Genomic DNA, 57,671 nt, shown 5'->3' on the forward strand with positions numbered 1-57,671 from the left:
GTCACCGGCAGGAGCCGGTGACCGCCGCCCTGGGCGCCGCGATCGTCGCGATCGTCAGCTGAAGGGGATCACCACCACGGAGGTGTCCGTGCCCGTCTGGAGCCGGGCGTCCGCGTTGCCGATGGCGCTCCAGACCTCCAGCCGGACCGTTCCGCCGCGCAGGTCGCCCAGCGTGCCGGTGGCGGACTTCAGGCCGCGGGCCTGGTCGTAGCGCTCCCAGCCCGTCACGGGGTCGGTGGCGAAGTAGGCGTACGTCTCCGTCCGGTCGAAGGTGCCGTCGCCGGTCAGGTCGTAGCTGACGCGGGCCTGCTGGCCGAGCCCCACCGAGGTGCCGGCGTCGACGGCCAGCCGGAAGGAGGTCGAACCGCCCGAGGTGTACGTGCCGTTGACGCCCTTGATCTCGTAGACCAGAGGCTTGTACGGCGTGCCGTCGTGGTTGGCGCCGCCCGCCGACGGGACCGTGTCACTGGCCGCCGAGCTGCCGGTGGCCGTGGTCAGGGCGCCGCCGGTCCGCAGCTGGAAGGTGTTCCCCGAAGTGGGAGGAGTGCCCGGGTCGGTGCTGCCCCCGGGCCCGGTTCCCGTCGCGGTGGAACGCGCCGGCACGCTCAGCGTCCGGCCGTCGGAGAAGGTGACCGTCCGCGCCGAGGAGCCGTGGTTGTGCGCCACGTAGGTACGGGTCCCGCTCTTGGAGAAGACCGCCGAGGCGGGGATGTCGCCGGTCACCGAGGTGTCGGGCGCTCCCATCGAGTCCAGGCCCAGGATCCAGTGGTAGGTGTGGGCCTTCGACTCGCCTGCCTCCGGGGTGTACCCGGCGTTCCCCGCGTCCCACTTGGACTTCGCCGTCGCCGGGTCGGCCAGTGCCTGGAACTCCCAGAGGATGTCCCGCCATTCGACCGCGGGACCGCCGTTCTCGCGCTCCATCTCGGCGATGTTGCGCCGGATGGCCTCCTTGTGGGCGCCCAGGTGCAGCGAGCCGCCCGCGGTGATCGGGAGGGCGTTGATCCCGTGGATCTCCTCGGGGTTGGCCGTCCACCAGGTCGAGTAGGCGGCGCCGCTGCCCCAGACCATGCCGACCGTGTCGTGCGTGTAGGAGCCGGGGAAGACCTGCTGGTCCTTGTCGAACCAGTACTGGGCGATCGCCTCGCTCTCCGTGGTGAGCAGGTACGTGCCCAGGTCGCGCAGCGAGGTGTCCCCGGTCGCCGAGCCGTACAGCACCAGGGCGGCGCTGAGGCCGGTGGACTCCGAGGAGGACTCCTGGTTGTTGCCGGCCGCGAAGCCCTGGTGGCCGGAGGCCCAGCTGTGCCCGGCGTACACGTCGAAGCCGCGCAGGAACGGGAACGAGCTGTCGGTGCGGCTCGGGTTGGCCGTGTCGCGGACCAGCGCCTTGACCATGCCGCCCCAGGCGGAGTCCGCGGCCCAGCTCGGGTCGTACTGGGCGACGATCGCCGCGGCGTGGACGTAGTAACCGTAGTGGAAGTGGTGGTCGTTGAGCTCGGTGTCGCTGCCGTAGGACGCGGGGTAGCCGATCAGCGTCTTCCAGTCGCGGTCGTAGGAGAACTCGGTGGCGCCGCCGGCGGTGAACCACTCCTGGAGCCGGCCCTTGATCAGGGAGAGCAGGCGGTCGCGGGTCGCGGTCTCACCGATCTGGTCGGCGACCGGGACCAGTTGCGCGAGCTTGCCGAGCGCCTTGCCGGTCCAGTACGTGTCGGTGGCCCCGGAGAACGGGTCGGAGGCGTTCGCGACCTCGTTCAGGTAGCCGCGCAGGCGGGCGTTGTCGATCGCGCTGCTGCGGGGGAGCTGGGGCAGCACCGGGGCGGAACGCATGCTCGTCGTGAAGGAGTTGCCTTCACGGACCTTCATCGTGCCGCGTGGCGAGACGTAGGTGTACGAGGTCAGCGCGTCCGTCGTGTGCAGCCACTGGTGCCGATAGAGGGCCTGCAGCGCGCCGCGCTCGGAACCTTCCTTGGCCTCGGTGGTCAGCGAGTAGGTGGCCTTGACCGTGCCGGAGCTGTAGCTCCAGTCGACCTTCGAGCCGGTGACGAAGCTGAAGGCGTACTTGCGGTACGTCGCCAGCGCGTCGGTCGAGGGCAGCACGGCGAGGGAGAAGTAGTCCTTGCCGGCGAGACCCGCGGTGATCTCCGTGCCGGAGACGTTCCAGTCGGCGCCGGTCGGCGCGAAGAGGGCGTAGTGGTGGCCCCCGACGGTGATGCCGAGGACGTTGCCCTGGTCGGAGAAGACGGTGGGCGTCGAGGCGGTGTTGATCCGCGCGTTGCCGCCCGACCCCTGGGCGTACACGAAGGGCATGCCGTGGCCGATGGTGGTGCGCAGGGTGCGCGAGCCGTCGGACCAGTAGGGGGTGACTGTCCAGTCGGACCAGGAATCCGCCTTGGTGTCGGGCGAGTTGAGTCCGGTCAGGCCGAGGGTCAGGTCACGCTTGTGGGCGAACTCGTACTGCCGGCCCTCGCCGACGATCGCCGCGCTGGTCGGATAACCGACCTCCAGTCCGCCGGAGACCGCCTGGTAGGTCAGCGGGTGACCGTACATGGGGGTGGAGTACGGGTTGTCGCCGTAGCGCTGGAAGGCCAGCGAGGACCACCAGTCGTTGGTGGGGACCGGCTTGCCCTGGGCCGCGGCGGTCACCTTGGGCTTGACGGCGGTGCCGGTGTTGGTGGTGGGGCCGGAGGTTCCGGCCGGCCGGGCGTCGGAGTAACTTCCGGCGCCCACGGGGACGGTGGCGGCCGCCGCGGGGGCGGCGGCCGGACCGAGTCCGACGGCGGCCAGCGACGCGGCCACGACCAGCACGGACGCCGGCCTTAAGGCCCGTGGGGGCCGGAGGGAGGGGGCAGGCATGGGGGACACCTCTTGTCGTCACGGGGGGATCGGAGGGACGTGAGGAACGGGGGGAGGAGCTGCTCCGAGAGGCCCTGCGAGCGACCGTAGAGAGCGCTCTCAGGACGCGGGAAACGTAGGGCTCCCTGGGGTGGGTGTCAACACCTGACGCAGAGTCCGACGTCGCTCGGGCGTTCCCCACCGTCCCGGGGGAGGTGTCCTGAGAGCGCTCTCAGTCCCGGTTCCTCGCTCCGTACTCCGGCAGCGCGATGTCCCCCGCCTTCGCGAACTGGGCGGCGAGCAGGCTTCGCATCGGCCACCGTGTCATCTGGCGCATCGACAGGTCCCGCAGCCGGATGCCCGTCCGGCTCGACGGGGCGAAGCCCGCGGTCCCGCCCGGCGGGAGCTGCTGGGCCTGGGCGACGTAGGGCCGCATCACCTCGTCGTACCGCTCGAACGCCGTACGGTGGTCGCCCCGGGCCGCGGCGATCTCCCCGGCCAGGACGTAGGCGCCGACCAGGGCCAGGCTGGTCCCCAGGCCGGTGAGCGGGGAGGCGCAGTACCCGGCGTCGCCCAGCAGCACCACCCGGCCCCGCGACCACCGGTCCAGGACCACCTGGTCCATGGAGTCGAGGAAGAAGTCCGGGGCGGTCCGCATCGCCCGCAGCAGGCGGGGGGCCTGCCAGCCGACGCCGGCGAAGCGCCGCGCCACGATCTCCCGCTGTGCGTCGACGTCGCGGCGGTCGTAGGTGATCGGCGCGGAACGGAAACTGAGACCGGCCTTGACCTCGCGGGGAAGGCGGCCGGGCCGCGCGGAGGCCACCAGCCCGCCCGGCGCGTTGTGCATCAGGTACCAGCCGTCGAGGCCCAGTTCCTCGTCGGTGACGGTGAACCAGGCGTTGTAGAGCCCGAGCGGGCGCACGCACTGCCGCTCGGGACCGAAGACCAGCCCGCGCGTCACGGAGTGCGGGCCGTCCGCGCCGACGACCAGGTCGAAGCGGCGTGGCGCGGCCTTCTCGAAGGTGACGTCCACGCCGTCCGCGTCCTGGGTGATCCCCGTGACGGTGTCGTCGAAGAGGTACTCGGTGCCGGGCAGGGTCGCGTCGTACAGCAGGCGGGCGAGATCGCCGCGGAGGATCTCGATCTCGGAGACGATCCCCTCCCCGCCGAAGCTGTCGGCAGGGATCCGCACGGTGACACGGCCGGAGCCGTCGACGTTCGCCATCCCGTGCTGCCGAACCGTCTGCGCCCTGGCCCGGTCCATCAGGCCCATCCGCTCGATCACGGTGCGGCCGGCGCCGCGCAGGTCCACGGTATGTCCGCCCGGCCGGAGCAGCGGCGCGCGCTCCACCACCGTGACCGCGAAGCCCTGCTTGCGTAGCCAGTACGCCAGGGCGGGTCCTGCGATGCCGGCGCCTGAGATGAGTATCCCGTTGTTCGTCATGGCAGTGAATGTACGGCGTACGCAGATGGCGCGGCAAGCGGGAATTCTCTGCACTGTGGCGGAGTCTGTGGTGGGTGTACTAGTGCGCTCTGCGGTGCGCGGCGGAGTTGGTCGACGACGTGCCCTGTCGCGGCTAGGATGGCACGCACGACGGGTGCACTAGTGCGGGGAGGGTCGATGGGTGAAGACGCGGGACCGCGGTCCGGACGGATCGTCGACGAGTTGCGGCAGCGGATCGAGAGCGGGGAGCTGGCCCCCGGGGAGCGCGTGCCCTCCACCCGGGAGATCACCCGGCAGTGGGGCGTCGCCATGGCCACCGCGACCAAGGTGCTGACCGAGCTGCGCCGTGCGGGACTGGTGCGTTCGGTTCCGGGCGTCGGGACGGTCGTGGAGGCCAGGGGCGGCTCGTCGCACCCGGCCCGCGCGCCCCGGCCGGCCGCCGCGCAGCGCCCCGGGACGCGGTCGGTGGAGTCGCCCGGCTCCGCCGTGGCCTCCGGGCCGGCCGGGTCCGCGGCTTCCGCCGGGCCGTCGGGCTCCGTGGGCGGGCTCGCCCTCGGGCGGATCGTCGCCGCGGCCGTCACGGTGGCCGACGAGGAAGGGCTGGCGGCGGTCTCGATGCGCCGCGTCGCCGCCGAGCTGAAGGTGGCGACCATGTCGCTGTACCGGCACGTGGCCGACAAGGACGACCTGCTGACCCGGATGCTGGACACCGCCATCGCCGAGCAGCCGCTCCCCGCCGAACGGCCGGCCCACTGGCGTACGGCTGTGGAGCTGGCGTCGCGGCAGCTGTGGGGCCTCTTCCGCCGTCACCCCTGGCTGGCGCCGGCCATGTCGGTGACCCGCCCGCAGATGGTCACGTCCGGGATGCAGTACAGCGAATGGGTGCTGGGCGCCTTGAACGACGAAGGACTCGACCTGCAGTCCGCCTTCACCGCGCACCTCACCCTGCTCAACCACGCCCGGGGCATCGCCGTCCACCTGGAGAGCGAGCGGGAGGCCGAGGCGCACAGCGGTCTCGACAGCGAGGAGTGGATGGACGGTCAGGAATCCGCGCTCCTGGCCGTGCTGGAGTGCGGCCGGCTGCCCCTGCTCGCCCGGGTCGCCCAGGCAGGTTACGACCTGAACCTGGACGACCTGTTCGAGTTCGGGCTCCAGCGCCTGCTCGACGGCCTGGCCCTGCTCCTCGGGCAGGATCCGTCCGGTCAGCCGGCCGGCGCCCCCTCGGGTCCGTCCGTCCCCCGGTAGGTGAACGAGGTCACCGCGAGTTCGCCCCGCGCGCAGGTGAGGCCGACCATGCGGCCGGTGAACCCGCCCGCCACCTCCGTCGACAGGTAGCGCCCGTCCAGCCTGCCCAGCTCGCGGAACCCCTCGGGCCCCACGACGCCGGCCACGATCTCGTCCGGGCCGGGGATGTGGGCCGGGGATGGGCCGGACGGCTCCACCGTGCGCAGCTCCAGCGTCACCCGCGGGACCGACGGCGGTTCGCCTGCCGCAGGCTCGCCCGACGGCGGTTCACCCACCGCCAGTTCACTCACCGACAGCGCGCCGAGGACCGCGCGCGCCTCGCCGATCGTGGCCACCGCGCGTACCGTGCCGTCGCCGGCCTCGACGGTGACGGCGTGCCGGTGGTCGACGCGCAGCTCCAGACCGCCGACGCCGTGCGAGGCGGCCAGGTCCAGCGAGGCGCGGGCCGTCATGGTGAAGTGCTCCTGGCGGCGGCCCACGAACGTCCGGCCGCTCCCGCCGCGGGCCGTCAGCCTCCGGACGCCGCCCTCGTCGGGGCCGAGCACGTCCGCCGGGAACCCGCCGGCCGCCACCCAGGACAGCGGGAGATCCCCCGCGGTCAGCTCCTCGTGCTCCTCCGGGCGTCCCCCGTAGGGCGGCTCGACCGGTTCGCCGGCCCGGGGCCAGCCGTCGTCGTCCCAGACGATCTCGCAGGCGAAGGTCTCGCGGCCCAGCACGTGCCAGTGCGGGGTGCCGCCGCGGGCCCGCACCCCGAGGAACACCATGGCCCAGCTGCCGTCGGAGCGCCGCACCAGATCCGCGTGCCCGGTGTTCTGCACGGGGGTGTCGAGGCCGCGGGCGGTCAGCACCGGGTTGTGCGGGCAGGGCTCGAAGGGGCCGGCCGGCGACGGGCCGCGGGCGACCGTGACGGCGTGCCCGCGGTCGGTGCCGCCCTCGGCGACGACCAGGTACCAGTGGTCGCCGATCTGGTACAGGTGCGGCGCCTCGGGGTACTTCCCGCCCGTGCCGCTCCACAGCTGCCGCGGCTCGCCCAGCACCTTCCCGGCGACCGGATCGACCGGGACCTGGCGGATCACGGTGCGTCCGACGTCGTCGACCCCGGACCAGGTGACCAGGCAGGTGCCGTCCTCGTCCCAGGCCAGGTCCGGGTCGACGCCGGACGGGGTGTCGATCCACACCGGGTCCGACCACGGACCGGACGGATCGTCGGCGGTGACCAGCAGCATGCCGTCGCGGTCGCTGAAGTTGGTGGTGATCATCCACAGCCGCCCGTCGTGGTACCGCAGCGTCGGGGCGAAGATGCCGCCGGAGGGTCCGGCCCGGTCCAGGGCGAGCTGCGACGGCCGGTCCAGGACATGGCCGATCTTCTGCCACGTCCGCAGGTCCTCGGAGCGGAACAGTGGCACGCCCGGCGCGTACTCGAAGCTGGAGCAGACCAGATAGTAGATGCTCCCCACCCGGCAGACGCTGGGGTCGGGGTGGAACCCGGAGATGACCGGGCGCTCCGGCAGTCGCATGAGCAAGCCTCTCGGGAAGGGGCGGGCGGTCGGCGGGTGGACGGATCAGGTCGTGACCCGGCAACGGCCTCGAGTATTGATCAGCCCCAGGGCCGGTGCGTAGGTCCTTTCACGCCGTGATCGGCAGGACGCCCGTCGTGCCCGCCCCGACCGGCGGACGTGCGGTGACGCCGCCGACGGGTCCGGGGCGGGCGCCGGGCTTCGGTCGTCCGCCGGGCTCGCTGTCCGCCGCGCTTCGGTCGTCCGCCGGGCTCGGGATTTCTGCCGGGTTCCGGTCACTCGCCGGGCTTGGGTCTTCCACTGGGTTCCGGCCGCCCGCCGGGTTCCGGCCGCCCGCAGGGCTCGGCTCCTCGCCGGGCTCCGGCCGCGCCCCGGTCGGGTACGCCTCGTGTTCGGCCCCCGGCCACCTGGCGTTCTCTCCGGACTGCCTCGCAATTCTCGGCGTTCTCTCACACAACGCTGCTTCCGTATGCGGTGCCGGTCGACGGCATCGCACGACGAAGGAGGCACGCGGTGGCAGAACCACTGCACGTGGCCAGCAGGCTGCACGCGTTCAACCGGTTCGAGCTGAAGTACCTCGTGCCGGTCGAGGAGGCGGCCGGGATCAGGGACGAGCTGGCCGAGCGGATGGACCGGGACGCCCACAGCCCGGTCGGAGGCTACGGCGTGTGGAGTCTCTACTACGACACCCCACAGCTGCGCTTCTACTGGGAGAAGATCGAAGGCCTGAAGTTCCGGCGCAAGCTGCGTATCCGGCACTACGGGGACCTCGACGGCGTGACCGACGAGTCCCCGGTGTGCGTGGAGATCAAGCAGCGGGTCAACCGGGTCACGCAGAAGCGCCGGATCACGTTGCCCTACGGCACGGCCCGGCGGCTGTGCGACGGACGGGAACTGGTCGAGCACTCCGCCCAGGAGAGCGCGTTCGTCCAGGAGGTCCTCGAACTGGTCGTGCGGCTGGACCTGCGGCCCACCGCGATCACCGGCTACCAGCGTGAGGCGCTGGTGGGGCGTGACGCGGACACCGGACTGCGGGTGACCTTCGACCGGCGGGTCCGGGGCCGCGACCGTGACTTCGACTTCGCCCTCCCGCACCCGGAGAACCGGTTCACAATCCCGCCGCACCTGTCGGTGATGGAGATCAAGGTGAACGAGCGCACCCCGCACTGGATCACCGACCTGGCCGCGCGCCGGAACCTCAATCTCGTCCGGGTGTCCAAGTACGTGCAGTCCATCGAGGCGTTCGGCCTCGCTCCCCGGTCCGTCTTCCACGTCCACGAGGCGGACTACCCAGCTCCCCCCACCCCCACGACCCCGACCACCCCCACCATCGAGCCGCTGCCCGGGCAGCGGCCGGCGTCCGAGGCGCCGGTAAAGGCAGGAGCACAGTGAACTTCGATCTGCAGGAACTCAGCGGCACGTTCAGCGTCGCCGACGTCGTCGCGGCCATGGCGCTGTCGTTCGTCCTGAGCACGTTGATCGGCTACGTGTACCGGTACACGCACCGCAACGTCTCCTACAGCCAGTCCTACGTCCAGACGCTGATCATCGTGGGCATGATCGTCGCCCTGATCATGCTGGTCGTCGGGTCCAACCTGGCCCGGGCGTTCTCCCTCGTCGGCGCCCTGTCCGTGGTCCGCTTCCGCAACGCGGTCAAGGAGACCCGGGACGTCGGCTTCATCTTCCTCGCGATGGCGATCGGCATGGCCTGCGGCGCCCGGTTCTACACGCTGGCCGCGGTCGGCGCCGTGGTGATCTGCGCGGTCGTCCTGGTCATGTTCAAGTTCAACTGGTTCGCGCTGAACGTCCAGCGTCAGGTGGTCAAGGTGCAGGTCCCGGCCGGCGAGGACTACGCGCCCGCCATCAGCGACGTGCTCATCAAGTACACCACCGAGTTCGAGCTGGTCAGCACCGAGACGATCAGGGGCGGCGCGCTCACCGAGGTGTTCTACACGGTGCGCATGAAGAAGGGCGCCGAGCCCGGCGAACTGGTGAGCGCGCTGCAGGAACGCACCTCCGGACAGCGGGTGACCGTGCTGACCGGTTACGACACGACCGATCTGTGATGGCCGGCGACGGCACGGCGCGCGGACGCCGCCTGCGCGACCGCCTCCCGGTCCGGCTGCGGCACCACTGGAAGCCCGTGGGCGCACTGTGCGCGGGGCTGGCGGTCATGGTCTACGGTTTCGGCGACGCCCGCGTCTCGCCGTACGTCACCTCCGCCTCCGCGGCGGAGGGCGACCCCATCACCGAGAACGTCCGGGGCACAGTCGGCCTGTACGACACCTCGGTCGCCCACTCCGTGCAACTGGAGTACGACCAGACCGAGTTCGACAAGATGATGAAAGAGTTCACAGAGGACGGGAACAAGGAGTACGTCAAGGCCGACCTCACGATCGACGGGGCCCACCTCGAGGACGTCGGCATCCGCCTGAAGGGCAACTCCACCCTGATGTCGCTCCGCGGCGGCGGCATGGGCATGCCCGGCGGCGACCGGACCGCGCCCGACGGAGCCGCGGCCGGACAGGATGCCCCCCAGCCGCCGCGGAACCGCGGGAACGCGGCAGGCGGGAACGCCCAGGGCGGGAACGCGGCAGGCGGGAACGGGTCTGCGAAGGACGGCACGGAGGGTGCCGCAGGCGCAGGCGCGGGTCCTGGAGGGGGCAGGGGCGGCGGCATGACGCAGTACGACCTGTCCGAGGAGAAGCCGGAGGAACTGCCCTGGCTGATCAAGATCGACGAGTACGTCGAGGGCCGCGCCTACCAGGGGGAGCGGGAGATCTCGCTGCGCCCCGGCAGCGGGGACGAGGTGCCGGTCAACGAGGCCCTCGCGCTGAACCTGATGGACTCCAGCGGCCTGAAGAACGAGCGTTACTCGTTCACCGAGCTCAAGGTGAACGAACGGCCCGTGACCACCCGGCTGATGGTCGAGAATCCCGACACCGAGTACGCCGAATCCGTCGGTGACGGCAACGGGGTGATGTACAAGGCGCGGGCGGGCGGCAGCTTCGACTACCAGGGCGACGACCCGACCGACTACGAGAGCTCCTTCAAGCAGCTCAACAAGGTCGGCAGCCAGGACCTCGAGCCGGTCATGAAGCTCATCAAGTGGCTGGACCAGGCCTCGGACGAGGAGTTCGAGAAGGACCTCAGCAAGTATGTGGACGTCGAGTCCCTCGCCACCTACGTGGCGGCGCAGAACCTGCTGCTGAACTTCGACGACATGTCCGGGCCGGGCAAGAACTACCTGCTGTGGTACGACCTGGACACCAAGAAGTTCACGGTGCTGGGGTGGGACTACAACCTCACCTTCTCCGGCGACGCCACGGCGGGCCCCGACGACGAGATGAGCATGGGCGGCGGCATGTTCGGGGGTGGTCCCCCGGGCGGTGCCACCGACGGCGCCGCGACGGAGGGGACGGCCGGAGGCCCGCCGGAGGGGATGCCCGAGGGCTTCCCCGAAGGTTTCCCGGAGGGGATGCCGGAAGGTTTCCCGGGTGGAGCGACGGGAGGGCCGGGCCAGGGCGGTGACGCAGGCCAGGAAGGTCAGGGCGGCGGTCAGGGCAGGGGCGGCATGGGCGGCGGCGCCTTTTCGGGCCACGCGCTGAAGGACCGCTTCCTGGAGTCCGACGCGTTCGACGCCGTGTACAAGAAGGCGTACCAGGAGCTGTACGAGAAGTTCTACGGCTCCGGCGCCGCGACGGCCACGCTCGACCGCGTCGCCGACCAGGCACGCGAGGCGGGAGCCGACGGCACCGGCCTGGAGTCCGCCGTCAAGACGCTGCGGACGACCGTTACCGAACGCACCGAGGCGCTGGCGAAGGACGAGGAGGTCGGCGGCTGACCCACCGCGTGAGGACGGAGCCCGGGGACAGGGCTCCGTCCTCACGCGCAGGCCGGAGGCCGTGGAGACATGCCCGCCGCGAGCGCCGTCCGCGACCGGCCGCGGGTAACGTCCGGTACGGGCCCACGCCCCGGCACGCCGTGGACCTCACTGAAGAACGGATCGCACAGCACCATGATCGAGCACTCCGAGGCGGAGCCGCGGCACCGGCTCCTCGTCGTCGAGGACGAGCCCAGCATCCGCACCCTGCTCGAGTCGACCCTGCGGCTCACCGGCTACCGGGTGAGCAGCGTCGACTCCGGCCGGGCGGCCCTGACCGAGGCCGAGCGCCTACAGCCGGATCTGATGCTGCTGGACGTGATGCTCCCCGACCTGGACGGCTACGAGGTGACCCGCCGGCTGCGCGAGACCGGAAACCAGGTGCCGGTGCTGTTCCTGACCGCCCGCACCGGCGTCGACGACCGCATCAAGGGCCTCAGCGCCGGCGCCGACGACTACGTGACCAAGCCCTTCAACATCGAGGAGGTGCTGCTGCGCATCCAGGCGATCCTGCGGCGCACCCTCGGCACCGAGGCCCTGCTGCCCGACACCGTCCTGCGCTACGCCGACCTCGAACTGGACGAGACGGCGCACGAGGTGCGGCGGGCCGGCGAGTACCTGCAGCTGTCGCCGACGGAGTTCAAGCTGCTCTCGTACCTGATGGACAACGCCGGCCGGGTGCTGAGCAAGGCACGGATCCTCGACCACGTGTGGGGCTACGACTTCTCGGGCGACACCCGGGTCGTGGAGACCTACGTCCGGTACCTGCGCAAGAAGGTCGACAGGTTCGAGCCGCCGCTCATCCATACCGTCCGGGGCGTCGGCTATTGCCTGCGCCTGCCCCGTCCGCACGAGGGGAACACGGACCGGTGAAACTGCCCCGCACGCCGGCCCCCCGTTCGCTGCGCGGCCGCCTCGTCCTCGGCGTCACCGTGCTGGCCACGGTGGCCGTACTGGCCGCCGAGCTGGTCGGCTTCTTGGTCCTGCGGTCGTGGCTCATGGACCGTGTCGACCAGCAGCTCGCCGAGTTCGAGCCGCGGCCGCCTTCCTTCCGCGACGCCCGCAGGCCCGGCGGACTGCCGCCCGTCGAGGGCCCCGGCTCCCTGCCGTCGGACTTCCGGGTCTACTTCTACGACGCCGCCGGCAACCGTCTGGAGTACTCGCTCGGCTCGAACGACCGGCCAGGGCCCCGTCTGCCCGACACCCTGGAGGACCTCCAGCTGACGGAGGGGCACCCGCAGACGGTGGACGCCGCGTCCGGCGACGGCAACTGGCGCGTGCTGCTCAGGCCCGGACCGCAGGGCGTGAACGCCGTCGTCGCCCTGCCGCTCGACACCGTCGACGGAGCCACCTCCAAGGTCCTCTGGATCGATGCCCTGCTGCTCGCCGTCACCGTCGCCGCCCTGTTGGCGCTGGCCCGCGGAGTGGTCCGGCTGGGGCTCCTGCCGCTCACCCGGATGGAGCGCGCCGCCGGAAGCATCACCGCGGGCCGGCTCGACCGGCGGCTGCCCGACACCGATCCGCGCACCGAGATCGGACGGCTGGGCCTCGTGCTCAACACGATGCTCGACCGGCTCCAGGCGGCGCTGAAGGAACGTCAGGCGTCGGAGGACCGCATGCGGCAGTTCGTCGCCGACGCCGGACACGAACTGCGTACCCCGCTGACCGCCATCCAGGGCTTCGCCCAGCTCGCCCTGCGCCCCGGCGCCCGCTCCGCGCAGGAGCGGCGGGAGGCCGACCGGCTCGTCGCGCAGAACGCGGAACGCATGGGTCTGCTCGTCGACGACCTCCAACTGCTCGCCACGCTGGACCGGCGGCCCGCCTACCAGCGCGAGAACGTGGACCTGCTCTCCCTGGCGGCGGACGCCGTGAGCACCGCCGTCATGCACCGGGGGAGCCACCCGGTGGACCTGGAACCCCTCGATGGGGGAGAGGGCGGTGACGGCTCCCGGGAACTGGACGTCGTGGAAGCCCTGGGTGACCCGCACCGGCTGCGGCAGATCGTCGAGAACCTGCTGGCGAACGCGCACGTCCACACCCCGGCCGGCACCCGCGTCCACGTCAGGGTCGGCGAGGGTCTGGCCGGCCCCGGCGTCGGTGGGACCGACGCGCCCGGACGCGTCAGCACCACCCGGCCGTTCCTTCCCGGCACCCGGATCGCCGTCGTCGAGGTCGCGGACGACGGCCCGGGTCTGACGGCGGGGGAGGCCGAGCACGTCTTCGAGCGCTTCTACCGGGCCGACCCGTCCCGCTCCCGCGCCCACGGCGGTTCCGGTCTCGGCCTGGCCATCGCGGCGGCCATCGCCGAGGGCCACGGAGGCCGACTGGAACTCGACCCGGGCCCGGGCACCGGGGCCACCTTCCGGCTGGTCCTGCCCAGCTCCCGGAAGGCGTCTCCCGCGGCCGGGTAGGCGAAGCACGCACTGTTGCCGAGAAATGCCGAGGAATGGCGAGGTGCCCCCGCCGAGCCGTTCCGCGCCGAGGAGGCCGTCAGACCGGGTCAGCGACTGCCGGTGACGTCTCCACGAGCGTCAGCACCTCGGTCAGCGTGGACAGAGCCGGGCCGGGCCAGTCGTCCTCGCGCGCGTGCGCGTCGTTGTCGGCCCAGTCCGCGGCCCGCAGCATGAACGCCCGCATGCCGCAGTCGGACGCGCCGGTGAGTTCGTCTCCTCCGCCGTCGCCGATGTAGAGGCAGTCCTGCGGAGCGGCCTCCAGGTGTCCGGCGATCAGGTGGAAGAGTCGCGGATCGGGCTTGCGGCGGCCCTCCTCGCAGGAGAGCACGCGTGCGTCGACCAGATCGGCCACCGGCAACTGTGGCCACGTCTCGGCCAGTTCCGCGGTGCAGTCGCTCAACACGCCCACGCGCAGCCCGCGAGCGCGCAGTGCGGTCAACGTCGCGGCCGCGTCGTCGCGCAGCACGAACAGCTCCCGCTGTGCTGCCGTCCGCGCGGCGCAAGCGGCTGCGAGGGCCTCGTCACTCGGGTCGGCTCCGCTGCGGAGCGCGAGCGTGCGGAAGGTCGCCGCCAGGTCGCCCAGACTTCCGGTCGCCCGTTCGAGAAACGACGTGTCCAGGGCCGCGCGCCACGTGCGGGCGGGAATGCCGAGGGGAGCCGCGCTCCGCGCCGCGTGGTCGTCCCAGACGTGCGTCGGTGTGCTGGGGGTGAGAGTCCCGAAGAAATCGAAGATGACAGCGGTGATGGGCATGCCCAGGGACCCTAGCGGCCAAGGACCGGTCAGCCACATCGATCCGTCGGACTCGACTTCCTCGGGCTCGACGCGGAAGGTCTGGGCATGCGCCGAGTGCAGCGGAGCTTTCTCGTGTCAGCCCAACGGCTCACTGCTGATGCAGGTCGAGCGGCTCGATGTCGGTGCTGTGCCGTTCACTTGCCCGCATGGACGCCTTCGCTCTGCGCGCCCGTCTGAACGACGTCCGGCGCGCGCCCGAACTGCACTGCCCGCTCCCCACTCACGGGGCAGGACATGTCTGTGTGTCCAGTGCCGCGGAGGATCTGTTCGAGCTGGAACGCGTCGCCGCGGAGGTGATGGGCGGGGCGGGTCTGCCCGTACGCGCGTGGATCGTCGGGGGTACGGCGGCAGGGGTGCCCGACGGCCCGCCGGTGGGCGGGGAGGGCGGGCTCCCCATCGGCGGAGAGGGCGGGCTGCTGGAGCTACGCGGGTGGGCGCTGGCCGACCACTGGTGCGGATACGGCGTGACGGCCACCGCGGATGGCCCGCGCCGGGTCGTGGTCCTCGCCCGGCGCGCGTCCCCCCGCCCGCCCGGTGGCGGGTGGGTGGCGTCGCTGAGGGAGGCCACGGGGTGGACGGAGCCCGACCGGTGCGGCGTCGACTGGGCCGCGACAGAGGCAGCACTGGGCACCGCGCTGCCCGGCGACTACAAGGCCATCGTCGACACCTTCGGTAAGGGCAGCTTCGACGAGTACCTGGACCTGTTGGTGCCGGGTGGGCAGGGCATGGACCTGGTCTCCTGGGGCCAGAGCATGGCACGGTACGCCGACCTGTACAGGCCCTACCCGGTCCACCCCGCGCCTGGCGGAGTGCTCATCTGGGGGGCGTCCGAGCAAGAAGTGACCTTCCACTGGCTGACCGGACCGGCTGATCCCGACGACTGGCCGGTTCTGGTGCAGTACATGGGCGGTGAGTGGCAGCGCTTCGACTGCGGAACCGGCGAATTCGTGCTGCGACTGCTCACCGACCGCACCTCGCCCTTCGCCTTCCCGCCCTCCGCCGGACCGTTCCCCCACTGGTTCACTTCCTGGGAGCGGCCCGCGCGCTGAGCCTGCTCACGACGTGCGTTTCAGGCCACGACCCTGCCGCGGAGGACGATGCGGCTGGGGTGGCTCAGGGCGGCGGCGTCGCGTGCGGGGTCGGTGTCGTAGACGACGACATCAGCGAGGGCTCCGTCGACCAGGCCGGGCAGACCGCCAGCCGCCGTCGACGACGAGGTCGGCATCCGGGGCGGTCCCGGCCCGCAGCCGGTCGCCGTCGATCCAGAAGGACCGCTCCTCCTGCTCGGGCAACACGACGCCGCGCACTTGCAGCACCACCGGTGGTCCCCCCACGAACTCGTCTGCCGGTCGGTCGAACTCGCCGATCCTAGAAGGAACGCCGACCGCGCGACGGACCGAACTACCGCCGATGGCACGACACCGAGGCCGTCGGACGTGAGCGGCACCACCGTACGACCGCAGCGCCGCCGGCCGGGTGTGCGACAGTGCCGTCCTGCCGATCTGCCCACGGGACCGGCGGCGTACCTCGTCGCCGAGGCGGTGGCCGACGGTCTGCTCGCGCTCGGCCGGAGCGTCGTCGTCGACGGGCGGCGCGGCCCCCGCACACCGCCGAGGGCCGCGGTGCGGAGGCAGGTCCCCGGTCGTGCGGGCCGGGCGGAGCCGCTCACGTGGCGGTGCTGCCCGCCCGGCCCCCACGAAGGAGGGCCAGGGCGTCACCCCACGCGTCCAGCACCTCGCCGTGTCCGGCCCGCCGGGCCGCCGCCTCCACGAGGGTGAACAGTTGCCGCTGCAGCGGTGCGTCGCCCGTCGCCGAGACGCGGTCCACGGCAGGCAGCAGCACGCCGGCGTCCCAGCCCGGCAGCGGGTACCGGGCGAGCTCCCACTCCAGGTACGCGTTGTAGGGACGGGGTCGGCCGTCGAGGGCGAAGAGCAGCTCCAGCAGGGACCGCATGCTGTCGGCCGCGTCCAGGCGGGCCGCCAGGGACCGGCCGTTCCGGTGGTTCTTGAGCGAGCGGTAGCAGGAGTTGACGTAGGAGTCGAGCCACTCCCGGGAGGCTCGCCATGCCTCGTCGGCATCGAGGCGGGCGCGGCCGGCGAGGATCCGGGCGATACCACCGTCGAGCCGGTCGAACACGACCCTGGCGCGGGCGAGGGCGTAGCGCTCCCAGGAGGGCATCGCCGCTTCACGGAACTCGGTGAGCGTCATGACGACGAGGTCCAGTCCGGCGCCGCGGTGACCCGCGAGCCACGTCGGCGCGGTCACGGCGTCGTCCGTGACGATCACGTACAGGTCGTGGTCGGAGTGCGGGGTGACCATGCCGTCGTGGGCCTGGGAACCCTTGAGGACCAGACCGACGACGGCCGGGTCGGCGACGGCTCGTTCCACGAACTCGGCGTAGGTGAGCGTTTGCTGAGGGGTCATGGCGGAACCTCCGGTCGGGGTGGTGACGGGCATGCCTGCCGGGGGTGCCCCGCTCGGGGCGCCCCGCACCGTCCGCGGCAGCACGACGGCTGCCGCCCGAAGGATCAACGCACAGCCCCGGACCCTACCGCCCGGCCCCGGCGGAGACAGCGTCGATAAATGGGGTGAGACGCGCGGGACGCGCGGACTACGGTGCTCCTTGTTCGAAAGGGGGGACGCAATGGCGAAGCTCAACCAGATCATCGCTGTCGAAAAGGGCGTCAAGAACAAGTCGTTCCAGGACGTCACCGCTGCGCACCACAAGGTGCAGAAGCCCGCGCTGCTGGCCGGCATCTCGCGGACGTACCAGCCGAAGGACGAGGAGGGCGAGCAGCTGCCGCCCGAGTCCACGCGGGTCCAGGTCAAGGCGGAGGACGTGCTGCGGGAGACGGCCGCGTCCCTCACCCGCCTCTTCGACGTGACGGCGACAAAGGACTGGGCCAACTGCACCGCGCGCGCCGACGTCACGGTGGACGGCCGGACCGTCGTCGCCGACGTCCCGGTCGGTCACCTGCTGTTCCTCGAGAAGCAGCTCACCGACCTGCACACCTTCGTCAAGAAGCTTCCCGTGCTCGACGCCGCGGAGTCCTGGTCCCTCGACCCGTCCACGGACTGGTGGAAGACCGACGCGGTGCGCACGATCCGTACCAAGAAGGTGCCGCGCAACCACGTCAAGGCGGAGGCCACCGAGAAGCACCCGGCGCAGGTCGAGGTGTACTACGAGGACGTGCCGATCGGCTACTGGACCACCGTGAAGTTCTCCGGAGCGCTGCCGGCGCGACGGGTGAACGAGCTGCTGGAGCGGGTGGAGAAGCTCCAGCAGGCGGTCAAGTTCGCCCGCGAGGAGGCCAACGCGAGCGAGGTCACCGACCGACGGGTCGGCGAAGCGGTCTTCGGCTACCTGTTCGCCTGAGACCCGCGGGCAACCCCATGATCGCCCCCGCGTGCGAGCGCGGGGGTGCGTGACAGGGACGGGCCGGCATGAGGACCGGTCCGCTCCCCGAGCGCAAGCTGAAACTGAACGGAATCAGCCTGAAGAAGCGGCGACAGTGAAGGTTCGAATCCTTCCCCCGGCACCACGTGCCGGGGTAGCCCAAACGGCAGAGGCACGCCGCCTGAAACTCAGACTCTCGCTCAAGCTTCAGCATCGCCACCGATCGCCGGATCGACCGAGGAGGGACCAACGCCCTTGGGGTGCGAGTTCGACTCTCGTCTGCGCCTCTCCACGGCGCGGTAGTTCAACGGAAGAACACGAGGGATAAGCCTGATCCCTCCTCTTGAAACGCCATCGGCGTGCCCAACGGGTGGCATCCCCAGGGACCCGGGAGCCGGATACCGCTCCCGGGTTCCGCCACGTCCGGAGCCGGCCACGTGCGGCGCCGCACGGCACTTCATGCCCTCACAGCCGCGGCAGCGGATCCCCGGGGCACGGCGAGCGGCGCTCCTCCAGCCAGAACATGTAGACCCGCAGACGCCGGGCCAACTCGCCGTCGATGTAGGCGGCGTAGTCGAGCGCCGCCTCGGCGACACCCTGGCCGGAAATCCGGTCGTCCTCCTCCCAGGCCGCACGCCCCAGTCGCAGATGCTCGAGAAGGCGGTCCCGGTCACGCCACCAGTCCCGGACCGCGGCGGGCGTCCAGTGGTCGTCACCGTCGCAGCCGTAGCCACCGAACGGATCCTCACCCGCGGCCTCGACGAGCTGCCGGAGCTCCTCCGCGTCCCGGGGCTGCCGGTACACGTACTCCGTGAAGTACTCGCTCTCGTACAGGACGTTCCGCGGGGCCATCAACCGGCCGGTACCGCAGTTGTCGGTTTCCGCGCCGTAGAAGGGGCCGGGAACGTTCAGCCACTTCCGCTCCTCCCACTTCCCGTAGAAGCCCGAACGGTCGTCGGCGAGCAGTGGCACCGGGTCGAAGTAGAGGCTCACGAGGGAAGTTCGGCCCCCTGCCCGCGTCGAGGTCCGCCGCCCGGGTCGGTGCGACGGAACGGTCGGACGACCTTGCGGACCTCGTCCGCGGCGCCCCAGGTGTCGTCGCCGTGGGCGATGTGGCTGAGGAGCTCGCGCAGGTGCAGCAGACGCATCCGATCCTCCCAGCCCTCCCGAAGCGCGCCGGTCTCGCGGTACGCCGCGAAGAACCGGTCCGCCTCCGGCGGCCGCAGCGAGCACCAGAGCATGCTGAGGTCGACCTCGGGCCAGGTGTAGGAGACGGCGGGGTCGATCAGCACCGGGGCGCCGTCCGGGGCGGTCACCACGTTTCCCTTCCACAGGTCCCCGTGGGTCAGGCACGGCGGCTGTTCCGGCACCAGCTCGGGCAGGGCCGCGCAGAACGCCTTGATCGCCCGCCGGTCCTCCCGGTCGAAGGCGGCCTCCACGTGCGGCTCCGGCAGCCAGCGCAGCACGCGGTGCTCGGCGAAGAAGCGGTGGCCGTCGTCGTCCCAGGCGTTGTCCTGGCGCATGCGGCCCAGCCACCCGTCCCGGTGCCAGCCGAACCGGTCGGCGACGTGGGACGTGTGCAGCTCGGCGATCATGCGGCCGAGCCGCTCCCAGAACTCCTCGGTGTCCTGGCGCGGACGCATCCTCTCCAGCACCAGCACCCGGGACGAGGCCGCCAGAACCTCCGGCGTGCGCGCCCCGGCGGCGCGGAGTTCGGCCAGGCCGGCCGCCTCCACCTCGAAGACGTCCGACTCGGGCCCGGCCAGCGTCTTCGCGAAGACCTCGCCCCCGTCCCGGAGCGTGGCGACACCGGCGACGGCGATCACCCCGCCGGGTATCTCCTCCACCGTCCCGGCCGCGAAACCCGCCTCCTGGAGGCGCTCGCGCAGCATGTTCCCGTGTGACATGCGGGCATCCCATCATGCTTTCGCGCGCGTGTGACCGGCACGGCCGGCAGAGAACCGGCAGGGAAGCCGGGGCCGACGGCGCGGGGGCATTCGAGGCGCGGGTCAGGGCCTCACCTCTTCGTCCGGTTTCGTCGTGGCCTCGTCGGGGCCGTGCTCCCCGGTGCGGGGTGACGGCATCGTGGGGGAGCCGGCCTCGAACTGGCGGGCCTGCACGTCGTAGGCCTCGCGGAAGAAGCCGAGGCCGGTGTCCGGGTGCATCAACTGCTCGAAGGTCCCGTGCTCGACGACGCGGCCCTCCTCCAGGACGTAGATCAGATCGGCGTGGCGGACGCTGTGCAGCCGGTGGGTGATCAGGACGGTGGTCTGGCCGTGGGCCGCGAGGCGGTGGATCTGGTCGAAGACCTTCTGCTCCGCGGCCGGGTCGAGCGCGCTGGTCGGCTCGTCCACGATCAGGACCTGCCCGTCCCGGAACCGGGCCCGGGCCAGACCGATCTTCTGCCACTGCCCGCCGGAGATCTCCCGCCCGCCCCGGAACCCCCGGACCAGCAGGGTGTCCCTGCCGCGGGGGAGGGACCCGATGATCTCGTCGGCCCCCGAGTACACCGCCGCGGCGTCGACGGCCCCCTCGTCGTGCAGGCGGGAGGACCGGCCGATGCCGATGTTGACCCGGGCGGTGAACGGCCAGCGGTGGAAGTCCTGCGCCACCATGGCGACCCGGGAGAAGATCTGCGCCCGGTCGGCCTCCGCGGTGTCCACGCCGTCCCAGGTGACGCGGCCGGTGTCGGGGAGGTACAGCCCCGCCAGGAGCTTGGTCAGCGTCGTCTTGCCCGAGCCGTTGCGGCCCACCAGCGCCACCGTCCGGCCCGCCGGGACGACCAGGCTGACGTCACGGAGCGAGGGCTCGTCACTGCCGTGGTAGGTGAACGTGACGTTCTCGAAGCGGATCTCCCCGCAGTGGTCCGGCAGGTCCTTGCCGCCCGCCGGGATGGCGCGCCGCTCCGCCTCCTCGCAGAGGGCCTCGAGGTCGGCGACGAACAGCGACTCCTCCTGCACGTCGGTCACGGTGAGCACCAGGTCGTTGATGCCGGCGGAGCCCGACCGGATGGCGAGCACGGCGGTGGCCCCGACGGCGAACTCCATGGAACCGCTCCACAGCAGCAGTCCGAGGACCCCGTACGTCGCCACCGTGGCCACGCCCCGGGCCGAGTCCGCGATCAGACCGGTGCGGGCGCCGAGCCACGCGAGCCGGGTCTGCTCCTTCTCGCTCGTCTCGGCCATCCCGCGGAAGTGCGTCAGCAGGAAGGGGCCGACCTCGTGCACCCGCACCTCGCCGGCGGCCTGCTGGTTGATCAGCAACTGGCTGATCAGATGGGCCGCCCGGACGTGCTGGATGAACCGGTGACGGCTCACGTACTGCTGACGGGCCATCGTCAGCGAACCCCAGGCGCTGGGCAGCGCCATGACGATCAGCAGGGGCAGCAGGGCGGGGTGGAGCACCGCCAGCACTCCCGCCGCGGCGACCAGCGAGATGCAGGAGGTGGCCACGGCGGTGCACAGCCGGACCATGCGGCGGGCCGACTCGGCACCCCACTGCGCCGAGTCCATCAGCTTGTGGAAGGCGTCGTCCTCGATCGCGCTCATCTCCACGCGCGCCACCAGGCCCAGGTAGCGCTCCGTCGCCACACGCGACACCTTCGGCTCCAGGATGCCCGTCGCGGCCATCGACGCGGACCGCAGCACGGCGCCCAGCAGCGTCAGCGACGCGACGAGCATGAGGGCGGGCAGCGCGGCCCGCAGACGTTCCGCGTTGGACCCGGGCGCGAAGAGCTCCCCGAGCAACGCGCTGACCGCCACCAGCGACACCGCCTGGCTGATGCCGCGGCCGAGCTCGCAGACGCCGACGACGAGGAGGGACCGTGGGTCGGCCTGGCGGGCCAGCCGGACGGCGATGCCGATGTGACGGGGCAGGGCGGCGGCCATGGTCCGCAGGCCGAGGCGCAGCCAGGCGCCGTTGTGCTGGTTCCAGCCCTGCTCGTAGGTGAGTTCACCGCCGAAGAGCAGCTTCTCCGAGGAGGACACGTCGCCCGCGCCGCTCGCCTCGCCCGCGCCCCTCACCTCGCTGTCTCCCTCCGCCGAGGTCATGCCGCGCACCGTGCGCAGACCGGCGTCACGGACGGGGTTCGTTCGAATGTGGGGGAGCTGCTCAGGCTTGCGGGAGTCAGGTGCACGGCTTCCTCCGGACGACGCAGGGGCAGTGGTGCTGGCACTGGTGCTCCAATAACGTCGCCCGAGCGCCGCTTGTCACGCCTCCGGTGCGGCCTTTTCAGGACAAATGTTCCATCATGGCCTACGGGTTCCGGTGGTGGCCGGGACGGCGGTGAGCCGTGGTGTTCGAACGGAGCCGCTCACTTCGGGTGCGGGTCCGTGCGCCGGACGCTGTCGAGGACCGCCTGCTCGTCGGGGGTGAGGGCCGGCCCGTCCAGCTTGGGCAGGCGGGGCCCGCGGAGCGCGGCCAGGACCATCCGGGGCGTGGCGAGCCGGGTGGCCGGTTTCTCCAGCGTCATCACGTCCGTGAACCGCTGCACCACGTGGTGGTCGCCGATGGCCGCGTTCATCAGGGCCGTCACGTACCGGCCGGCCGCGCGTGCGGCGAATCCCGGCGGCGCGGGCGCCTCGACGCCGGGGAAGAAGAGGTCCTGGCCGGTGGCCAGCGTCCAGGCCGCGGCGGCCTCCCGGGCGACCGCCTTCTGCGCCCGGCGAGCGAACCGCTCGTCCGTCACGCCCAGTTCGTCGGCGACGCGGCGCAGGGCGAGCGCGCTGCGGGCCGCCGAGGACATGCCGTGGGCGTACACCGGGTTGCAGGCGGTTGCGGCGTCCCCGACGGCCAGGAAGCCGGCCGGAGTCGCGGCCCGGTCGTAGTGACGGCGGATGTTGGGCGTCGACCGGGTGAGGGCCACCGCGCCCACGGGGGTGGCACGCCGGACCAGGTCCGCCGCCAGCGGGTGGCGCAGGGCCCGCGCGAACTCCTCGAAGGCCGCGACGTCGCCGGTGGGGTGGCGGCCGCGGGTGCCGGAGAGGCTGACCAGCCAGTCCCCGGTCTCCGTCGGCACGACGGTGGCGAGGCCGGCGGGCTCGCCGGTCGTGGGGTCCGCCTGGATGTTGACGACGGGCCAGCCGGCCCGGGCGCCCTCGGGTGCGCGGTAGAGGCGGCTGGCGTAGGCGACGCCCGCGTCCACGCGGGTCACGGGTACCGGCGGTGCGCCGAGCACGGCCAGGAGCCTGCCGCCCACGGCCGCGCGGCCGGTCGCGTCGACGACCAGCGCGGCCTCGAGTGTCTCCGGCCGACCCCCGGCGTCACGGACCTCCAGGCCGCGGACGCGGCGGCTGTCGCCCAGGAGGGCGACCGGCGTGCGGTCCGTGCGGAACTCCACGTGGCCGAAGGCCTGGGTGAGCCGGGTCCGCACGACCCAGTCCGTGAGGTCCCTGCGGGCCGCGATCGCGTAGTGGTGGGACCGTTCGTCGTGCCAGCGGCGGAACCAGCCCGCGGGGGAGTAGGAGATCATGCCCTGCGGGATGGGGATGTGCCGGGCGCCGTGCCGTTCCCACAGTTCGTGCGTGCCGGGCAGCAGGGCCTCCACCGCCCGGGCCCCGCCGGACCAGAACAGGTGGGCGTGGCGGGCCTGGGGGAGTCCGCGACGGGGTTCGGGGGCGTCCGGCAGGCGGTCACGCTCGACGACGGTGACGCCCCCGGCGTGCGGTGCGAGTGCGGCCGCCGCGAGCGTGCCGGCCAGGCCGCCTCCCAGGACGACGACGTGGGCTGCTGGTGCGGGCGGTCGGGGCATCGTGACTCTTTCTGGGCGGCCGTCCGGGCGGGCCCCGGAGCGGGGCGGCGTACGCGCTCCGGGGTCGCGCGGCCGTGACTCCGACGCCGCGCGGCGATCATGTTCGTCCCGGCGGGGCGATGCGGGCAAGAGCCGGTCGGCCCTCCGGGGTCGCGGGTGGATCGAGGTCCGAGGTGTCGGACAGTCATATAACAGCATCAAGCGCGGCTCACTGATGGGAAAACCGCAGGCCCACGCTGTCAGTGGCGTGTGTCAGGCTGGCGCCCATGACGGAGATGCTCGTGATGACGGAGCCCGGCGAGCGGGTCGTGCGCCCGACCGCCGACGAACTGGCCGCGCTGGTGCGGAGGATCGGCGCGGACGGGGACGGGTTCCTGGTCGCCCAGCGGGTGCCGGACCTTCCCGACGAGTACATACAGGTGGCGCACCGGACCGGCGGCGACTACCAGCTGGAGTACCGGGACGGCTCCCACGACCGCCACTTCCAGACCTTCGTCACCGATCCGGGCGTCGTCGCGGACGCCATGACCGGCTGGGCGTGCGGGGAGCAGGGCCGGCTCCAGGGGTTCGAGTGGGCCCTCCTCGACGTGGGAGAGCCGGAGTCCGTGCCGCCGCTCGAACTGTCCGCCGAGGACCGGCGGACGCTGGAGGAGCGGCTGCGTCTGTCGCTCGCCTGCGGCTACGTGGACAGGGCGGCGCTGGCGGAGACCGCGGAGGAGTACCTGGTCACAGCGGAGCGCCGTCCGCTCACCCGCGGGCAGGCCTGGCGGCTGGCCGACGAGATGTGGCTGGAGAGGGTCCGGGAGCAGGCCGGCTGGGAGGGCGAGACCGATCCCGAGCGGCTGACCCGGGCCTTCGCCGAGCTGCGCGAGCACGGCATCGTGGCGCGTGAGGACTTCGCCTGCTGCCGCACCTGCGGAGACACCGAGATAGGCGCCGAGACGCAGCCGGGGGACCGGGGTTTCGTCTACTTCCACTCGCAGTGCACCGAGGGCGCCGTCCTGGGACAGGGGCTTTGTCTGCTCTACGGGACCTTCGACGACCTGGGCCCCGAGGGCACGGCGGCCGTGGGCCGGGAGATCGTGGAGGCGGTGCGGGCGGCCGGCCTGACGGTGCGATGGGACGGGGACCCGGCCCAGGCGATCGTGGTGACTCCGCTCGACTGGCGGCGCCGGCTGGTCGGTTGAGCGCAGGGGAGTGCGGGGGAGCGCGGGGAGCGGGCAGGGGCGGGAGCGGGTTGCCGACAGCGGCCCCGGCGGGCGGGTGACGGTTCCGCGGGAGGCGGCCGTCGCGGCGGAGGCGCTTCCGGCCCGCCGGGTGACGGCGTGTGAAGTTCGGCGCTGCCGGTGCCCGGCGTCGCGCGCGGTCCTCCGCCCGGATGCCGGATGCCGGATGCCGTATGCGCTTCATGAAAGTTCTACGAGGTTGTGTGACGGCTGTTGACAGCCGATGACGCTGCTGGCTTCATAAAACATACGGGTGGGAGCGCTCCCACTCACTCGTGTGTACGTCCTCTCGCGTCAAGCGGCGAGAGGAAGCGGTATATACACGGGCGTAACGGCCTCGCTGCCTGCGGGCTCTCACAGCGGTAGACGTGGGAGCAGGACGGTGTCGAGGCCTCGCACCACGGTGTCACCCCGCACCACCGCACGTCCCGTACCGACGCTCGCCCCGACACACCGCACCGTCGCTCGTCCCCGGTCCAACGGGCCGAGCCGTACCGCAGGAACCCCCGGCACCGACCGCACGACGCACCACCACCGCAACCGCACCCCGCACCACGGCCCCGCCGTCCTTCCCCACGGCGGGGCCGGCCCCACGGGGCAGGCACGGTGGCCCGTGCCGGGCCGCCGCCCGGCGCCGGCGGCGCACCCCACGTCGCCTGCCCGCCGACGCACGGCGGGGACACCCCAGTCACACCCCCCGCCCCGCCCCGTCGCTCGACTTCCGCTCCCGCGAATCCGGAGGGCCCGCTCATGAGACCACCGACCCGCCGTGGCCGGCTGACAGCCGCACTGTCCGTCGCCGCCGCCCTCATCACCCTCGCCGGGTCGACGAGCGCGCAGCCCTCCGTCGCCGCGGAAGCCGCCCTGGGCGCCGCCGCCCTGCCGTACCAGGACGCCTCGCTCCCCGTGGCCGACCGGGTGAACGACCTGCTCGGCCGGATGACGCTGGACGACAAGATCGGCCAGATGACGCAGGCGGACAAGGACTCGATCGTCCCCCAGTCCGACATCAACACCTACCGCCTCGGCTCCGTGCTGTCCGGCGGCGACGGCACCGTCAGCCCGAACAACGCCACCACCTGGGCCGACACCTACGACGCGCTGCAGCGCCAGGCCATCGGCACGCCGCTCGCCATCCCGATGATCTACGGCATCGACGCGGTGCACGGCGCCAACGCCGTCCGCGGGGCGACGATCTTCCCCCACAACATCGGTCTCGGCGCCACCCGTGACCCGGCGCTCGTCCAGCGCATCGGCCGCGCGGTCGCCGAGGAGGTCTCCGGCACCGGCGTCGACTGGACCTTCGCGCCCTGCCTGTGCGTGGCCCGCAACGACCGCTGGGGCCGGACGTACGAGTCGTTCGGCGAGACTCCCGAACTGGTCTCCTCCATGTCCACGATCGTCGACGGCTTCCAGGGCGCGGGCGGCGCCGGTTCCACCGCGGCCTCGGTGCTCGCCACCGCGAAGCACTACATCGGTGACGGCGGGACGACGAACGGCACCGACCAGGGCAACACCCAGCTGACCGAGGCCGAACTGCGGGCCGTCCACCTGCCGCCCTTCAAGTCCGCGGTCGACCGGGGTGTCGGCTCGGTGATGCTGTCGTACAGCAGCTGGAACGGCGTCAAGGTGCACGGCCACAAGTTCCTCGTCACCGACCTGCTCAAGGGCGAACTCGGCTTCAAGGGCTTCGTGGTGTCCGACTGGGCCGCCGTCGACCAGCTCGACGGGCAGACCGGGTTCACCGCCGACGAGGTGAGCAAGGCGATCAACGCCGGCGTCGACATGGTGATGGTGCCGTACGACTACAAGAAGTTCATCAGCACACTGCGCGGCGAGGTCAACAACGGCCACGTGCCGATCTCCCGCATCGACGACGCCAACCGGCGCATCCTCACCAAGAAGTTCGAACTGGGCCTGTTCGAGAAGCCGCTGACCGACCGCGCGTACACCTCGACGGTCGGCTCCGCCGAACACCGCACGCTGGCCCGCCAGGCCGTGCGCGAGTCGCAGGTACTGCTGAAGAACGACGGCGGCGTGCTGCCGCTCGCCAAGTCGGCCAAGCTGTTCGTCGCGGGCAAGTCGGCCGACGACATCGGCAACATGAGCGGCGGCTGGACGATGAGCTGGCAGGGCAAGAGCGGCGCCATCACCCCCGGCACCACCGTGCTGGGCGGCATCAAGGCCGCCGCCACGGACTCCTCGCGGGTGACCTACGAGCGGTACGGCAACGGCATCGACAGCAGCTACACCGCCGCCGTCGCCGTGGTCGGCGAGACCCCGTACGCCGAGGGCAAGGGTGACCGGACCGGCGCGATGGGCCTCGACCAGGAGGACCTCCAGACGCTGGCGAAGCTGAAGGCGAGCGGGGTGCCGGTGGTGGTCGTGCTGGTCTCCGGGCGACCGCTCGACATCGCCGCGCAACTGCCCGACTGGAAGGCCCTGGTCGCCGCCTGGCTGCCGGGCACCGAGGGCGGCGGCGTCGCCGACGTCCTGTTCGGCGACTACAAGCCGACCGGCAAGCTGCCGATGACCTGGATGCGCAGCGTCTCCCAGCAGCCGATCAACCAGGGTGACGGCAAGGACGCCCTGTTCCCCTTCGGGCACGGGCTGACCTACACCACCGGCACCGACCCGACGCCCACACCGACGCCCACGCCGACCCCCACCCCCACTCCGGGCGCCGGTTCCTGCACGGCGACGGCCAAGATCACCAGCACCTGGTCCGGCGGCTACCAGGCCGACGTGACGGTCAAGAACACCGGCACCGTCGCGCTGACCGGCTGGGCGGCGAGCTGGGACCTCGGCAACCGGACCGTCACCAACGTGTGGAACGGCACGCTGACGACCAGCGGTGGCCGCGCCACCGTGCGCAACACGCAGTGGAACGGCTCGTTGGCCGCCGGTGGCACAGTGACCTTCGGCTACACCGCGAACGGCTCCGCCGACGGTCTTCCGGCACCGGCCTGCGCCGGTACGACGGGCGCCTGACGGCGGAGGTCCCCCCACACGGACCCGGTGTCCGGCGCCCCGGCGCCCGGGCGCCGGGTCCCGTGGTCCCGCATGCCGGTCGCGGCGAGGGGTACGTCCTTGGTGCGGAAGCCGCCGGGGCGGCCGCGGACTGCGAGGGGTGCGGCGGATGATCCGGAAGATGCAGGCAATCGCGCTGGACTGCGACGACCCGGTCCGGCTCGCCGCGTTCTACGCGGAACTGCTCGGGGGCCGTGTCGTCACGGACTCCGAGGACGCCGACTGGATCGAGGTGCACGGCTTCGAAGGTGTCCCGCTGGCCTGTCAGCGGGCCGAGGGGTACCGGCCGCCCGCCTGGCCGGGCCAGGACCGCCCGCAGCAGCTCCACCTGGACTTCGACGTCGACGACCTCGACGGAGAGGAGAAGCGGGCTCTCGCCCTGGGGGCGACGGTGCTGGAGCGGACCGACCAGATCCGCCCCGGCGCCAACTGGCGGGTCTACGCCGACCCGGCCGGCCACCCCTTCTGCCTCTGCCTGCACTGAGGCTCTGTCAGTACCGATCCACCGAGTCTGCCCCGGGAGCTAGGCCATGGCCTCCGCCACGGTGGAGCCGGACGGCGCGGGCCGGGGAGCGCCCCGGGTGAGCAGCACCACCCCGCGTGCGGCGACGAGCGCCCCGCCCCCGGCCAGCAGGACGCCGAGGGTCCCGCCCTGGAAGCCTTCACCGAGCAGGCACAGGCCGATGCAGGCCGCGGCCACCGGGTTGGCCAGGGTGGAGGTGGCCAGCGGGGCGCCGAGGCCACCGCGATAGGCCGACTGCGCCAGCAGCAGCCCGCCGACCGCGAACCCGGCGACCAGAACGCCCAGCAGCGCCGTCTGCCCCCACGCCACGGCGGCCGGACCGCCATGACGCGTCAGGGTGACCGTCATGGTCTGGGTCAGCGCCGACCCCACCCCGGAGGCCACCCCGGACGCGGCGGCACGGCGAAGGCCCGAGGCGTCGGCAGGCCGGCACAGCGCCGCCAGCACCACCACCGCGCCGCCGGCCACCGCGAGCGCGGAACCCGGTGACAACGCCCTCTCCCGGACCGGGCCGGACACGGTGAGCAGCAGCGCGGCCAGGCCCAGCAGGGTCAGTGCGGTACCCCGCCACTCGGTCTCACCCACCCGGCGCCGCGCCGCCCGGGCACCCAACGGCACCGCGACGACGAGGGTGAGCGCGCCCAGCGGCTGCACCACGGTCAGCGGTCCGTAGCGCAGGGCGACGACGTGCAGCAAGGAGCCCGTGAGGTTCAGACCGGTCGAGGCCCACCAGACGCCCGTGCCCAGGAGGGCAAGCAGCGGGGCGCCGGGGCGGGCCCGCGCGACGATGCGCTCCTGCGCCACGGCGGCAGAGGCGTAGGCCACCGCCGAGGCGAGGGACAGGGCGACGGCGAGCGCGGTGGCGTTCACCGGCCGGCCCGCAGCCGCGCGTGGATCCCGGGCGCGGGTCTGCGCTCGGTGGGTGCGGGACGGGCTCTCATCTCCAGCCCTTCGTGCGGACGGACGTCGCGGGTGACGCCGGCGCGGCCGGCCGCCGCGATCATCGAAACGGTTCAGTATCGGTACGGTAGAGTACCGGTACTGGTTGGTATCGATACGGCCGGGTGTCGGTGCGGATAGGGTGAGGAGCAGGGACGGCCGAGAGTGGGCCGGGTGGCGGCGGAGGAAGGGGAACGGTCATGACGGTGCAGGCGGAGGGTGGGGCCCGGCCGGAATCCGCGTCGCGTCGCTCGAAGATCACACCGGAGCGTGAGCGGGAGTTCTTCGACGCCGTGCTGGAGCTGATCCGTGAGAGCGGCTACGAGGCCGTGACCATGGACGGCGTCGCGGCCGTCACGCGGTGCAGCAAGTCCACGTTGTACCGTCAGTGGAAGACCAAGCCCCAGTTCGTCGCCGCAGCGCTGCGCGCCAACCGGCGGGGCGGGTTCGCCGACATCGACACCGGCTCGCTCGCCCGTGACCTGACGGAGGTCGCCCGCTGCCTCGGGGCGGTGTCGGACCGGGACACCCGGTTGTTCCAGGCGCTGGCGCACGCCATCACGGAGGACGCCGACCTGCGGTGCGCGTTGCGGGAGGCGCTGGTCGACCCGGAGCTCGTCGCGCTGGCGGCGATCCTGCGCAGGGGGATCGAGCGGGGCGACGTCGCCGTCGACCATCCGGCGCTGCCGTTCGTGCCGGACATGCTGTTCGGTGTGATGCGGATCAGGCCGGTCCTGACCGGCCGGTACGCGGACCCGGACCACATGACCCGGTTCGTGAAGTCGGCCGTACTGCCCGCTCTCGGGCTCGACTGAAGACCCAGACCGGCCGCCCGTGGGATGAGGCGGAAGGTCTGAGCGTGCCGCACGTGGGGACGGCGTGGCACGCGAGCCGGGGCCGGACAGGGCGCCTCTTGAGCGGAGAGGCACCCCGTCCGGCCCCCTTGGCTTTTCCGGGGGCGGCCGACGGGCCCGGCGGACTGCGACCCCCGGCGGCGACGGCTCCACCGGGCGGCTGCGGCTCCCCGGCCAGGGCGCGGCTCGGCCCGCGATGGGTTCCGGTGGCCCGCGAAGGGGCTGGGTCCGTGAGAGGGCTGGGGTCGCTCAGCCGCGCTGGTGGGGCACCGCGGCGTCCGGCGTCTCCGGGGTGCGGACTCCGTCCAGGAGAGCGCGGACGAGTCCCTCGGCCCGGTCGGGGGCCTCGTCGGGCCTGCCGGTGAGCAGGAGGTAGAGGCTCGAACCGATGAGCGCGCCCACGACCGCGTCGACGTCGGTGTCGGCCCGCAGTTCGCCGGCCGCGACCCCCGAACGCAGCAGGGCGGCCAGGGCGCCGTGCTGGTCACGGGTGCTGCCGAGATACAGGCTCTCCGCGTCCTGCGGGCTCTCCGCCGCCGCCGCCGTCAGCGCGAGCACCAGGGCCCCGTTGCGCGGGTCGGCGACCGTCCGCGCGTGCGCCCTGAACCAGGCGACCAGGGATTCCACGGCCTCCCCGGGCGGCGGCGCCAGCAGGTCGGTCCCGGGCGCCGCCGCGAGGGCGGCGCGGCGCGTGACGTCGCCGACCAGCGCCGCCTTGGACGGCCAGCGGCGGTACACGGTGGGTTTGCCGACGCCGGCCTCCGCCGCGACCTTCTCCATCGACAGCCCCGCGTACCCGTCGCGCAGGAGCAGGCCCTCCGCGGCGTCCAGGATCGCCTCGTCCGTCCCCGTGTCGCGGGGCCTGCCCCGTCGCCGCACCGATGCCATACGGCCCATTCTAGATCCGCGGGAAATGATTTACGGTACGACAAGTAACGTAATGAAGGGATGCTCATGAACAGCACCAACGTGATCGTCGTCATCGGCGTCGGCGGGATGGGCCAGGCCGTCGCCCGTCGTCAGGGAGCCGGCAGCAACCTGCTTCTCGCTGACTTCGACGAGAAGCTCCTCGAATCCGTGGCGGACGAACTGCGCGGACAGGGCCACTCGGTGGTCACCCGGGCGGTCGACGTCTCCTCGCACGCCTCGGTCGCCGCCCTGGCGGACGCCGCCGCGGAACTCGGGCCGGTCACCCAGGTCGTCCACACGGCGGGACTCTCCCCGGTGCAGGCGCCGGCGAAGGCGATCCTCGCCGTTGACCTGCTGGGCACCGCCCTGGTCCTCGAGGAGTTCGGCCGGGTGATCGCCCCCGGCGGCGCGGGTGTGATGATCGCCAGCATGGCCGGGTACATGGTGCCGCCCGGCGCGCTCGGCGCCGACCTGGAGCAGGCCCTGGCCCACACCCCGGCCGACGACCTGCTGGCCCTGCCCTTCCTCGACGCCGACCGGCTCGGTGCGCAGGGCGCCTATCCGCTCGCCAAGTACGCCAACCGGCTCCGCGTGCAGGCCGCGTCCCGCGACTGGGGCAGGCGCGGGGCGCGGGTGAACTCCGTCAGCCCCGGCGTCATCTCCACGCCGATGGGCCGGCAGGAGCTCGCCGGGGACAGCGGTGCGCAGATGCGGGCCATGGTGGAGGCGTCCGGCACCGGCAGGGTGGGCACCCCGGACGACATCGCGGCCGCCGCGGCCTTCCTGCTGGGTCCCGAGGCCACCTTCATCACGGGCAACGACCTGCTGGTCGACGGCGGCGTCGTCGCCGCGCTGCGCTCCGGTCGCCTCACCCCGGGCGGCTGACGGCCCGCGCCGTTCCAGCCGTTCCACGGGTGAGGGGCGGTCCGGAAATCCGGACCGCCCCTCACCGCTTCGTGCCCCTGCCCGTCAGTGGGCCACCGCGGACTCCGGCTCCGGGAGACCGCCGCCGGTTCCGCCGCCGGTCTCCCGGCCGTCCCGGGCCCCGGTCCCCGCGTCAGGACCCGTCGCGCCACCCTGACCGTCGCCCTCGCCGGCACCGCCCTCGACGGCACCGGCCGCGCCGGCCGCGGGCGCACCGTCTCCGGCGGCCGGGGCGGCACGCCGCTCGCGCCGCTTCAGCCACAGGTCGACCAGGAGGTTGAGCACCAGACCCGCGGCGCCCCAGACGCCGATGGTCAGCAGGTTCCGCCCGATGCCGTGGCCGTCGAAGTAGACCATGCTGCGCGCGATGTCCACCGTGGCCGGCAGCGGCAGGACGTCCTTCAGGTGGCCGAAGATCTCGGGGACCATGTAGATCGACATGCCGCCGCCGGAGGCGGGAACGCCCGCCAGCATCATGACGACCATCACCGGCACGATGGCCGCGAGGCCCACCGTGCGGGTGAACACCGCCGTGGCCAGCGACACGCAGAACACGGACAGGGCCCCGTAGGCGACGAACTCCCAGGCCGGGACGTCGATCGCGCCGATCATGACGTCGAAGAGCAGCCACAGCCAGGCCGAGACGCCGATCGCCCAGCCGGCCTGGAACGGCAGGATCCGCCGGGTCCGGGTCAGCTCCGGGGCGCCCCCGCGCAGCACGGCCATCAGCAGGAACCCGGCCATGATCCACGCCATGCCGACGTACATGCTGTTGCTGCCCATGGTGTCGTGCCCGGTCAGCGGCTTGACGTCCTCGGTCTTCAGCGGCGTCTTCGACGCGGCGGCGATCTGCTGGAACATCTGGCCCAGCGCCATGTGCTGGCTGTTGCCCGCGGCCGAGGAGGTCAGCAGGGTGGCCGGGCCGCCGCGCTCGGTGGGCAGGACGTAGGCGCCGACGATCTCCTGGTCGAGGATCGACTCCCGTGCCTCGTCGACCGAGTCGCCGGTGGACAGCTCCAGCATCCCGCCGAGCTTCGGCTCGAGAGCGGCCGTCACCTGCTCGGCCTGCTGGGTGCTCGCGCCGATCACGGCCACCGGCATGTCGTGGATCTGCGGCTTGTGCATGGAGGCGCCCATCAGGCCGACCACCATCACCAGGATCGACAGCGGGAACGCGATCGCGGCGAAGCGGCGCATCCACAGCGGGCGGACGGGCCCGCCGGCGAGCGCGGGCAGCGGGGTGCTGCCGTCGGTGACCGGGGGAGCGGCGGGGATGAAGTGGCCCTTGCGCTCCTTGAGCAGGGCGAGCGCCAGCGCGGCCACCAGCCAGACGCCCAGGGTGACCAGGTGGCCGCCCACGCCCCGGCCGTCGAAGTAGAGGAGGGCGCGCAGCGACTCGCCGGCCGCCGGGAGCGGCAGCACGCCGTGCAGCCACTGGAAGAAGCCCGGCATCGTGTGCACCGACAGCGCCAGGTTGGACGAGGGCATGCCGAAGCACACCCACAGCAGCATGCCGAACAGCACCGCCAGCGGTCCGACGAGCTTGGTGAACAGCATCTGGGTGCAGCCCACCGCCATGGTGGCCAGCATGCCGACGCCCACGAACTGCAGGTAGTGACCGTCGACGGCGCCCACCAGCGGACCCAGGATCAGCCAGATGACGTTGCTGGTCAGGAACGACCAGCCGGCCACCAGCGGCAGGAAGCGCCGCACCGACAGCAGGTAGGGCATCGACATGGTCAGGACGCTCAGCGGCACGTAACCGGCCAGCATCATGCCCATCGCGGCGAACAGCACGGCGATGCCCGCCATGTCGCCGTCGGGCAGGGGGGCGGCGTCCCTCGTCTCGACGTCCCAGCCCTGCTCCACGGTGACCGGGGCGAGGAGCTGCTTGACGGTGCTCGCCTGGGAGGCGCCGCCCGCCGACACCGTGGTGACGACCGCCTTGCCGCCCTCACCGGACCCGGCGGGCATCTCCAGGACGCCGGCGACCTCCTGGTCCCGCAGCAGGCCGACCGTCTCCTCGGCCTTGCCGACCAGGCGGGCGTCGACGGCGCCGCCCGGAGCGTCGTCCAGGGCGGCGACGACCGCCTCGGCGGCCGGTCCGGAGCCGACGACCGCGACCGGCACGTGGTCGGGCGTCGGCTCGTGCATGGTCCCGACGTAGCTCGCGTACATCATCGTGACCATCAGGAACGGCATCACGAACAGGGCGACGTAGCGCCCGATCCGGGTTCTGCGGTCCTCCGGCGGACGCCCGGCGGGCTGTCCGGCGGCGCCGGACGCTTCCGGGGCCGTGGGGGGTGCGGTGGTGGTGTCCAAGGGTGGGGTGCTCCTCCGTGCGGCACGTCGAACTAAGTCATGCGACTTATTCGCGAGGCGTCCAGCGTAAATCAAGTCAGGTGACTTATCTGCCGGGCAGGGTGCGGGTGGGTTAACTTGGCGCTGAACGTCGCACATCTCACACCCAGCCCAGGAGCCGTCCATGGCCAGATCGGAGAGGGCGCGCAGCGCCCTGCTCGACGCCGCCGAGCGGCTCTTCGCCCAGCAGGGCATCGCCCAGGTCTCCGACCGGAAGGTGGCGGAGGCGGCGGGCAACAGCAACCACTCGGCCGTGGGATACCACTTCGGCGGCCGTGAGGGCCTGCTGCGCGCGCTGGTGGACCGGCACCTGGCCGAGATCGAGGAGCGCAGCCGGGTCATGTTCGACGAGGGCTCTGCCTCGCTGCTGGACGACGTCCGCGCGCTGGTGGTCCCGGTCACCGAGGTGATGGCGGAACTGCCGCGGCCGACCTGGCGGGCCCGCTTCTTCAGCCTGGCGCTGCACGATCCGTCGGTCTCGCGGCTGATGCGCCGGACCTCCGAGGTCGCGCCGACCACTGCCCGGATCGGGCAGTCGGTGGGCGCCCGGCTCAGTCATCTGGACCCGGCCGTGGTGCGTGGCAGGACGATGCTGATGGCCCACCTCGTCAACTCCGCCTGCGCGGAGATCGAGGAGAAGGCGGAGCGGGACGGCGAGGAGCCCGACTGGCCCGGCGTCGGCGACTTCCTCTCCGACGCCATCGCCGGCATGCTCCTCGCCCCCGTCAGCCGCCCACGGTCCGCCGCCGCGGGGGCCCGGCAGGCCGGGGCGAGCGGAGGGGCCGGGGCCGGCCGGGAGGGTTAGCGCGGCGTCCTCGGCCGGCTGAGGTCCTGGCCCGGACGGCGTACGGCCGCCCGGTGGCGTCACCGGGCGGCCGAAGCGCGGGAAGCGGGGGAAACGGGGGAACGGAGCGGGGGAATCAGCGGGCTCCGCGGCTCCGGGAGGAGTCAGCGGGCTCCGCGGCTCCGCACCAGGAGCCAGAGGAAGTACGGCGTGCCGATCAGCGCGGTCATCAGGCCCGCCCCCAGCTGCGCCGGGGCGATGACCGTGCGGCCGAGGAGGTCGGCGGCGCAGACCAGCACCGCGCCGAGCAGGACGGCGACCGGCACCACCCGCACGTGGCGGCGGCCGACCAGGGCCCGGGCGGCGTGCGGGGCGACCAGGCCGACGAAGCCGATGGTGCCCGCCGCCGCCACCGCCGTGGCGCTGAGCAGCACGCTCAGCACCAGCAGCGCGAGGCGTTCACGGGACAGGCCGATGCCCAGCAGCCTGGGCGTGTCCTCGTCCAGGGAGATCAGGTCGAGCTCCGCGCGCCGGGCGGCCGCCACGCCGACGCCGAGGACCAGCACGAGGGCCAGCGGCAGCAGGTCAGGGAAGGTGCGCCCGTAGGTGGAACCGGAGAGCCAGGTCAGCGCCTTGGTGGCGTTGTACGGGTCGGTGAGCACGATGACCAGGCTGATCAGCGCCGTCGCCGCGGTGGCGACGCCCATGCCGACCAGGACCAGCCGGTTCTGACGGAAGCCGCCCTGCGCGGCGAGCCCGAAGACCACCACCGACGACACCGCCGCTCCCGCGAACGCGGCGCCCGCCACGCCCCAGGAGCCGGCGAGCGGGACCGAGGTCACCAGCAGCACCGCACCCAGCGCGGCGCCGTTCGAGACGCCCAGCACCGCGGGCTCGGCGAGCGGATTGCGGGTGACGGCCTGCACCAGCGTGCCCGCCAGCGCCAGGGCCGCGCCCGCCAGCAGCGCCGCGCCCACCCGCGGGACGCGGGTGTCGAGGACGAAGGTGACGGCCCGGCCGGACCTGCCCTGGGCCCAGTTGGCGACATCGCCGAGCAGCAGCTTGGCGTCGCCCAGCAGCACGGCCGCGACGACCACCGCCACCAGCAGCACCACCAGCGCGGACAGCACCGTGGCGAAGACCCGGCGGCTGCGCAGTCGCAGACGGTCCGGCGCGGCGGACCCGGCGCCCTCCCGCAGCCGGGTCGCGGTCACCACCAGGAAGACCGCGCCGACGAGGCTGGTGACCACCCCGGTCGGCACCGCGACCGAGAGGTCGTCGGGGACCAGGGCGCGCAGCACCACGTCGGAGCCGAGGACCAGCGCGGCGCCGGCGAGTCCGGCGAGCGGCACCGCCCCGCGCAGCCGGGTGAAGCCGCGGACCCGGCGGGCCAGTTGGCGCACCAGTGCCGGGGCGCAGAGGCCGACGAAGCCGATCGGTCCGGCGAGGGTGACGGCGGCCGCGGACAGCAGGGAGGCCAGCACCACCACGGCGACCCGGGTGGCGCGGACGTCGACGCCGAGTCCGCGGGCGGCGTCGTCGCCGAGCGCCAGCGCGTCCACGCGCCGCGCCGTCAGCAGCAGTCCGACGAGACCGGCCACGGCGATCGGCAGCATCTGCAGGACGCCGTCGAAGCCGTTCTGGGCGATGGAGCCCTGGTTCCAGGCGTACAGGCCCTCGGTCTGCTCGGGGAAGAGGAGCAACAGGCCCTGGGTGACGGCCGTCAGGCCCAGCGTCAGGGCGCTGCCGGCGAGGACCAGGCGGACGGTGCCCGCGCCGAGCCCCGACAGCGACAGCACCACCGCCGCCGCGGCGAGACCCCCGGCGAAGGCGATTCCGGAGGACGCCAGCAGGGGCAGGGAGACCCCGGTGACGGCGGCCACGCCGAGGGCCAGGTAGGAGCCGGCGTTGACGGCCAGGGTGTCCGGGGAGGCCAGCACGTTGCGGCTGACGGCCTGCAGGGCGACACCGGCCATGCCGAGAACGGCGCCGACCAGCAGGCCGGCCGCCATGCGCGGCAGACGCGAGGCGATCACCACGGAGGCGTCGCCGGGGTCGGCGACGCCGGTGAGCGCCTTCCACAGCTCGGGTGCGCCCGCCGTGGCGGTGCCCTGGGTGACGTCGACCGCCGCGAGGACGGCGACCAGCAGGGCCAGTGCGGCCGTCACCGCGGCCGCGGCCGGGGTGGCTGTTCTGGGTGCGGTGACGGCCATGGCGTTACTTCTTCGTCAGCGCCTCGACGAGGGCGTCGACGTACGCCTCCATCGAGCCGGGGCCGCCGAACATCCAGATGCCGTCGTCGAGACGGTGCACCTCACCCGACTCGACGAACGGGAGCGACTTCCACACGGCGTTGTCCTTGAGGACGCCGCCCGCGGCGAACGGCGTGCTGTTCTCGTCGCCGTCGCTGCCGATGTAGGCGAAGCGGGTGTCCTTCGGGAGCTTGGTGAGACCCTCGACGTCGGTGGAGGCCAGGCCGTAGGACTCGTCGCCCTTCATCTTCCAGGTGTTCTTCAGCCCCAGCTCGGTGTTGACCTCGCCGATGAGGGAGGTGGCCGTGTAGGGGCGGACCGACACCTGGTTGGACGTCACGTAGCCGTCGGCGAAGGCTATGCCCTCGCCGGCCAGGCCGGCCTCGTCCAGCGCCTTCCTCCCCTCGGCGAGCTTGGCGTCGAACCGCTCGCGCAGCTTCCCGGCCTTGTCCTCGGTGCCGGTGGCCTTGGCGATGAGGTCGACGTTCTCCAGCATCTGGTCGATCTGGCCGGCGCCGTCGGCCGAGCGGACCTGGAGGACCGGGGCGACGTCGCGCAGCTGCTTGACGGCGGCCTCCGGAAGGTCGGTGGTGGCGACGATCAGGTCGGGCGCCAGCGCGGCGACGGTGTCCATGCTGGGCTCGCCGCGGGTGCCGATGTCCTTGGGCCCGCCCTCGAGCGGGACGGCGGTGTTCCACAGCTGGTAGCCCTTGACGTCGGCGACGCCGGCCGGCTGGACGCCGAGCGAGAGCAGGCTCTCCACGACGTTCCACTCGGTGCCGACGACCTTGGTCGCCGGACCGTCGAGCTTCACCTGGGCGCCGGAGGCGTCGGTGAGGGTGACGGCCTTCGCCTTCTTGTCGTCCTGGGCGCCCTTGGCGTCGGCGGCGGGCTCGGTGGTGCCGCAGGCGCTCAGCGCGAGGGCGGCGACGGCGGCCGTGGCCGCGACGAGGAAGTGACGCTTCATGAGGAGGGGAGGAGCCTTTCGGGCGTGGTGCGGGTGTGGTGCCGGCCCACCGCGCGGGTGCGCAGGTGGCCGGTGAGGGGATCGGTGTCGACCTCGATGCGGATGCCGTAGGTCGCGGTCAGCCGCTCGGGGGTGAGGACCTCGGCCGGCGTGCCGTCCGCGACGACCCGGCCGTCGTGCAGGAGCACGACCCGGTCGGCGACGGCGGCCGTCTGGTCGAGGTCGTGGAGGACGACCCCGACGGCGATGCCGTGGTCGTCCGCCAGGTCGCGGATCAGGTCGAGGAGTTCGACCTGATAGCGAAGGTCCAGGTAGGTGGTGGGCTCGTCGAGCAGCAGCACGCCGGTCTCCTGTGCCAGGCAGCCGGCCAGCCAGACGCGCTGGAGCTGGCCGCCGGAGAGGTGCTCGGCGCCGCGGTCCGCGAGGCCGGTGGTCCCGGTGAGGGCCAGGGCCCGGTCGACGGCGGCGGCGCCGCCCGGGTCGGCCCTGCCCCAGCGGCCCCGGTACGGGTAGCGGCCGAACTCGACCACGTCGCGCACGGTGAGACCGGAGGGGGTGGGGCGCGCCTGCGTCAGCAGGGCGACCCGGCGGGAGAACTCACGGGCCGTCAGGGCGAGCGCGTCGGTCTCCCGCTCCCCGTCGGCGTGCTCGTCGGCGAGGGTGAGGCTGCCGCCATCCGGCCGCTGAAGACGGGCCATGGCGCGCAACAGCGTGGACTTGCCGCTGCCGTTGGGGCCGGCCAGGACGGTCACCTCGCCCGGCCGCAGGGTCACGTCGGCCTGGTGGACGACAGGGGTGCCGTCGTACGCCACGGTGACCTCGGTCGCCGTGAGTCGGTGCCCACGCATGGGTCTGACCTGGGAGGTCTCTTCGGCTCTCACGCCCTTAGGTTAGCCTAACCTAAACCCGTCTCCGCCAGGGGTTCGGCGGCACTCGTCCCGCTTCGCGCCCGCGGCGGTGTGGGGGGCAAGGTCATTGTTCGGTCGCCGTCGGCGAAGGTGTCCGGTCATGGCACTCCGCGGCGGCATATGCGTTCTGCCCTCTTCTGTCAGGTTCCGGTCAATGATGGCCCGCGGTCCGTCGTCGGCCGGTGAGTCGCGGCCGGCGACTCCTGGCTGCTCAGGGGTCCTTGACACGTCTCGGGTGCGGAGGTCGAGGCCCTGGGGCGCGCGCCGCCGGAGCCGGACGGGAATCACGGGGCGGCGGCGAACTCGTGCATAGAAGATTACTTACGGTCAAATCATGGACTGATTTACACACCATAGTCACTGTCTGGATGTGTATGGTCCGGAATCACTAGTTAGCAGACACAAAGCGTGAGTTGTGCTTAATCTCTGACTCGGCCTTGGAGGCCGGCCTCCCCGGGCCGGCTTCGCGCACAACGTCGCGAACGTGCGGCGCACGTCCCCACCCGTCCGGATCCGTCCCCGTTCCGGCCGGTGCGTCATCAACAGAGCACGACTTCCCAGGAGGCCCCGCTCCATGCCGCACGTGCCCCCTACACACGTAGCCGAGGGGCGCCCCTCCCTCGGCCGCAGCACGCTTCAGAACCGCCTCGACGAACTGGCCCGCGCGTACGGAGTGCCCGGCGCCCAGCTCGCCGTCCACACCGGCGCCGAGGTGATCGGCGTCCACACCGGCACCGCCGACGCCGCCACCGGCGCCCCCTTCACTCCCGACACGGTCGTGCCGACCGGTTCGGTGACCAAACTCTGCACGGCGGCCGCCGTGGCGGTGCTCGCCGACGACGGCGACATCGACCTCGACGAGCCGGCCGCCGCGACGCTGCCCGAACTACGGGCGATACCCGAGGTGACCGTGCGTCACCTGCTCAGCCACACCTCCGGGCTGCCGACCGGGCCCGACTCGGACACCGCCGCCGGGCTCACCGCGCCGCGGCTCCTGGCCTCGGTCTGCTCCCCGCGCGACCTGCTGTTCGTGCCGGGCAGCGGCTTCTCCTACTCCAACGCCGGCTACGTGGCCGCCGGCCGTCTGGTCGAGGAGGTCACCGGCATGACCTGGCGGGAGGCGGTACGGGCCCTGCTGTTCGAGCCGCTGGGCATACGCCCGCCCCTCCTCCAGGACCCCCCGTCCGACCGGCCCGTCGCCGCCGGTCACGCCCGCAACACCGCCTCGGGCCGCCTGGTGCCCGTCGGGCAGAACCTCGCCCCCGTCGAGGCCCCGGCCGGCGCCCTGCTGGCCGGCGCGGGGGACCTGCTGGCCCTCGGCCGGGCGCTCGCCGGCCACTCCACCGCACTGCCGCCCGGCGCGGCGGAGTCGATGCGCCGCCCGGCCCCCGGCGCGCGCCCAGGCGCACTGGCCGACGGCTGGGGAGCCGGCGCGGCCCTCTTCCGGGGCGAGGACCGCTGGTGGTGCGGTCACGACGGCAACGCCCAGGGAACCTCCTGCCACCTGCGCGTCGATCCCCTCTCCGGTGTCGTCGTCGCCTTCACCGGCAACGCGAGTTCCGCGACCGCCCTGTGGCGTGAGCTCGCTGGCGAACTGGGGCCGCTCACCGGCCTGGTGGCGCCCGCAGCGACCCGCCCCGGTCACGGCCGGAGCCCCGCCCCGCTGCCGGCCGGCTGCGCGGGCGTCTACCGCAACGGCACGGTCGAGTACCGGGTGGGTCTCGACGCCTCCGGGCGGCCGTTCCTCTCCGTCGACGGCGACGTCCCGCTGCCGCTGGTGTGCCACTCGGACCTCGAGTTCGACCTGGCCGACCCGGTGAGCGGCCGCCGTGAGCCCGGCGGGCACTTCCACCGCGATCCCTCGACGGGGGCCGTCGACCGGGTGCAGGTCTCCGGGCGCGCGGCCCGCAGGGTGAAGGGCGCCGAGCCGGACGCCCGCCCGGTGGACCTCAGGGGTCCGGGCGTCCACGCCCCGCGTCACCCCGGTGCGGCGGCCAAGCCCGGCCGGGTGCCGGCCGGTCCGCACCTGCGCGGCCTCGTGCCCGTCCCGGCCCCCTCCGTGTGGGCCGAGGCCGCGGCGGGCCCCTCCCCGAGGCCCGCCCGCACCCCCGGGTACCGGAGCGTCCCGCCGTCGCCGCGGTAACTCCCTCCCGCACCGCAGCACTTCCCCACATCCGAACGCGGCCCCGCCGCGTCGCCCCGCCGTGCCCCGGCCGCCGACCAGGCCCGGGCCGGGCGACGCGGCGTGCCGTTCCGTTCCGCTCCGAAGGACTGCACTCATGACGGTTCCGCACGACCTGCCGACCCCCGCGCCGTCCTCCTCGCCGGCCGGGAGCACCACCCCGGCCCCGCGGCCCGGGACGCCGGAGACCTCGATCGGTGAGCTGTTCACCGCGTGGGCGACGCGCACGCCGGAGGCCCCCGCCCTCACCGACGGCCGGCGCACCTGGTCCTACCGTGAGCTCGAGGCACGGGCCCGGCGCCTGGCGGGCGACCTCGTGCGGCGCGGAGCCGGACCGGAGCGCACGGTGGCGCTGGTCCTGCCGCGGTCCCTGGAGCTGATCGCCGCGGAACTGGCCACGGCCCTCGCCGGCGCCGCGTTCCTGCCCGTCGACCCAGGATATCCGCGGGAGCGGCGCGCCCTGATGCTCGCCGACGCCGCGCCGTCCGTCGTGCTCGACGACCTCGCGGCCGTGCGGGAGGCGCTCGGCACGAAGACGGACACCGGCGCGGGGGAGGACCCGGGCGCCGACGCGGGATCGGTTGCCGACGCGGGATCGGTTGCCGGGGCGGGCCCCCACGGGGTCCCCCGGGGCGGCGTGTCCGTCGGGGCGGACCACGCGGCCTACCTGATCTACACCTCCGGCTCCACCGGAGTGCCGAAGGGCGTCACGGTCACCCACCGGGGCGTCCGCGGCTTCGTCGAGGCGGCCGCCGAGCGGTACGCCGTGGGCCCCGGCGACCGGGTGCTCCAGTTCTCCTCGCCGAGCTTCGACGCCTCCGTTCTCGAGCTGTTCGTCTCCGTCCTCGCCGGGGCGACCCTGGTGGTGCCCCCGGGCGGACCGTGGCTGGGGGACGAACTGGCCACCGTGCTCGACGAGTTCCGCATCAGCCACACGCTCATCCCGCCCGCCGCGCTGGCCACCCTGCCCGACCCCGGACCGGACGGCGCGCCGCACCTGCGGACGCTGATCGTCGGGGCCGAGGCGTGCCCGGCCGCCCTCGTGGACCGGTGGGCGCCCGGGCGGCGGATGATCAACTCCTACGGACCCACCGAGGCCACCATCGTCGCCAGCTGGACCGGCCCGCTGGACGCCGGGACCGGCTCGCCGACGATCGGCGCCCCGCTGCTCGGAGTGCGCACCTACGTCCTGGACCCGGCGATGCGTGAGGTTCCGCCCGGTGCGGACGGCGAGCTGTACGTCGGCGGGGACGGCGTGGCCCGCGGCTACCTGGGCCGCCCCGGCCTGACCGCCGCCCGCTTCGTCGCCGACCCCTGGGGACCTCCGGGGGCCCGGCTCTACCGCACCGGCGACCGGGCGAGGTGGCGGGCCGACGGCGAGCTGGAGTTCCTCGGCCGGGCCGACCGGCAGGTGAAGGTCCGCGGTTTCCGCATCGAGCCGGGCGAGATCGAGGCCGCCCTGCTGCGGGACGCCGCCGTCCGCGAGGCCGTGGTCGTGGTGCGCGAGGACGAACCGGGCCGACGACGGCTGGTCGGCTACGTCACGCCCGCCGACCGCGGCCGCCCGCCCGTCCCGGCAGCGCTGCGCGGCGCGCTGGGCGCCTCGCTCCCTGCGCACCTCGTGCCCTCCGCGGTGGTCGTCCTGGACGCCCTGCCGCTGACCCCGCAGAACAAGATCGACCACCGGGCCCTGCCTGCGCCGGCGCATACCTCCGACGCCGGGCACACCCCGCCCCGCACACCGGCCGAGAGCGCGCTGGCCGCCGTCTGGAGCGAGGTGCTCGGGGTCGAACCCCTGGGCGTCGAGGACGACTTCTTCGACCTGGGCGGCGACTCGGTCCTCGCCGCCCGCACCCTCTCCCGGGTCCGAGACGAGCTGGGCGTGGCGCTGTCCGTGCGCGACGTGTTCACCGCCCGCACGATCGCCCGGCTCGCCCCGCTCCTCGACGCCCCGTCCGCCGCCGTCCCGACGGAACCCATCCCGCCCGCCCCGCGCGAGACGCCCCTCCCGCTGTCCGCGGCCCAGCGGCGGCTGTGGTTCCTGTACGACCTCGACCCGGACGGCGCGGAGTACAACACGGGCGTCGCGCTGCGGCTGCGCGGCGTCCTCGACCTCGGCGCCCTGCGCCGCGCCCTCGGCCGGCTCGCCGCCCGCCACGACTCCCTGCGCACCGTGTTCGCCGAGGTCGACGGCCAGGTCACGCAACGGGTCGTCCCCGAGACCGCGCTCCCGCTGCGCGTCGAGGACCTGCCCCCGGCCCCGGCCGGACGCCGGGACGAGGAGACGGAGCGTCTGCTCACCGAGGAACTGCGCCGCCCCTTCGCCCTGACGGCCGGCCCGCCGGCCCGGGCCCTGCTGGTGCGCCGCGCCGAGGACGACCACGTCCTGCTGCTCGCGCAGCACCACATCGTCACCGACGGATGGTCGGTCGGCGTGCTGGTCCGTGAACTGACCGCGCTGTACCGGACGGAGGCGTCCGGCGAACCCGACGCCCTGCCCGCACCCGGCCTGCAGTACCCGGACTTCGCCGCCTGGGAACACGGGCGCGGGCCGGCTGACGCCGAGGGCCAGGCCTACTGGCGGAGCCGGCTGGCCGGGCTGCAGCAGCTCGACCTGCCCACGGACCGCCCCCGCCCGCCCGTGCGCACCACCGCCGGCGCCGCCCACCGGCACCGGATCCCCGCCGAACTCGTCGACCAGCTGCGGCGGTTGGCGGGACACCGGAGCACGACCCTGTTCACCCTGTTCGCCGGGGCGGCGGCCGTGCTGTTCTCCCGCTACACAGGGCAGCGCGACGTCGCCTTCGGCACCGTCACCGACGGACGGGTGCGGCGGGACCTGGAGGAGGTCACCGGCTTCTTCGCCAACACCGTCGTGCTGCGCGCCGAGGTCGACGACACCCTCACCGTCAACCGGCTGGTGGAGTCCCTGCGGACCACCGTCCTCGACGCCTTCGCCCACGCCGACGTGCCCTTCGACCAGGTGGTCGAGGAGCTGGCCCCGCGCCGGGACCCCAGCCGCACGCCCCTGGTGCAGGTCCTCGTCGTCCAGCAGACGCCGCTCGCGCACCCGCCCCGCGCGGCGGGTCTGCGCGTCGAGGAACACCCGCTGCCCCGGCCCGCCGCCCGCTTCGACCTCGTCCTGGAGTTCACGCCCACCTCCGACGGGGGCTGCGACCTCACCGTCGAGTACAACACCGACCTGTTCGAGGCGAGCACCGCCGCCCGGTTCGGCCGCCACCTGCACCGGCTGCTCGAGGGCATGGCCGACGCGCCGCACCGCACCGTCGCCCAGCTGCCGCTGCTCACCGACGACGAGCGGGGAACCCTGCTCGGCGCCGGCGAGGCCCCGTCCGACGAGGAGGGGGCGTCCGGCGGACCCACCCTGCCGGAGCTGTTCGCGGCACAGGCCGCCCGCACCCCCGGGCGGACCGCCGTGGTGTGCGGCGACACCCGCCTGGACTACGCCGAGGTCGAGCGCCGCGCCACCCGGCTCGCCCGGCGGCTCGTGACGCACGGCGCGCGGCCGGAGACGCTGGTCGCCCTGTGCCTGCCCCGCACCGCCGACCTCCTCCCGGCGGTCTGGGCCGTCCTCGGGTCCGGCGCGGCCTACCTGCCGGTCGACCCCGGCTACCCGGCCGAACGCATCCGCCTCATGCTCGCCGACGCCGACCCGACCCTCGTCCTGGCGACCCGCGACACCGCGGCCGCCCTGCCGCCGGACCGCCCGGTGCTGCTCCTGGACGACGTCCTGGCCGCGGAGGACGACGACGCGCGGCACACCGACCGGGGCGAGGACCCCACCGGCGACGACCTCCCCGCGCACCCCCGCGATCCGGAGCACCCCGCGTACGTCATCTACACCTCCGGCTCCACCGGCCGCCCCAAGGGCGTCGTGGTCACCCACCGCAGCGTGGCCCACCTGGCCGACTGGGCCGCCCGGCGGTTCGCCGGACGCCTCGACCACGTCGTCGCCTCCACCTCGCTCAACTTCGACGTCTCCGTCTTCGAGCTGCTGTGCCCGCTGATCGCGGGAGGCACCGTGGAGATCGTCCCCGACCTGCCCGCCCTCGCCGACGCCGCCGAGCCCCGCAGGGCGGGGCTGGTGAGCGGCGTGCCCTCGGTGCTGTCGCGGATGCTCGCCGGCGGCGGCCCGGCGGTGAGCGCGGACACCGTCGTCCTGGCGGGCGAGGCGCTGCCCGCGCAGACCGTGCGGGACCTGCGTCAGGCCATGCCCGGCTGCGCCGTCGCCAACCTCTACGGGCCCACCGAGGCCACCGTCTACTCGACCGCCTGGTTCGCCGGCGACGAGGACCCGGACCAGCCGCCGCCGATCGGCAGGCCGGTCGCCCGCACCCGCGCCTACGTCCTCGACCGGAAGCTGCGCCTGCAGCCGGCGGGCGTCCCGGGCGAGCTCTACCTCGGCGGCGACGGACTGGCCCGCGGCTACCTGCGCCGCCCCGGCCTGACCGCTGCCCGGTTCGTCGCCGACCCGTTCGGCGCGCCCGGAGGCCGCATGTACCGCACCGGCGACCTGGTGCGGTGGAGCGCCGAAGGCGCACTGGAATACCTGGGCCGCACCGACGACCAGGTCAAGGTCCGCGGCTTCCGCATCGAACCGGGCGAGGTCGAGGAGGCGCTGCGCGGCTGCCCCGGCGTCGCCGAGGCCGCCGCCGCGGCCCGGGCCGACGGCGGCCACCACCGGCTGGTCGGCTACGTGGTGCCCGAGCCCGGCGCCACCGTCGAACCCGAGGCGGTGCGCCGCGCGCTCGGCGGAACCCTGCCCGACCACATGGTCCCGTCGGTGGTCATGGTGCTGGACGAGCTGCCGCTGAACGTCAACGGGAAGCTCGACCGCGGCCGGCTGCCCGACCCCGGCCCCGCGCAGCGCACCGCGCGCCACGTCGCCCCGCGGACGCGCACCGAGCGGGTCCTCGCCGCCATCTGGGCCAAGGCGCTCGGCGTCGCCCGGGTCGGCGCGGACGACAACTTCTTCTCCCTCGGCGGCGACTCCATCCTCAGCATCCAGGTCGTGGCCGAGGCCCGGCAGGCGGGCCTCGCGGTCACCTCCCGCGACGTCTACCGCCACCAGACCGTCGCCGCCCTCGCCCGCCGCGCCGACGCCGCCGCGAGCAGGCGCCCCGCCGCACCCGACACCGTGTCCGCCGCCGGACCCGCCCCGCTGACGCCCATCCAGCGGTGGCTGTTCGACAGCGCGGGCGAGCGGGCGGGCCACTTCGCCCAGACCGTCTCCCTGGAGGTGGGCGACGACGTCGACCCGTCGGCGCTGGAGGACGCCCTCAACGACCTCCTCGCCCACCACGACGCCCTGCGCTCCCGCTTCACGCCCGAGCAGGACGCCGGCGGCGCCGCGGTCCGCTGGCACATCGACGCGACCGCGCCCCGCCTGGTGCTCGCCCGCCACCACGGACCCGCGTCCGACGCACCGCACCACGGCCCCTTCGACCTCACCCACGGCCCGCTGCTGCGCGCCGTGCTGCACGAGACGGGCCCGGACCGCCCGCCCGTCCTGCACCTCGCCGTGCACCACCTGGTGGTCGACGGCGTCTCCTGGCGCGTCCTCCTCGAGGACCTCGACCACGCCTACCGGGCCCGGCGCGCCGGCCAGGACGGCGCGGCCGCCCTCCCGCCGAAGACCTCGCCGCTGCGCCACTGGGCGGAACGCCTGACCCGGTACACGGCGGACGGCGGCTTCGACGCGGAACGCGCGTACTGGGAGCGGGCCGCGGCCGACGCCGGCACCACCCTGCCAGCGGACCGCGAGGGCGCCGACACCTACGGCTCGGCCGGCGAGGTCACCGTCCGGCTGGCCCCCGACGTCACGGCGGCCCTGCTGCGCACCCTGCAGGACACCTACCGCACCCAGGCCAACGACGCGCTGCTCACCGCGCTCGGCCGCGCCCTGTGCGACTGGAGCGGCCACCGGAGGGTCCTGGTCGACGTCGAGGGACACGGCCGGGAGGAACTGTTCGACGACGTCGACACCGGCCGCACCGTCGGCTGGTTCACCACCCGGCACCCGGTCGCCCTCGCGGTCGCGCCGGACACGGACTGGGACACGGCGCTCAAGCAGGTGAAGGAGCAGCTGCGGGCGGTGCCGCGGCACGGCATCGGTCACGACGCGCTGCGGTACCTCGCCACGCCCACCACCCTGGCCGAGGGACCGGCCGCCCAGGTCAGCTTCAACTACCTCGGCCGGTTCGCGTCGGCGGGCGCAGCGGACGGCCTGTACCGCGCCGCCTCCCGCCCGCTCGCCCTGGACGCCGACCCGCGCTGCGCCCGCCCGCATCCCCTGGAGGTCGTCGGGCGACTCGACGGCGACCAGCTGGAGTTCACCTTCCACCACTCCCGCGCGACACACGACGAGGCGACCGTCGCCGGCCTCGCCGAGCGCTACGCCGACGCGCTCGCCGACCTCGCCCGGCACGCCGCCCGTCCCGGCGCCGCCGGCCGCACCCCCTCCGACTTCCCGCTCGCCCGGCTCGACCAGGCGGCCGTGGACCGCCTCACCGGCGACGACCCCGCCGCCGTGGAGGACGTCCACCCCCTCACGCCCACCCAGGCGGGCATGCTCTTCCACGGCCTGTCCCAGGAGGACAGCGGCGTCTACTTCCACCAGCTCTCCTTCGTCCTCGACGGCGTCGGCGACCCGGCCGCCCTCGCGGCGGCCTGGCAGCGGGTCACCGACCGCACCCCGGTGCTGCGCGCCCACGCCGTCTGGCAGGACGTGCCCGAACCCCTGCTGGTGGTGCGGCGCGAGGCCATCGTGCCGGTCGCCCACCTGGACTGGCGCGCGCTCGACGAGGGCGAACGCGAGGCGCGGCTGCGGGAGTTGCTGCATTCCGAGCGGGAGAAGGGCATCGACCTGACCCGGGCGCCGCTGCAGCGCCTGACCCTGGTCCGGCTCCCCGGCGGCGGCCTGCGCGTCGTGTGGTCCTTCCACCACCTGGTGCTCGACGGCTGGAGCCTGTTCCACGTGCTGGCGGACGTCCTCGCCTGCGTCGCCGCGCCGGACACCGCCGCGCCGCCCCACCGACGGCCGTTCCGCGACTACGTGGCCTGGCTGGCCGGACGCGACCGGGACGAGGCGGAACGCCACTGGCGCGAGCGGCTGGACGGCCTCGCCGAGCCCACCCCGCTGCCCTACGACCGGGAACCGCGCGAGAGCCACCGCGCGGAGTCCCGCGAGGTGGTGCGCGCCGTGCTGCCGGCCGCCGCGACCCGCGCGCTGCAGGACCGTGCCAGGGACGCCGGGCTGACCCTCGGCACCCTGGTGCAGGGCGCCTGGGCGGTCCTGCTGAGCCGCCACGCGGGCCGCGACGAGGTCGTCTTCGGCACCACCGTCTCCGGCCGCCCGCCGGAGCTGGACGGCGCCGAGACCATGACCGGCCTGTTCATCGCGACCCTGCCCACCCGGGTCACCGTGCCCCGCACCGGCACCACCGCCGACTGGCTGCACTGCCTCCAGCAGGACCAGGGCGAGGACCGGCGCTTCGACTTCGTCCCGCTGACCCGGATGAAGGCCCTCACCCGGCTCCCCGAGCGGGCGGGCCTGTTCGACAGCATCGTCGTCTTCGAGAACTACCCGGTGGACGACGCCACGGCCGCCTCCCACGGACTGCGGCTGAGCGGGCTCGAGGGCGTCGAGACCACCAACTACCCGCTGAGCCTGGTCGTCGAGCCGGGGGCCGAGCTGTCCCTCGGCCTCGGCTACGACCCCGAACTCTTCGACGCCGCCACCGCCGGGCTGCTGACGGAGTCCCTGCTCGTCCTCCTCGACCACATGGCCGGCGGCCTCGGCGACGCCCCCGCGCGCCTGCCGCTGCTCACCCCCGCCCGCCGCCACCAGATGCTGCACGCCTGGAACGACACCGCCACCGGCGCGCCGGCGACGACCACGGCCGAACTCTTCGCCGCGCAGGCGCGCCGCACGCCCGACGCGGTGGCGCTGGAGGCCGGGGCGCGCAAACTCACCTACCGGGAGCTCGACGAGCGGGCGGCCGCGCTGGCCGCCCGCCTCACCGCGCTCGGCGTGCGCGCCGAGCGCCCGGTGGGCGTGCTGATGGACCGTTCCGTGCCGCTGGTCCTCGCCCAGCTCGCCCTGGTGCGCACCGGTGGCGTGTACGTCCCGCTGGACGGCCGGGCGCCGGGCGAACGGCTGCGGCGGATGCTCGCCGAGGCCGGGGCGGACCTGCTGCTCACCGACGCGGCGAACGAGGAGACGGCGCACGCGGTCCTGCCGGACGGGAGGGTCGTCCGGGCGGACGGCACACCCGCCCGCGACGTGGCGGGAGACGCACGCGGCGACGCGCCCGGCGACCCCGCCGCGCCGGTCGCGCTGCCGCCGGTCCACCCCGACAACGCCCAGTACCTGATGTTCACCTCGGGCTCCACCGGCACGCCCAAGGGGATCGCCGTGCGGCAGCGGGACGTCGCCGCGCTCGCCCTCGACCGGGCCTTCGCCGGGCACGAGAGGGTGCTGGTCCACTCGCCGCAGGCCTTCGACGCCTCCACCTACGAGCTGTGGGTGCCGCTGCTGCGCGGCGGCACCGCCGTGCTCGCGCCGCCCGCCGAGGTGGACACGGCCGTGGTGCGCCACGCGGTGACCGAGCAGGAGGTGCGTCACCTGTTCCTGACGGCCGGACTGTTCCGGTTGCTCGCCCAGGAGGACCCCGGCTGTCTGCGCGGCGCGCGGCAGGTGTGGACCGGCGGCGAGGCGGTGCCGGGCGCCGTGGTGCGGCGTGTCCTGGACGCCTGCCCCGGCCTGACGGTCGTGGACGTCTACGGCCCCACCGAGACCACCACCTTCGCCACCTGGCGCCCCTTCACCGCCGCCGACCGGCTGCCCGCCGTGCTGCCCATCGGACGCCCGCTGGACGACACCCGCGCCTACGTGCTCGACGACGCCCTCCAGCCGCAGCCGCCCGGGGCGCCCGGCGAGCTGTACCTCGCCGGCGCGGGAGTGGCCCGCGGTTACGCCGGACGGCCGGGGGCGACCGCCGCCCGCTACCTCGCCGACCCGTACGGCCCGCCCGGCGGCCGGATGTACCGCACCGGCGACATCGTGCGCCGCGGTGCGGACGGCGAACTGTGCTTCGTGGGCCGGGCCGACGACCAGATCAAGATCCGCGGCTTCCGCGTCGAGCCCGCCGAGATCGAGGCCCGCCTCACCGCCCACCCGGCGGTCGTCGAGGCCGTCGTGTCGCTGTACGAGCACGCCGGGGCCAAGCGGCTCGCCGCACACCTGGTGCCCGCCCCGCGGACGGACGTGCCGGGCGCGGCCGAGCTGCGCGAGCACCTCTCGGCGAGCCTGCCCGACTACATGCTGCCCGCCGCGTTCGTCACCGTCCCCGAACTGCCGCTGACCGCCAACGGCAAGGTGGACCGCCGCCGGCTGCCCGTCCCCGACTGGTCGGCGCCCGGCGACGCCTACCGCGAGCCCCGCGAAGGGGCCGAGCGGATCCTGGCCGGAGTGTGGGCCGACCTGCTCGGCGTCGAACGCGTCGGCGCCGACGACAACTTCTTCATGCTCGGCGGCGACTCCATCCTCGGCATCCAGGTCGTCTCCCGGGCCCGCACCGCCGGGCTGACGCTCACCCCGCGCGACCTCTTCCGGCACCCCACCGTCGCCGCCCTGGCCGCCGCCACCGCCACCGCCGCACAGGGCGCCACCACGGTCGCCGGCACCGCGCCGGTCACCGGCGAGGTCGGCCTCACCCCCGTCCAGCACTGGTTCCTCGACGCTGCGCCGCGCCGCCCCGAGATCTTCGACCAGTGCGTGGTCGTCGAGACCCCGGCCGACGTCGACCCGGACGCCCTGCACCGGGCGCTGCGGGCTCTGTGGGACCACCACGACGCACTGCGCGCCCGCTTCACCCGGCAGGACGACGGCTCCTGGACCCAGTGGTGCGCCGCGCCCGGCGAGGAGCTGGAGCTGCTGCGCACGCACGACCTGGGCGGCCTGGACGAGGAGGCCGCGCGCCAGGAGGAGGCCAGGCTGACCGCCGAGGCGCACGCCGCCTTCCGGCTGGAGACCGGACCGCTGCTCGCCGCCCGCCTGTTCACCGGCCTCCCGGCTCCCCGGCTGCTGCTCGCCGTCCACCACCTGGTGGTCGACGGCGTCTCCTGGCGCATCCTCCTGGAGGACCTGGAGACCGCCTACGCCCAGGCCCGCGCCGGCGACCCGGTCCGGCTGCCGGAGCGCACCACCTCGGTGCGGGAGTGGGCCCGCCGGCTGCGCGCGCACGCCGAGGCGGGCGGCTTCGCCGCGGAACGCGAGCACTGGGAGACGGTGGCCCGGCACTGCGCCGCGCCGCTGCCGGTGGACGCCGAGGGCGGCAACACCGTCGCCGACACCGAAGCCGTCACCGTACGGCTCGACCGGGCCCGCACCGAGGCGCTGCTGCGCGAGGTGCCGGGCGTCTACCGCACCCGCGTCGACGACGTCCTGCTCACCGCCCTGGGCCGGGTGCTGGCCGGGTGGACCGGACGGGACACCGTGACCCTCACCCTGGAGGGCCACGGCCGTGAGGACGCCCTCTTCGAGGACGTCGACCTGACCCGCACGGTCGGCTGGTTCACCTCCGTCCACCCGGTGGCCCTGACGGTGCCGCAGGGGGACTGGGGCGCCGCGCTGAAGGCCGTCAAGGAACAGCTGCGGGCGATACCCGGCCACGGCATCGGCCACGGCGCGCTGACCCGCCTCACCCGCGAACTCCCCTCCGGCCCGGCGCCCGCGATCAGCTTCAACTACCTGGGCCGCTTCGACTGGAGCGCGGAGGGCGGCGCCCTGGTGCGCGCCGTGCCCGGTGGCCTGGACGGCGCGGACGCCCCCGAGGCGGACCGCCCGCACCTGCTGGACGTCGTCGCCCGGGTCGGCGAGGACGGCGAGCTGGAGATCGTCTGGCACCACAGCCGCGGTGTGCACCGGCGGGAGACGGTGACGCGCCTCGCCGAGGAGACGGTGCGGGCGCTGGAGGCGGTCGTCGCGCACTGCGCCCGCCCCGACGCCGGCGGGCGCACCCCGTCGGACTTCCCGCTGGCCCGGCTCGACCAGGCGGCCGTGGACCGGGTCGTGGGGGACGGCCGCGCCGTCGCCGACGTGTACCCGCTGACGCCGATGCAGGCCGGCATGCTCTTCCACGGGCTGCTGGACCCCGACAGCCGCACCTACGTCAACCAGGTGCAGTTCACCCTCGCCGGCGTCAGGGACCCGCACGCCCTCGCCGAGGCCTGGCAGCGCACCGCCGACGCCAACGCCGTGCTGCGCACCCGCCTGGAGTGGCAGGAGACCACCGAACCGCTGCAGGTGGTCCGGCACCACGCCACCGTGCCCGTCACCCACCACGACTGGACCGGCCGCGACGAGGCGGAGTGCGCGGCCGACCTCGACCGGCTCCTCGACGAGGACCGGCAGGCCGGCATCGACCTCGCCGCCGCCCCGCTGATGCGGCTGACGCTGATCCGCCTCGCGCCCGACCGGGTGCGGGTGGTGTGGACGTTCCACCACGTGCTGCTCGACGGCTGGAGCGCCGCCCAGGTCTTCGACGAGGTCTGCGAACGGTACGCGGCCCTCACCCGGGGCGGCCGTCCCCGGGTGCCCGGGCGGGCGCCGTTCGCCGACTACCTGGGCTGGCTGGCCGGTCAGGACACGGACGCCGCGGAGCGCCACTGGCGCGCGACGCTGGCCGGCTTCACCGCGCCCACCGAACTGCCCCGGGACCGGCGCTCCGCCGGGGCGCACCGCGCCTCCTCCGCGGAGACGGTGCGCGTCACGCTCGACGCCGAGGTCTCCGCCCGGCTGCGGGAGACCGCGCAGCGTTCCGGGCTCACCCTCAACACCGTGCTCCAGGGCGCCTGGGCGCTGCTGCTGTCGCGCTTCGGCGGCGGCGAGGACGTGGTGTTCGGCACCACCGTCTCCGGCCGGCCCGCCGACCTGCCCGGCGTCACCACCATGGTCGGACTGTTCATCAACACCCTGCCCACCCGGGTCACGGTCGACGGCAGGCGTCCGCTGCTGGAGTGGCTGGGCGAGCTCCAGGCCGCCCAGTCGGAGGCCCGGCGGCACGAGTTCGTCTCCCTGGCCCAGCTGCAGACGTGGAGCGAGGTGCCCGGCGGGACCGGCCTCTTCGACAGCATCGTCGTCTTCGAGAACTACCCGTTCGACGAGGACGCCCTCGGGCGGCTCGGTCTGACCCTCACCCAGGAACGCGACGTCGAGCCCACCAGCTACCCGCTGAGCGTGGTCGTCGCCCCCGGCGACACCCTCGCCGTCTCCCTCGACCACGACCCGGCGGTCTTCGACCGGGCCACCGTCGAGAGCCTGGGCGCGAGCCTGCGCACCCTGCTGACCGCGATGGCCGCCGACCCCGCCCGCCGCCTGGACGACCTGCCCCTGCTCGCCCCCGCCGAGGGCCGCGCGCTGCTCGAGCGGTACGCGGGAGCGACGACGGGCCCGGCTGCGACGGGGGCGGCTACGACGGCGGTTGCCGTGCCGGTGCCTGAGGCTGTGGCCGGGGCTGCGACCGCGGCCGGAGCGCCGGGGGCCACGGCTTCCGCCCCCGCCCCCTCCGCGGGGGCCTCGCCCGGGGGCGCCGTCGGCGCGCCGCCCCGCCCGCACACCCTCCCCGCGGCGTTCGCCGCGCAGGCCGCGCGGACCCCCGACGCCCCGGCCGTCGTCGCCGGGGACGAGGAGCTGACCTACCGGCAGCTCGACGAGCGCTCCAACCGGCTGGCCCGCCTGCTGATCGAGGCCGGCGCGGGACCCGAACGCTTCGTCGCGCTCGCCCTGCCCCGCACCGCCGACCTGGCCGTCGCCCTGCTCGCGGTGCTCAAGAGTGGCGCCGGCTACCTGCCGGTCGACCCCGGCCACCCCGCCGAACGCGTCGCCTTCCTCTTCGAGGACGTCCGGCCCGCCGCCGTGGTGACCGCCACCGCCACCGCCGGGCGTCTGCCCGAGGGACCGTTCCCGCGCGTCACCCTCGACGCCCCGGAGACCGCGGCGCGCCTGGCCGCCGCGTCCCCCGCGCCCGTCACCGACGGCGAGCGGCACGCGCCGCTGCTGCCCGAGCACCCGGCGTACGTCATCCACACCTCCGGGTCGACGGGCCGGCCCAAGGGCGTCGTCGTCTCCCACGCCCCGGTGCTCGCGCTGACCGACTGGGCCGCCGCCGAGTTCACCGGCCGGGGCCTGGCGCACGTGGTGGCGTCCACCTCGCTCAACTTCGACGTGTCGGTGTTCGAGATCTTCTCGCCGCTGCTGACCGGCGGCCGGGTGGAGCTCGTCCGCGACCTGCTCGCCCTCGCCGAGCGGACCGGCCCGTGGCGGGCCGGGCTGCTCAGCGCCGTGCCCTCCGCGCTCGGCCGGCTGCTCGCCGAGGACGCCGTCCACCTCGACGCGGACACCGTCGTCCTGGCGGGTGAGGCGCTGCCCGCGCGGACCGTGCGCCAGGTGCGCGCGGCGGCGCCCGGCTGCCGGGTGCTGAACGTCTACGGGCCCACCGAGGCCACCGTCTACGCCACCGCCTTCGTCTGCGACCCCGACGACCCCGACCGCGACCCGCCCATCGGCCGCCCGGTCGGCGGCGCCCGTGCCTACGTCCTGGACGCCCGGCTGCGCCCGGTGCCCCTCGGGGCTCCCGGCGAGCTGTACCTCGCCGGGACCGGCGTCGCCCGCGGCTACCTGGGCCGCCCCGGCCTGACCGCCTCCCGCTTCCTCGCCGACCCGTACGGGCCGCCCGGCGGCCGGATGTACCGCACCGGCGACCTGGTGCGCCGCACCGCCGCCGGCGACGTGGTCTACCTCGGCCGGTCGGACGACCAGGTCAAGGTGCGCGGATTCCGCATCGAACTCGGCGAGGTGGAGGCCGCGCTGACCCGGCACCCGCGGGTGTCCGCGGCGGCCGCGCGGGTGGTGGAGCACGAGGGCCACCGGCGCCTCGTCGCCTACGCCGTGCCGCGCGGGTCCGGGCCCCTGGACGCGGCCGAGCTGCGCGACTTCCTCGCCCGCGCCCTCCCCGGCCACCTCGTCCCCTCATTGGTGACCGCATTGGACCGGCTGCCGCTGGGCGCCACCGGCAAGCTGGACCGGCGGGCCCTGCCCGACCCGGTGTGGTCCGCGTCCGGCGCCGCCGGCGCCTCCCGCCCGCCGCGGCCCGGCGCCGAACGGACCCTCGCCGACATCTGGTCCGAGGTGCTCCAGGTCCCCGAAGTCGGCGCCGACGACAACTACTTCGCCCTCGGCGGCGACTCCGTCCTCGGCATCCGCATCGTGTCCGCAGCCCGCCGCGCCGGGCTGCACCTGACGCCCCGGCACCTGTTCAGCCACCAGACCGTCGCCGAACTCGCCACCGTGGCCCAGCAGCCGCCCGTCCCCGTCGACACCGTCGAGGAGGAGGACGCGACCGGCGAGGCCCCGCTCACCCCCGTGCAGCACTGGCTGCTCGACACCCTCACCGGCGACCCGGCGCACTTCAGCCAGTCGGTCGCCCACCACGTCGACCCCGACACCGACCCCGAACTGCTGCGCGCCGCGCTCGCGGCGGTCACCGGCCACCACGACGCGCTGCGCCTGCGCTACGCGCCCGGCGACGACGGGCACGGCATGCGACAGCGGGCCGCCGCACCCGGCGCGACCCCGCACCTCGAGGTGCGCGACGCCCCGCCGGAGGAGGTCGCCGCGGCGCTGGCCCGCGGATTCGACCTGCGCGAGGGCCCGTTGCTGCGCGCCGCGCTGTGCCGCCCCGAGGACGGACGGCCCGTGCTGGTGCTCGCCGCCCACCACCTGGTGGTGGACGCGGTGTCCTGGCGGGTGGTCCTGGAGGACCTGGACACCGCCTACCGGGCGCTGCGCGCGGGGCAGCCGGTCGACCTGGGCCCGCGGTCGACGTCCTTCCGCGGCTGGGCGACGCGCCTGGCCGCGCACGCCGCGGCCGGTGGCTTCGACGCCGAACTGCCCTATTGGCAGGGCATCGAGGGGACGCCGCTGCCGACCGACCTGCCGGCCGGCCCGGACGGCGGGAACACCGTTGGCCACGAGGAGTCGCTGACCGCGGTCCTGGACGACGAGGACACCCGCCGCCTGCTCCAGGAGGTGCCCGAGGCGTACCGGACCCGCGTCAACGACGTGCTGCTGTGCGCCCTCGGCCGGGTCCTGGCCCGCTGGACCGGACGCGACCGGGTGACGGTGGCCCTGGAGGGCCACGGCCGCGAGGAACTGTTCGACGGGGTCGACCTCTCCCGCACCGTCGGGTGGTTCACCGCGATGTACCCCGTCGCCCTGGACGTGCCGCGTTCCGCGGACACCGGGACCGTGCTGAAGTCCGTCAAGGAGAACCTGCGGGCGGTCCCGCACGGCGGCCTCGGCCACGGAGCGCTGCGTCACCTGCGCGCCCAGGACGGCGGCGCCGCACCGGACCTGCCGCAGCCGCCGCAGATCGCCTTCAACTACCTGGGCCGGCAGGACTGGCAGAGCGCCCCCGGCAGCCTGCTGCAGGCCCCCTACGGAGGGCTGACCGGCGGCATGGACCCGGCCGCCCGCCGGCCCCACCTCATCGACGTGCTCGGCCAGGTCACCGACAAGCGGCTGGAGTTCACCTGGTCGTACTCCCGCGAGGTGCACCACCGCGACACCGTCGCCCGGCTCGCCGCCGAGACCCTGGACGAGCTGCGGGCGATCGTCCGGCACTGCGCCGATCCCGGCGCCGGCGGGCGCACCCCGTCGGACTTCCCGCTGGCCGGCCTCGACCAGGCCGCCGTGGACCGCCTCGCGGGCGCCGGCCGGGACGTGGCCGACATCTACCCGCTCACCCCCACCCAGGCCGGCATGGTCGTGCACGGCCTCGACGAGCCCGGCCAGGGCCTGTACGTCGAACAGATCACCTTCGTCATGGACGGGGTGCGCGACCCGCGCACCCTGGCCGCCGCCTGGCAGCACGTCGTCGACCGCACGCCCGTCCTGCGCACCGCCGTCGTCCTGGACGGCGTGCCGGAACCCCTGCAGGTGGTGCGCCGGGCGGCCCGGCTGCCCGTCACCGAGCACGACTGGTCGGCCCTGACCACGGGGGAGCGGACCGCCCGGCTCGAGCGGCTGCTCGCCGAGGACCGGGCCCGCGGCATGGCCCTGGACCGCGCCCCGCTGCTGCGGATCGCGCTGATCCGCCTCGGCCCCGACGAGGTCTGCGTCGTGTGGACCTTCCACCACCTGCTGCTGGACGGCTGGAGCGTCTTCCACGTGCTCGGCGACGTCCTGACCGCGCACGCCGCGCTCTCCCGCGGCGAAGAGCCGCGCCTGCCGGAACGGCGGCCGTTCGCGGACCACGCCGCCTGGCTCGCCGCCCGCGACACCACGGGCGCCGAGGAGCACTGGCGCGCGGTCCTCGGCGACCTCGCCGCGCCCACCCCGCTGCCCTACGACACCCGGCCCGCGCCCGGCGCCGCCACCCGCTCGGACACCTGGCTGTCCTACCGGCTCGACGCCCAGG

32 protein-coding genes (1 of these 32 running past the window's edge) are annotated in these 57,671 nt (G+C 74.0%); 16 read left to right on the forward strand and 16 right to left on the reverse strand.

From position 1 onward, the window contains the following. Window positions 1-54 precede the first annotated feature (54 nt). Entirely contained in the window at window positions 55-2,850 is a 2,796-nt protein-coding gene (locus tag ACFRAV_RS15775) for a glycosyl hydrolase (RefSeq protein WP_382555661.1), read from the reverse strand. 211 nt (window positions 2,851-3,061) lie between these two features. Beyond that, window positions 3,062-4,273, reverse strand: a complete 1,212-nt coding sequence (locus tag ACFRAV_RS15780; RefSeq protein WP_382555664.1) for an FAD-dependent monooxygenase — start codon at window positions 4,271-4,273, stop codon at window positions 3,062-3,064. A 177-nt stretch (window positions 4,274-4,450) separates the two neighbouring features. On the opposite strand from ACFRAV_RS15780, the gene ACFRAV_RS15785 reads away from it, so the two are divergent. Beyond that, complete coding sequence (locus tag ACFRAV_RS15785) at window positions 4,451-5,518, forward strand: TetR/AcrR family transcriptional regulator C-terminal domain-containing protein (protein WP_382555666.1); 1,068 nt, start codon at window positions 4,451-4,453, stop codon at window positions 5,516-5,518. On the opposite strand, the gene ACFRAV_RS15790 is transcribed toward ACFRAV_RS15785, so the two are convergent. After that, entirely contained in the window at window positions 5,476-7,035 is a 1,560-nt protein-coding gene (locus ACFRAV_RS15790) for a family 43 glycosylhydrolase (protein WP_382555669.1), read from the reverse strand. The genes ACFRAV_RS15785 and ACFRAV_RS15790 overlap by 43 nt on opposite strands. A gap of 531 nt (window positions 7,036-7,566) precedes the next feature. Here ACFRAV_RS15790 and ACFRAV_RS15795 point away from each other — a divergent pair. The 5 genes from ACFRAV_RS15795 (at window position 7,567) to ACFRAV_RS15815 (ending at window position 13,329) form a co-directional block, all read left to right on the forward strand. Next, window positions 7,567-8,427 carry a polyphosphate polymerase domain-containing protein gene (locus ACFRAV_RS15795; protein WP_382555752.1) on the forward strand — a complete coding sequence of 287 codons (861 nt, stop codon included), beginning with the start codon at window positions 7,567-7,569 and terminating at the stop codon, window positions 8,425-8,427. Then, entirely contained in the window at window positions 8,424-9,101 is a 678-nt protein-coding gene (locus tag ACFRAV_RS15800; RefSeq protein ID WP_382555672.1) for a DUF4956 domain-containing protein, read from the forward strand. Before ACFRAV_RS15795 ends, ACFRAV_RS15800 begins: the two co-directional genes overlap by 4 nt. Next, window positions 9,101-10,879 carry a CotH kinase family protein gene (locus ACFRAV_RS15805; RefSeq protein ID WP_382555673.1) on the forward strand — a complete coding sequence of 593 codons (1,779 nt, stop codon included), beginning with the start codon at window positions 9,101-9,103 and terminating at the stop codon, window positions 10,877-10,879. Before ACFRAV_RS15800 ends, ACFRAV_RS15805 begins: the two co-directional genes overlap by 1 nt. A 174-nt stretch (window positions 10,880-11,053) precedes the next feature. Continuing rightward, window positions 11,054-11,791 carry a response regulator transcription factor gene (locus ACFRAV_RS15810; RefSeq protein WP_382555675.1) on the forward strand — a complete coding sequence of 246 codons (738 nt, stop codon included), beginning with the start codon at window positions 11,054-11,056 and terminating at the stop codon, window positions 11,789-11,791. Beyond that, the gene (locus ACFRAV_RS15815) at window positions 11,788-13,329 is read left to right on the forward strand and encodes a sensor histidine kinase (RefSeq protein ID WP_382555676.1); all 1,542 of its coding nucleotides are present in this window, start codon (window positions 11,788-11,790) and stop codon (window positions 13,327-13,329) included. The genes ACFRAV_RS15810 and ACFRAV_RS15815 overlap by 4 nt, the downstream gene beginning before the upstream one ends. A gap of 79 nt (window positions 13,330-13,408) precedes the next feature. Here the strand turns inward: ACFRAV_RS15815 and ACFRAV_RS15820 are convergent, their stop codons facing one another. Next, window positions 13,409-14,122, reverse strand: a complete 714-nt coding sequence (locus ACFRAV_RS15820) for an HAD family hydrolase (RefSeq protein ID WP_382555678.1) — start codon at window positions 14,120-14,122, stop codon at window positions 13,409-13,411. Window positions 14,123-14,406: 284 nt separating this feature from the next. On the opposite strand from ACFRAV_RS15820, the gene ACFRAV_RS15825 reads away from it, so the two are divergent. Further along, window positions 14,407-15,213 carry a hypothetical protein gene (locus ACFRAV_RS15825; protein WP_382555680.1) on the forward strand — a complete coding sequence of 269 codons (807 nt, stop codon included), beginning with the start codon at window positions 14,407-14,409 and terminating at the stop codon, window positions 15,211-15,213. A gap of 20 nt (window positions 15,214-15,233) precedes the next feature. On the opposite strand, the gene ACFRAV_RS15830 is transcribed toward ACFRAV_RS15825, so the two are convergent. Further along, the gene (locus ACFRAV_RS15830; protein WP_382555683.1) at window positions 15,234-15,389 is read right to left on the reverse strand and encodes a hypothetical protein; all 156 of its coding nucleotides are present in this window, start codon (window positions 15,387-15,389) and stop codon (window positions 15,234-15,236) included. Window positions 15,390-15,829: 440 nt separating this feature from the next. After that, complete coding sequence (locus tag ACFRAV_RS15835) at window positions 15,830-16,588, reverse strand: hypothetical protein (protein ID WP_382555684.1); 759 nt, start codon at window positions 16,586-16,588, stop codon at window positions 15,830-15,832. Window positions 16,589-16,808: 220 nt separating this feature from the next. Between ACFRAV_RS15835 and ACFRAV_RS15840 the strand changes: the two genes are divergently transcribed. Further along, window positions 16,809-17,540: a hypothetical protein gene (locus ACFRAV_RS15840; protein WP_382555687.1), complete on the forward strand. Its 732-nt coding sequence runs from the start codon at window positions 16,809-16,811 to the stop codon at window positions 17,538-17,540. Window positions 17,541-18,026: 486 nt separating this feature from the next. Here ACFRAV_RS15840 and ACFRAV_RS15845 read toward each other — a convergent pair whose 3' ends face one another. From ACFRAV_RS15845 to ACFRAV_RS15860, 4 genes are all read right to left on the reverse strand, one after another. Beyond that, window positions 18,027-18,554, reverse strand: coding sequence for a ferredoxin (locus ACFRAV_RS15845; RefSeq protein ID WP_382555689.1), 528 nt, complete (start codon window positions 18,552-18,554; stop codon window positions 18,027-18,029). Continuing rightward, a complete protein-coding gene (locus ACFRAV_RS15850) occupies window positions 18,551-19,468 on the reverse strand; it encodes a fructosamine kinase family protein (RefSeq protein ID WP_382555692.1) in 918 nt (305 codons plus the stop codon). Before ACFRAV_RS15850 ends, ACFRAV_RS15845 begins: the two co-directional genes overlap by 4 nt. Window positions 19,469-19,570: 102 nt before the next feature. Then, the gene (locus tag ACFRAV_RS15855) at window positions 19,571-21,610 is read right to left on the reverse strand and encodes an ABC transporter ATP-binding protein (RefSeq protein ID WP_382555695.1); all 2,040 of its coding nucleotides are present in this window, start codon (window positions 21,608-21,610) and stop codon (window positions 19,571-19,573) included. A 263-nt stretch (window positions 21,611-21,873) separates the two neighbouring features. Further along, window positions 21,874-23,310, reverse strand: coding sequence for an NAD(P)/FAD-dependent oxidoreductase (locus tag ACFRAV_RS15860; protein WP_382555697.1), 1,437 nt, complete (start codon window positions 23,308-23,310; stop codon window positions 21,874-21,876). Window positions 23,311-23,576: 266 nt separating this feature from the next. On the opposite strand from ACFRAV_RS15860, the gene ACFRAV_RS15865 reads away from it, so the two are divergent. The 3 genes from ACFRAV_RS15865 (at window position 23,577) to ACFRAV_RS15875 (ending at window position 28,050) form a co-directional block, all read left to right on the forward strand. Next, entirely contained in the window at window positions 23,577-24,497 is a 921-nt protein-coding gene (locus tag ACFRAV_RS15865; protein WP_382555700.1) for a DUF6891 domain-containing protein, read from the forward strand. Window positions 24,498-25,286: 789 nt separating this feature from the next. Continuing rightward, window positions 25,287-27,527 (forward strand): glycoside hydrolase family 3 N-terminal domain-containing protein, encoded by a 2,241-nt coding sequence (locus tag ACFRAV_RS15870; RefSeq protein ID WP_382555703.1) that lies wholly within the window; start codon window positions 25,287-25,289, stop codon window positions 27,525-27,527. 148 nt (window positions 27,528-27,675) lie between these two features. Next, window positions 27,676-28,050, forward strand: coding sequence for a VOC family protein (locus ACFRAV_RS15875; RefSeq protein ID WP_382555704.1), 375 nt, complete (start codon window positions 27,676-27,678; stop codon window positions 28,048-28,050). 39 nt (window positions 28,051-28,089) lie between these two features. Here the strand turns inward: ACFRAV_RS15875 and ACFRAV_RS15880 are convergent, their stop codons facing one another. After that, complete coding sequence (locus ACFRAV_RS15880) at window positions 28,090-28,959, reverse strand: hypothetical protein (protein WP_382555707.1); 870 nt, start codon at window positions 28,957-28,959, stop codon at window positions 28,090-28,092. A gap of 269 nt (window positions 28,960-29,228) precedes the next feature. Between ACFRAV_RS15880 and ACFRAV_RS15885 the strand changes: the two genes are divergently transcribed. Beyond that, window positions 29,229-29,843, forward strand: a complete 615-nt coding sequence (locus ACFRAV_RS15885; RefSeq protein WP_382555709.1) for a TetR/AcrR family transcriptional regulator — start codon at window positions 29,229-29,231, stop codon at window positions 29,841-29,843. A gap of 288 nt (window positions 29,844-30,131) precedes the next feature. Here ACFRAV_RS15885 and ACFRAV_RS15890 read toward each other — a convergent pair whose 3' ends face one another. Beyond that, a complete protein-coding gene (locus ACFRAV_RS15890; RefSeq protein WP_382555711.1) occupies window positions 30,132-30,770 on the reverse strand; it encodes a TetR/AcrR family transcriptional regulator in 639 nt (212 codons plus the stop codon). A gap of 66 nt (window positions 30,771-30,836) precedes the next feature. On the opposite strand from ACFRAV_RS15890, the gene ACFRAV_RS15895 reads away from it, so the two are divergent. Beyond that, entirely contained in the window at window positions 30,837-31,676 is an 840-nt protein-coding gene (locus tag ACFRAV_RS15895) for an SDR family oxidoreductase (RefSeq protein WP_382555714.1), read from the forward strand. An 84-nt stretch (window positions 31,677-31,760) separates the two neighbouring features. On the opposite strand, the gene ACFRAV_RS15900 is transcribed toward ACFRAV_RS15895, so the two are convergent. Then, window positions 31,761-34,037 (reverse strand): ABC transporter permease, encoded by a 2,277-nt coding sequence (locus ACFRAV_RS15900; protein WP_382555716.1) that lies wholly within the window; start codon window positions 34,035-34,037, stop codon window positions 31,761-31,763. A gap of 163 nt (window positions 34,038-34,200) precedes the next feature. Here ACFRAV_RS15900 and ACFRAV_RS15905 point away from each other — a divergent pair, with 163 nt between their 5' ends. Continuing rightward, window positions 34,201-34,881 (forward strand): TetR/AcrR family transcriptional regulator, encoded by a 681-nt coding sequence (locus ACFRAV_RS15905; protein WP_382555719.1) that lies wholly within the window; start codon window positions 34,201-34,203, stop codon window positions 34,879-34,881. Between the two features lie 143 nt (window positions 34,882-35,024). On the opposite strand, the gene ACFRAV_RS15910 is transcribed toward ACFRAV_RS15905, so the two are convergent. From ACFRAV_RS15910 to ACFRAV_RS15920, 3 genes are read right to left on the reverse strand one after another with little or no spacing between them, the layout of a single operon-like run. Further along, window positions 35,025-37,073: an iron ABC transporter permease gene (locus tag ACFRAV_RS15910; RefSeq protein ID WP_382555722.1), complete on the reverse strand. Its 2,049-nt coding sequence runs from the start codon at window positions 37,071-37,073 to the stop codon at window positions 35,025-35,027. A 4-nt stretch (window positions 37,074-37,077) separates the two neighbouring features. Continuing rightward, window positions 37,078-38,079 carry an iron-siderophore ABC transporter substrate-binding protein gene (locus tag ACFRAV_RS15915; protein WP_382555724.1) on the reverse strand — a complete coding sequence of 334 codons (1,002 nt, stop codon included), beginning with the start codon at window positions 38,077-38,079 and terminating at the stop codon, window positions 37,078-37,080. Continuing rightward, entirely contained in the window at window positions 38,076-38,927 is an 852-nt protein-coding gene (locus ACFRAV_RS15920) for an ABC transporter ATP-binding protein (protein ID WP_382555727.1), read from the reverse strand. Before ACFRAV_RS15920 ends, ACFRAV_RS15915 begins: the two co-directional genes overlap by 4 nt. Before the next feature lie 634 nt (window positions 38,928-39,561). On the opposite strand from ACFRAV_RS15920, the gene ACFRAV_RS15925 reads away from it, so the two are divergent. Then, window positions 39,562-41,130 (forward strand): serine hydrolase, encoded by a 1,569-nt coding sequence (locus ACFRAV_RS15925; RefSeq protein ID WP_382555729.1) that lies wholly within the window; start codon window positions 39,562-39,564, stop codon window positions 41,128-41,130. Window positions 41,131-41,266: 136 nt separating this feature from the next. Then, window positions 41,267-57,671, forward strand: the 5' portion of a protein-coding gene (locus ACFRAV_RS15930) for a non-ribosomal peptide synthase/polyketide synthase (protein ID WP_382555731.1). 2,447 nt of this gene lie beyond the right edge of the window; the window shows 16,405 of its 18,852 coding nt (coding positions 1-16,405); the start codon lies at window positions 41,267-41,269; its stop codon lies beyond the right edge, outside the window.

It is taken from the genome of Streptomyces sp. NPDC056600 (assembly GCF_042792855.1).
GTDB lineage: Bacteria > Actinomycetota > Actinomycetes > Streptomycetales > Streptomycetaceae > Streptomyces.

Coding starts and splice junctions, on each gene's coding strand:
- ACFRAV_RS15820 (WP_382555678.1), bottom strand. CDS start 14,122: ATGCCCATCACCGCTGTCATCTTCGATTTCTTCGGGACTCTCACCCCC.
- ACFRAV_RS15810 (WP_382555675.1), top strand. CDS start 11,054: ATGATCGAGCACTCCGAGGCGGAGCCGCGGCACCGGCTCCTCGTCGTC.
- ACFRAV_RS15915 (WP_382555724.1), bottom strand. CDS start 38,079: ATGAAGCGTCACTTCCTCGTCGCGGCCACGGCCGCCGTCGCCGCCCTC.
- ACFRAV_RS15785 (WP_382555666.1), top strand. CDS start 4,451: ATGGGTGAAGACGCGGGACCGCGGTCCGGACGGATCGTCGACGAGTTG.
- ACFRAV_RS15790 (WP_382555669.1), bottom strand. CDS start 7,035: ATGCGACTGCCGGAGCGCCCGGTCATCTCCGGGTTCCACCCCGACCCC.
- ACFRAV_RS15860 (WP_382555697.1), bottom strand. CDS start 23,310: ATGCCCCGACCGCCCGCACCAGCAGCCCACGTCGTCGTCCTGGGAGGC.
- ACFRAV_RS15920 (WP_382555727.1), bottom strand. CDS start 38,927: ATGCGTGGGCACCGACTCACGGCGACCGAGGTCACCGTGGCGTACGAC.
- ACFRAV_RS15840 (WP_382555687.1), top strand. CDS start 16,809: ATGGCGAAGCTCAACCAGATCATCGCTGTCGAAAAGGGCGTCAAGAAC.
- ACFRAV_RS15805 (WP_382555673.1), top strand. CDS start 9,101: ATGGCCGGCGACGGCACGGCGCGCGGACGCCGCCTGCGCGACCGCCTC.
- ACFRAV_RS15890 (WP_382555711.1), bottom strand. CDS start 30,770: ATGGCATCGGTGCGGCGACGGGGCAGGCCCCGCGACACGGGGACGGAC.
- ACFRAV_RS15865 (WP_382555700.1), top strand. CDS start 23,577: ATGACGGAGATGCTCGTGATGACGGAGCCCGGCGAGCGGGTCGTGCGC.
- ACFRAV_RS15780 (WP_382555664.1), bottom strand. CDS start 4,273: ATGACGAACAACGGGATACTCATCTCAGGCGCCGGCATCGCAGGACCC.
- ACFRAV_RS15910 (WP_382555722.1), bottom strand. CDS start 37,073: ATGGCCGTCACCGCACCCAGAACAGCCACCCCGGCCGCGGCCGCGGTG.
- ACFRAV_RS15870 (WP_382555703.1), top strand. CDS start 25,287: ATGAGACCACCGACCCGCCGTGGCCGGCTGACAGCCGCACTGTCCGTC.
- ACFRAV_RS15925 (WP_382555729.1), top strand. CDS start 39,562: ATGCCGCACGTGCCCCCTACACACGTAGCCGAGGGGCGCCCCTCCCTC.
- ACFRAV_RS15830 (WP_382555683.1), bottom strand. CDS start 15,389: ATGCCGACCTCGTCGTCGACGGCGGCTGGCGGTCTGCCCGGCCTGGTC.
- ACFRAV_RS15775 (WP_382555661.1), bottom strand. CDS start 2,850: ATGCCTGCCCCCTCCCTCCGGCCCCCACGGGCCTTAAGGCCGGCGTCC.
- ACFRAV_RS15905 (WP_382555719.1), top strand. CDS start 34,201: ATGGCCAGATCGGAGAGGGCGCGCAGCGCCCTGCTCGACGCCGCCGAG.
- ACFRAV_RS15895 (WP_382555714.1), top strand. CDS start 30,837: ATGAACAGCACCAACGTGATCGTCGTCATCGGCGTCGGCGGGATGGGC.
- ACFRAV_RS15885 (WP_382555709.1), top strand. CDS start 29,229: ATGACGGTGCAGGCGGAGGGTGGGGCCCGGCCGGAATCCGCGTCGCGT.
- ACFRAV_RS15875 (WP_382555704.1), top strand. CDS start 27,676: ATGATCCGGAAGATGCAGGCAATCGCGCTGGACTGCGACGACCCGGTC.
- ACFRAV_RS15835 (WP_382555684.1), bottom strand. CDS start 16,588: ATGACCCCTCAGCAAACGCTCACCTACGCCGAGTTCGTGGAACGAGCC.
- ACFRAV_RS15850 (WP_382555692.1), bottom strand. CDS start 19,468: ATGTCACACGGGAACATGCTGCGCGAGCGCCTCCAGGAGGCGGGTTTC.
- ACFRAV_RS15855 (WP_382555695.1), bottom strand. CDS start 21,610: ATGACCTCGGCGGAGGGAGACAGCGAGGTGAGGGGCGCGGGCGAGGCG.